This is a genomic window from Candidatus Eremiobacterota bacterium (assembly GCA_031082125.1).
In the GTDB taxonomy this organism is placed as follows: Bacteria; Vulcanimicrobiota; CADAWZ01; order CADAWZ01; family Ess09-12; genus Ess09-12.
On the sequence record JAVHLM010000017.1, the window covers coordinates 57,672 to 115,342 of the forward strand.

Annotated in this window: 46 protein-coding genes and 1 pseudogene (2 of these 47 cut by a window edge); 17 read left to right on the forward strand and 30 right to left on the reverse strand. The window is 56.1% G+C overall.

Going from position 1 to position 57,671, the window contains the following annotated elements; genetic code table 11:
- Positions 1–820 carry the 5' portion of a S41 family peptidase gene (locus RDV48_18285; protein MDQ7824753.1) on the reverse strand. The gene continues 659 nt to the left of window position 1, outside the view, so the window shows 820 of its 1,479 coding nt (coding positions 1–820); it begins with the start codon at positions 818–820; its stop codon lies off the left edge, out of view.
- Positions 821–1,009: 189 nt separating this feature from the next.
- Between RDV48_18285 and RDV48_18290 the strand changes: the two genes are divergently transcribed.
- The gene (locus RDV48_18290; protein ID MDQ7824754.1) at positions 1,010–2,500 is read left to right on the forward strand and encodes a family 10 glycosylhydrolase; all 1,491 of its coding nucleotides are present in this window, start codon (positions 1,010–1,012) and stop codon (positions 2,498–2,500) included.
- Between the two features lie 4 nt (positions 2,501–2,504).
- Here RDV48_18290 and RDV48_18295 read toward each other — a convergent pair whose 3' ends face one another.
- Both RDV48_18295 and RDV48_18300 read right to left on the reverse strand, forming a co-directional pair.
- Positions 2,505–3,356, reverse strand: a complete 852-nt coding sequence (locus RDV48_18295) for a tetratricopeptide repeat protein (GenBank protein ID MDQ7824755.1) — start codon at positions 3,354–3,356, stop codon at positions 2,505–2,507.
- Positions 3,357–3,497: 141 nt separating this feature from the next.
- A complete protein-coding gene (locus RDV48_18300) occupies positions 3,498–5,888 on the reverse strand; it encodes a vitamin B12-dependent ribonucleotide reductase (GenBank protein MDQ7824756.1) in 2,391 nt (796 codons plus the stop codon).
- 455 nt (positions 5,889–6,343) lie between these two features.
- Between RDV48_18300 and RDV48_18305 the strand changes: the two genes are divergently transcribed.
- The 4 genes from RDV48_18305 to RDV48_18320 all read left to right on the forward strand — a co-directional run bounded on the left by RDV48_18305 (position 6,344) and on the right by RDV48_18320 (position 11,339).
- On the forward strand, positions 6,344–7,006 hold the full coding sequence (locus tag RDV48_18305) for an FHA domain-containing protein (protein ID MDQ7824757.1): 663 nt from the start codon (positions 6,344–6,346) through the stop codon (positions 7,004–7,006).
- 80 nt (positions 7,007–7,086) lie between these two features.
- Entirely contained in the window at positions 7,087–8,523 is a 1,437-nt protein-coding gene (locus tag RDV48_18310) for a diguanylate cyclase (protein MDQ7824758.1), read from the forward strand.
- 101 nt (positions 8,524–8,624) lie between these two features.
- Complete coding sequence (locus tag RDV48_18315) at positions 8,625–10,316, forward strand: HEAT repeat domain-containing protein (GenBank protein ID MDQ7824759.1); 1,692 nt, start codon at positions 8,625–8,627, stop codon at positions 10,314–10,316.
- A 66-nt stretch (positions 10,317–10,382) separates the two neighbouring features.
- Complete coding sequence (locus RDV48_18320) at positions 10,383–11,339, forward strand: GNAT family N-acetyltransferase (protein ID MDQ7824760.1); 957 nt, start codon at positions 10,383–10,385, stop codon at positions 11,337–11,339.
- Between the two features lie 24 nt (positions 11,340–11,363).
- Here the strand turns inward: RDV48_18320 and argS are convergent, their stop codons facing one another.
- Positions 11,364–13,127, reverse strand: coding sequence for an arginine--tRNA ligase (gene argS, locus RDV48_18325; protein MDQ7824761.1), 1,764 nt, complete (start codon positions 13,125–13,127; stop codon positions 11,364–11,366).
- A 150-nt stretch (positions 13,128–13,277) separates the two neighbouring features.
- Between argS and RDV48_18330 the strand changes: the two genes are divergently transcribed.
- From RDV48_18330 to groL, 4 genes are all read left to right on the forward strand, one after another.
- Positions 13,278–13,826 (forward strand): hypothetical protein, encoded by a 549-nt coding sequence (locus RDV48_18330; GenBank protein ID MDQ7824762.1) that lies wholly within the window; start codon positions 13,278–13,280, stop codon positions 13,824–13,826.
- A gap of 136 nt (positions 13,827–13,962) precedes the next feature.
- On the forward strand, positions 13,963–14,334 hold the full coding sequence (locus RDV48_18335) for a zinc ribbon domain-containing protein (GenBank protein MDQ7824763.1): 372 nt from the start codon (positions 13,963–13,965) through the stop codon (positions 14,332–14,334).
- 269 nt (positions 14,335–14,603) lie between these two features.
- A complete protein-coding gene (groES, locus tag RDV48_18340; GenBank protein MDQ7824764.1) occupies positions 14,604–14,891 on the forward strand; it encodes a co-chaperone GroES in 288 nt (95 codons plus the stop codon).
- A 42-nt stretch (positions 14,892–14,933) separates the two neighbouring features.
- Positions 14,934–16,568: a chaperonin GroEL gene (groL, locus tag RDV48_18345; GenBank protein ID MDQ7824765.1), complete on the forward strand. Its 1,635-nt coding sequence runs from the start codon at positions 14,934–14,936 to the stop codon at positions 16,566–16,568.
- Between the two features lie 65 nt (positions 16,569–16,633).
- Here groL and RDV48_18350 read toward each other — a convergent pair.
- From RDV48_18350 to RDV48_18370, 5 genes and pseudogenes are all read right to left on the reverse strand, one after another.
- Positions 16,634–17,035 (reverse strand): annotated as a pseudogene (locus tag RDV48_18350) (HD-GYP domain-containing protein).
- Between the two features lie 2,730 nt (positions 17,036–19,765).
- A complete protein-coding gene (locus RDV48_18355; GenBank protein ID MDQ7824766.1) occupies positions 19,766–21,064 on the reverse strand; it encodes a zinc ribbon domain-containing protein in 1,299 nt (432 codons plus the stop codon).
- A gap of 189 nt (positions 21,065–21,253) precedes the next feature.
- Entirely contained in the window at positions 21,254–21,700 is a 447-nt protein-coding gene (locus RDV48_18360) for a hypothetical protein (GenBank protein ID MDQ7824767.1), read from the reverse strand.
- A 108-nt stretch (positions 21,701–21,808) separates the two neighbouring features.
- Entirely contained in the window at positions 21,809–23,641 is a 1,833-nt protein-coding gene (gene guaA, locus RDV48_18365) for a glutamine-hydrolyzing GMP synthase (protein ID MDQ7824768.1), read from the reverse strand.
- A 12-nt stretch (positions 23,642–23,653) separates the two neighbouring features.
- Positions 23,654–25,141, reverse strand: coding sequence for an IMP dehydrogenase (locus tag RDV48_18370; GenBank protein ID MDQ7824769.1), 1,488 nt, complete (start codon positions 25,139–25,141; stop codon positions 23,654–23,656).
- A 190-nt stretch (positions 25,142–25,331) separates the two neighbouring features.
- Between RDV48_18370 and RDV48_18375 the strand changes: the two genes are divergently transcribed.
- Positions 25,332–26,678, forward strand: a complete 1,347-nt coding sequence (locus tag RDV48_18375; protein ID MDQ7824770.1) for a S41 family peptidase — start codon at positions 25,332–25,334, stop codon at positions 26,676–26,678.
- A 3-nt stretch (positions 26,679–26,681) separates the two neighbouring features.
- On the opposite strand, the gene RDV48_18380 is transcribed toward RDV48_18375, so the two are convergent.
- From RDV48_18380 to RDV48_18390, 3 genes are all read right to left on the reverse strand, one after another.
- Entirely contained in the window at positions 26,682–27,281 is a 600-nt protein-coding gene (locus tag RDV48_18380) for a M1 family aminopeptidase (GenBank protein MDQ7824771.1), read from the reverse strand.
- An 11-nt stretch (positions 27,282–27,292) separates the two neighbouring features.
- Positions 27,293–29,098 (reverse strand): radical SAM protein, encoded by a 1,806-nt coding sequence (locus RDV48_18385; GenBank protein ID MDQ7824772.1) that lies wholly within the window; start codon positions 29,096–29,098, stop codon positions 27,293–27,295.
- A gap of 84 nt (positions 29,099–29,182) precedes the next feature.
- Positions 29,183–29,749, reverse strand: coding sequence for a C40 family peptidase (locus RDV48_18390; protein MDQ7824773.1), 567 nt, complete (start codon positions 29,747–29,749; stop codon positions 29,183–29,185).
- Positions 29,750–29,894: 145 nt separating this feature from the next.
- Between RDV48_18390 and RDV48_18395 the strand changes: the two genes are divergently transcribed.
- Genes RDV48_18395 through RDV48_18405 form a run of 3 tightly spaced genes read left to right on the forward strand, consistent with a single transcriptional unit; the run spans position 29,895 to position 32,276 of the window.
- Positions 29,895–30,422 carry a hypothetical protein gene (locus RDV48_18395; GenBank protein MDQ7824774.1) on the forward strand — a complete coding sequence of 176 codons (528 nt, stop codon included), beginning with the start codon at positions 29,895–29,897 and terminating at the stop codon, positions 30,420–30,422.
- Positions 30,423–30,435: 13 nt separating this feature from the next.
- Positions 30,436–31,521 carry a diguanylate cyclase gene (locus RDV48_18400; GenBank protein MDQ7824775.1) on the forward strand — a complete coding sequence of 362 codons (1,086 nt, stop codon included), beginning with the start codon at positions 30,436–30,438 and terminating at the stop codon, positions 31,519–31,521.
- Between the two features lie 59 nt (positions 31,522–31,580).
- The gene (locus RDV48_18405) at positions 31,581–32,276 is read left to right on the forward strand and encodes an ATP-binding protein (protein MDQ7824776.1); all 696 of its coding nucleotides are present in this window, start codon (positions 31,581–31,583) and stop codon (positions 32,274–32,276) included.
- Between the two features lie 15 nt (positions 32,277–32,291).
- Here RDV48_18405 and RDV48_18410 read toward each other — a convergent pair whose 3' ends face one another.
- On the reverse strand, positions 32,292–34,514 hold the full coding sequence (locus RDV48_18410) for a hypothetical protein (GenBank protein ID MDQ7824777.1): 2,223 nt from the start codon (positions 34,512–34,514) through the stop codon (positions 32,292–32,294).
- A 240-nt stretch (positions 34,515–34,754) separates the two neighbouring features.
- Between RDV48_18410 and RDV48_18415 the strand changes: the two genes are divergently transcribed.
- The 4 genes from RDV48_18415 (at position 34,755) to RDV48_18430 (ending at position 39,105) form a co-directional block, all read left to right on the forward strand.
- Positions 34,755–35,831: a DUF362 domain-containing protein gene (locus RDV48_18415; protein ID MDQ7824778.1), complete on the forward strand. Its 1,077-nt coding sequence runs from the start codon at positions 34,755–34,757 to the stop codon at positions 35,829–35,831.
- Positions 35,797–36,957 (forward strand): AmmeMemoRadiSam system radical SAM enzyme, encoded by a 1,161-nt coding sequence (gene amrS, locus RDV48_18420; protein MDQ7824779.1) that lies wholly within the window; start codon positions 35,797–35,799, stop codon positions 36,955–36,957. Before RDV48_18415 ends, amrS begins: the two co-directional genes overlap by 35 nt.
- A gap of 5 nt (positions 36,958–36,962) precedes the next feature.
- Positions 36,963–38,516, forward strand: a complete 1,554-nt coding sequence (gene amrB, locus RDV48_18425; protein ID MDQ7824780.1) for an AmmeMemoRadiSam system protein B — start codon at positions 36,963–36,965, stop codon at positions 38,514–38,516.
- Positions 38,517–38,607: 91 nt separating this feature from the next.
- The gene (locus RDV48_18430) at positions 38,608–39,105 is read left to right on the forward strand and encodes a zinc ribbon domain-containing protein (GenBank protein MDQ7824781.1); all 498 of its coding nucleotides are present in this window, start codon (positions 38,608–38,610) and stop codon (positions 39,103–39,105) included.
- Positions 39,106–39,171: 66 nt separating this feature from the next.
- Here the strand turns inward: RDV48_18430 and RDV48_18435 are convergent, their stop codons facing one another.
- The 17 genes from RDV48_18435 to RDV48_18515 all read right to left on the reverse strand — a co-directional run.
- On the reverse strand, positions 39,172–39,882 hold the full coding sequence (locus RDV48_18435) for a hypothetical protein (GenBank protein MDQ7824782.1): 711 nt from the start codon (positions 39,880–39,882) through the stop codon (positions 39,172–39,174).
- 83 nt (positions 39,883–39,965) lie between these two features.
- The gene (locus tag RDV48_18440; protein ID MDQ7824783.1) at positions 39,966–41,162 is read right to left on the reverse strand and encodes a lipid-A-disaccharide synthase-related protein; all 1,197 of its coding nucleotides are present in this window, start codon (positions 41,160–41,162) and stop codon (positions 39,966–39,968) included.
- Between the two features lie 14 nt (positions 41,163–41,176).
- The gene (locus RDV48_18445) at positions 41,177–41,926 is read right to left on the reverse strand and encodes a metallophosphatase (GenBank protein MDQ7824784.1); all 750 of its coding nucleotides are present in this window, start codon (positions 41,924–41,926) and stop codon (positions 41,177–41,179) included.
- A 26-nt stretch (positions 41,927–41,952) separates the two neighbouring features.
- On the reverse strand, positions 41,953–42,294 hold the full coding sequence (locus tag RDV48_18450) for a hypothetical protein (protein ID MDQ7824785.1): 342 nt from the start codon (positions 42,292–42,294) through the stop codon (positions 41,953–41,955).
- 16 nt (positions 42,295–42,310) lie between these two features.
- A complete protein-coding gene (lpxB, locus tag RDV48_18455; GenBank protein ID MDQ7824786.1) occupies positions 42,311–43,453 on the reverse strand; it encodes a lipid-A-disaccharide synthase in 1,143 nt (380 codons plus the stop codon).
- A gap of 50 nt (positions 43,454–43,503) precedes the next feature.
- Positions 43,504–44,331 (reverse strand): acyl-ACP--UDP-N-acetylglucosamine O-acyltransferase, encoded by an 828-nt coding sequence (lpxA, locus tag RDV48_18460; protein MDQ7824787.1) that lies wholly within the window; start codon positions 44,329–44,331, stop codon positions 43,504–43,506.
- A 13-nt stretch (positions 44,332–44,344) separates the two neighbouring features.
- Positions 44,345–45,370 carry a Gfo/Idh/MocA family oxidoreductase gene (locus tag RDV48_18465; GenBank protein ID MDQ7824788.1) on the reverse strand — a complete coding sequence of 342 codons (1,026 nt, stop codon included), beginning with the start codon at positions 45,368–45,370 and terminating at the stop codon, positions 44,345–44,347.
- A 20-nt stretch (positions 45,371–45,390) separates the two neighbouring features.
- Positions 45,391–46,506 carry a DegT/DnrJ/EryC1/StrS family aminotransferase gene (locus tag RDV48_18470; GenBank protein MDQ7824789.1) on the reverse strand — a complete coding sequence of 372 codons (1,116 nt, stop codon included), beginning with the start codon at positions 46,504–46,506 and terminating at the stop codon, positions 45,391–45,393.
- Between the two features lie 4 nt (positions 46,507–46,510).
- Positions 46,511–46,939, reverse strand: coding sequence for a 3-hydroxyacyl-ACP dehydratase FabZ (gene fabZ, locus RDV48_18475; GenBank protein ID MDQ7824790.1), 429 nt, complete (start codon positions 46,937–46,939; stop codon positions 46,511–46,513).
- Positions 46,863–47,768, reverse strand: a complete 906-nt coding sequence (gene lpxC, locus RDV48_18480) for a UDP-3-O-acyl-N-acetylglucosamine deacetylase (protein ID MDQ7824791.1) — start codon at positions 47,766–47,768, stop codon at positions 46,863–46,865. Before lpxC ends, fabZ begins: the two co-directional genes overlap by 77 nt.
- Positions 47,769–47,770: 2 nt before the next feature.
- Positions 47,771–49,543, reverse strand: coding sequence for a hypothetical protein (locus RDV48_18485; GenBank protein MDQ7824792.1), 1,773 nt, complete (start codon positions 49,541–49,543; stop codon positions 47,771–47,773).
- A gap of 40 nt (positions 49,544–49,583) precedes the next feature.
- Entirely contained in the window at positions 49,584–50,600 is a 1,017-nt protein-coding gene (gene lpxD / locus RDV48_18490; GenBank protein ID MDQ7824793.1) for a UDP-3-O-(3-hydroxymyristoyl)glucosamine N-acyltransferase, read from the reverse strand.
- A gap of 44 nt (positions 50,601–50,644) precedes the next feature.
- Positions 50,645–51,070, reverse strand: coding sequence for a hypothetical protein (locus tag RDV48_18495; protein MDQ7824794.1), 426 nt, complete (start codon positions 51,068–51,070; stop codon positions 50,645–50,647).
- 24 nt (positions 51,071–51,094) lie between these two features.
- A complete protein-coding gene (locus tag RDV48_18500) occupies positions 51,095–52,474 on the reverse strand; it encodes a hypothetical protein (GenBank protein MDQ7824795.1) in 1,380 nt (459 codons plus the stop codon).
- A gap of 27 nt (positions 52,475–52,501) precedes the next feature.
- Positions 52,502–53,317, reverse strand: coding sequence for an OmpH family outer membrane protein (locus RDV48_18505; GenBank protein ID MDQ7824796.1), 816 nt, complete (start codon positions 53,315–53,317; stop codon positions 52,502–52,504).
- Positions 53,318–53,403: 86 nt separating this feature from the next.
- Entirely contained in the window at positions 53,404–55,704 is a 2,301-nt protein-coding gene (locus RDV48_18510; protein MDQ7824797.1) for a POTRA domain-containing protein, read from the reverse strand.
- Between the two features lie 128 nt (positions 55,705–55,832).
- Positions 55,833–57,671, reverse strand: the 3' portion of a protein-coding gene (locus RDV48_18515) for a translocation/assembly module TamB domain-containing protein (GenBank protein ID MDQ7824798.1). It continues 3,441 nt past the right edge of the window; the window shows 1,839 of its 5,280 coding nt (coding positions 3,442–5,280); its start codon lies beyond the right edge, outside the window — the gene reads right to left on this strand; the stop codon is at positions 55,833–55,835.

Below are 57,671 nucleotides of genomic sequence, written 5' to 3' on the forward strand. Positions count from 1 at the left end.
CGCCTTTTCTCCTCACCGAGAGCTTTACCGTGGTCCCCCTGGGTCCTCTGAGCTTCGCGACAGCCACGTAAATGGAGATGTCCTTGGTAGATTCGCCGTTTATCTCTTCAATGACATCGCCCGGCATGAGGCCTGCCTTATGGGCCGGCGTGCCCTCAATGGGTTCAAGCACCGTGAGTGAGTCGTGGTTTTCAGAATCAAGCTCTATATAAATCCCCACACCTCCAAAGCTTTTTTCCTGCAGGCGCTCCATGAGAGTCGAGTAGTCCTTGGGTACCAGGAGGTTGGAATAAGGATCGCCAAGGCCCCTGAGGATCCCCCTGATAGAGGCAAAGATAAGGATGTTCCCGTCCACCTGTGAGCCGTACTGCTTTACCACCTTGTCAATGAATTCCTTATCAAGGGAGTATCCCGCAAGAGATGGCTTCTCCTTGATGCCTGCCTCTTTGAAAAGCTTGGAGAGCTCCTTTTCACAGCCTTCCAGCAGTTCTTTTTCGCTGATCTCTTTCACATAACTGTCCTTCACATGAGAGAGGATGGTGTTGAAGTATGAGGCGTCAAGGGTGAGGCCTACGCTCTTCTTGTCATCGAGAAAAGGCTTGTAGAGGGGGAAGGCATCAAAGCTCTCGCCCAGCGATTTATATACCAGGGGTGAATCCCTGAGGGTGTCCCACTCGAGGGGATCCCAGGGGAAAACGACCTCACGGGCGCTCACCGATGCCATGACGCCATGCCGGTGCTTCAGCATGGAGAAAAGCACTGTGGTAAAAGCCATGCAGGCACAGAGAAATAATAAGAGCCCTATTGCTATTCTTCTCATAAGGAGCACGGTTCTTTTCAGTCTCAGGAATCGCGGGTGATGCCTGTTTAAGGTATATAGTTCGCCATAGAAAGAGAAACCCCTGTCATTTCGAATTAGTCCCGGCCCCCCGGCATTGAAAATATCTTTTCTGTCTATCCCTTCAGCAGAAGGGTAAGGAAAATCCTGTATTGAATCATATGGAATACCATGAGGCACCTTGACCTGATTTCATTGAACGCAAAGAGGCTCTTCATCATAGCCGCGGCACTCATAGCAGTGATGGCCCTGTCTCCCCCTTCACTGGCCTACTGGGAAGATGGCCCTGTCTACGGCGCCTGGATTTCACCCGACTGGTTTTTCCCGGGAACCCACCGCTACCACGAGTATGAAATCAGGGCCATCGTCAAGGAGCAGCTTGGTGCCATTGCACGGCAGGGAATCAACACCATCTTCGTTGAAACCTTTCTCCGCGGCTATTCTATTGCCGCCATCCCCGACAGCACCTCAGGGACGTTGAATGCGCCCTCCCTGGGGCCTCTGCCGCCCGGCCAGGTCCCCCTTTACAGCCACCTGAACTGGCCTTTCCGCATAGAAAACGGCACACCCATCGACACCCTGCAGATTTTCATTGACGAGGCTGCACCGCTGGGGATCAAGGTCCATGCCTGGGTCCACAATTTCTACTGGAAAATGGACAACAGCGACATCGTGCTCCCCTGGCACACGGGGATGACTGCCTGGAACGGCCTCCTGGTGGAGTACCTGAAGTCGCAGAAAAAGCTGCTGGAGTCAAAGCCCTCCACGCCGAGGGCCACAGTGGCCCTTCTGGGAGAGTGCTGCGAGCTTTTCAGCAAGACCTACGATGACTTCCTTTTCATCGAGTTGTTGAAAAAATACCATGTGACCGACGGAGGGAAACCCCTCGGGAGCCTTATCAGGCACATTATCTCCCTGGGAGGGGCCACGCCGGACTTTCTGCTGCTGGGCACGCCTGACGATCCCTTCCCGTCGCCGAAAAACAGGCAGCTCTCGGCCATCTATCTGAATCCCGAGCATCCCAGAGTGCAGGAAATCATTATCTCGACGGTGGAAAAGATTGCCAAATCGCACCGGAACCTTGCGGGGATTCATCTTGACCATATCAGGTACGCCGTGGACTACCAGGGCTTCCCCGTGGAACTCCAGAAGAGGGAATGGGACACCATTTATTTCAACCAGTATAATGACGACTCGATGAAGCTCTGCGATCAATATGAGGCAATAGTTGACAAAAGGAGGAACGTCCTCACCGCTTTTGTGAACAGGATCGCCGACAAGCTCTCGAGCGACATCGCCGTGTCGGCAGCCGTGCTACCGGCGAACCCTCCCACACCCGGGGAAAAGGTCTATTTCTTCACCAAGAACGACTTTGCCGGCCAGGACTGGTACCGGTGGAAAGCCGATTTCGTGGTCCCCATGATGTACGGCTATATTCCGTGGAGGATCAGGTCAATGGTGGGGAAGTGGTACAATGACCTCACGGCCATATACGGCACCAAAGTGCCGGTGAGAATCTTTCCCGGCGTGAGCCACCTTCAGAAGGCAAAACTCGGTCTCCTCGATCTCGATACATGGGTCTTTTTTGACCTCACTCTCGCGAGGGACATCCGTTTTGAGCGCAAGGTCTCGGAAGACTTCACCATTCCAAAAGAAAACTAGGGCTTCATCCTTCCATCTGCCTCAGGGCTTTTCTCACTGTCGGCACCCGCCGGTCATCAGGGGCCGCTTCCAGGAACTTTTTAAGGTACGGCGCCGCCTCTTTCCCTCTTTTCAGCTTGATGAGGCCGGCCCCCATAAGATAAAGGCCCTCGGGATCGGCAGGCTCCAGGGCAAGATACCTCGCAAGGGCTTCCACCATCGCCTGGTAGTCGCCTGTCTTGCTGAAAACCAGGGAGAGGTTGAAAAGGGCTCCTTTGTCACGGGAATCGAGCTTCACGGCCTTGGCAAGGAGGCTGGCTGCCGCGCTATAGTCTCCCTTGCGGTAGGAAAGCCTGCCCAGCAGGAAGAAGGACTTTCCCTCGGAAGGGGCAAGCGCCATGGCCTTCCTGTAAAGGTTTTCCGCCTCAGCGATACCTCCCTTCTTCTCGGTAATCTCGCCGAGAAGGTCATAGGCGCTCGCATCGGCCTTATTAAGCTTCAAAGCCTTGCGGCACAGGTTCTCTGCCTCTTCCTCGTCGCCCTTCTCAAAGCTATAGAAGGCCAGGTTCAGGTAGGGCTGGTAAAGGGAGGCATCGCGGGAGATCGCCTCCCTGTAACAGGTGGCGGCCTTCTCCTTGTCGCCCTTTTTTTCAAGGATCATGCCGATGTTATTATAAGGGTTCGCATAGGTGGGATCGGCTTCTATGGCCTTCCGGTAGTACCTGAGGGCTTCTTCGGGGTTCCCTGCCTGAAGGGCGGCATTTCCCTTGTTCTTCAGGGCCACTGCCTTTTCGCGGGCAGTTTCCGCGAAGGCGGTGCCCGCACCAAGGGCCACCATGAGGAAAACAATGATAATTCTCACCGAGAGGGACTTCATGGCTATCTCCTTTCTCTTCTGCCACGGTGCGGCACCCCCTTGCAGGAAATCCGGCCCCGCGGAGAGGCCTGCCCGTAAATGCACAAGGCCCCGGTGAAAGTTTTCCAGGGCCTCGTGGAAATTCCTCTCTCGTCTTTCCTGTTAGCCGCACTTGGAATAGCCGCAGGAACGGCAGCTGTAGCACCGTCCCACGAATTCTATAGGGCTTGAGCACTCGGGGCAGCACGTGGCAAACTGCGGGAGAGACGAGTCGTCATCAGGAGGGATCTCATCAATCAGCAATGAGCGGGGAGGGATGGCGCTCCCCTGGCCATGGTCCTTCACCGGTTCCTTGGGGCTTTCCTTGGCCCCCTTTTTAGCGCTTCCCTGCTGCAGCTGCATCACTTTCTCCATGACACGCGATATGGCATCGGGACAGGAGAGGACCTTGACGTTGCCCCTCCTTGTGCATGACACGCAGCGGATCCCCTTGAGCTGGTTGACGATGGAGGCCGGGTCTATATCGGAGCGCAGGGCAACGGAGACGAGCCTTCCCACGGCCTCTGACTGCGAGGGGCACCCTCCCCCCTTGCCGGTCTGCGTGAAGACCTCGCAGATGCTCAAGTCGTCCAGATTGACGGTGACATAGAGGTTGCCGCACCCTATGGCTATCTTCTCCGTCGTGCCCGTCGTAATGGAAGGACGGGGCCTCGGCAGGATCTTCCTGTCCTCGGTAAGCATCGAGGCAATCTTCTTGACCGGCACCTGCTTTTTTGCATCGTCCTGGATGTTGAGGACCTGGCTCTCCCTGCTTCCATAGCGGTACACCGTGATGCCCTTGCATCCCTCCCGGTACGCCCTGATAAAGACCTCCTTGATCTGCTCCCGTGTCGCCTCTATGGGAAAATTCACTGTTTTCGAGACGGCGTTGTCGGTGTACTTCTGGAAAGCCGCCTGCATTCTCACGTGCCACTCGGGCGAGATGTCATGGGAGGTGACAAAAAGCTCGCGGACCTCCTTGGGAATTACCTCCATGTCCTTGATGGAGCCCTTTTTCGCAATGGCCGTCATGAGCTCCGGCGAATAGAATCCCTCGCCCTTGGCCCTTTCCTCGAAATGGGGGTGCACCTCGATGAGCTTTTCCCCGTCCAGGATTTCCCGCACGTATGAGAGGGCAAAGACGGGCTCAATGCCGCTTGAGCAGTTGGAAATTATGCTGATGCTCCCCGTGGGTGCTATGGTGGTGAGGGTGGCATTGCGGATCCTGCGCCCTCCCGCGGCATCAAAGAAACTCCCCTCCCAGTTGGCGAAGACGCCGCGCTCCCCGGCAAGCTTTTCTGATGCCTCCACTGCCTTGTCCTTGATGAACTTCATCACATTGTCTGCCATAGCGAGCGCCTCTTCGGAATTGTAGGATATCCCGAGGTGGATCAGAAGGTCGGCAAACCCCATGACTCCCAGGCCAATCTTCCTGTTGCCCCTGGTAAGCTCGGCTATTTTCTTTATGGGATAGCAGTTCGCATCAATGACATTGTCCAGGAACCTCACGGCATTGGTCACTGTCTCGCTGAGCTTCTCATAGTCTATTTCAGGCCTGCCTTTGCCCTCGCGCACCATCTTTACAAGGTTGATACTCCCGAGGTTGCATGACTCATAGGGAAGCAGGGGCTGCTCGCCGCAAGGATTGGTGCTCTCAATCCTCCCGATATGGGGCGTCGGGTTATCCCTGTTCATCCTGTCGATGAAGATGACGCCGGGCTCTCCGCTTCTCCAGGCCATCTCCACGATCAGGTCAAAGACATCCTTTGCCTTCAGCTTCCTCACCGTTTTCCCCGAGCGGGGGTTCACCAGAGGGTAGCTCTTGCCTTCTTCCACGGCCGTCATGAACTCCTCGGTGAGCGCCACAGAGAGGTTGAAGTTGGTAAGGGCACCGCGCTCGTCCTTTGCGGTGATAAACTCGAGAATATCAGGATGATCGATGTTCAGGATACCCATGTTAGCGCCCCTGCGAGTGCCTCCCTGCTTGACCACGTCGGTGGTGGCATTGAAAACCTTCATGAAGGAGATAGGGCCGCTGGCCACGCCGCCCGTTGAGGCGACAGGGTCGCTGGCAGGGCGCAGCGCCGTGAAGGAGAAGCCTGTGCCGCCGCCGCTCTTGTGAATAAGGGCCGTCTGTTTTATGGCCTCAAAAATCGATTCCATGGAATCTTCTATGGGGAGCACAAAACAGGCTGAAAGCTGCTGGAGATCCCGCCCGGCATTCATCAGCGTCGGCGAGTTGGGGAGAAACTCGAAACGTACCATCATCCTGTAGAATTTTCCCGTGATATCATCAACTTCCTCATTGCTCTTCCCATAGTTCCTCTCAATGGAGGCAATGTTCTCGGCCACACGCCAGAACATGTCCTCGGGGGTCTCAACGACGAGACCTTTTTCATTTTTCTTGAGATACCTTTTTTCCAGCACTACACGGGCGCTGTGCGAGAGCTCGGCGGAAGCCTGCTCCTTTCCTACCGAAATGTTCCCGAAGGCTCCATCTTGCAGTTCCAACATCTTGTCCTCCTGGTGGTGAAGTAAAAAAGTCCCTTCGTGTTCCTTGTGATGGCATAGAAAGACTCCATTAAATGAGAAAAATCCTCTTGATGGAAGGACTCTGTAGTTACTGAATCTCCGGGCGCGAGGCTTTGGGGGGCACTCTTAAACCCGGGCAGAAATTTTCATTTTATTACTATATATCGGCACCATCTGCCGTACACCTACAATATATTGAACAGTCCCCGGAAAATTCCTCCAGACTTTTCAAATTTTCTCCCCACCCACCGATGCAAGAATTATGGGGCACAAGGAAGGATTCTTCAGGGGAAGACTCAAATTTTATACTAAAGCATAAAATAATCCGCGTCACCTGTGCCCATGGAATGGGAATCCCGGAAAGATGCGGAGCACCTGAGGGGCCCATGGCGGGCAGCAGCCCTTCGGTGATATTATACTAAGGGGGAAAACACTCCATGCAATGTCCCAAATGCGGCCTTGAAAATATCCATGGCGCCCAGTTCTGCGAAGACTGCGGCACTCTTCTCAGAACCAGGGAGGTGTCGCCTGTTTCGGCACCGCCGCCCCCGCCTTCTCACTACCAGCAACCTCCCCAGCAGTATGCACCGCCGCCGCCACCACCGCCGCACTATGACAGTCCGCCCCAGGCGGGGAGATTCGCGCCGCCCACGGTGCTTGTCACGCCGCCTGCCTTCAAATGCCCCAAATGTGGAAGGGAAAATGTCGTCACGGCAGTTTACTGCGGAGGATGCAGCATTTCCCTCACAGGAAGAGGCGGGATTCCCGATTCGCCCAAATGCTTCGGGAAGCTCACCCCCCTTGGCGGGGGAGCGGAGTTCTACCTTGACAGGGACAAGATCCTCATCGGAAGAAAAAGCGAGGGAGACGGCATCTTCCCCGAAATTGACATGGGGCTTATAGACACCAACGCGGGTGTCTCAAGGCGCCATGGGCAGATCATCAAGGACGATGAGCATTGCTATGTGGAAGACCTGGGAAGCTCAAACGGGACCTTTATCAACGACATCCGTGTCCCTGAGGGCGTCCAGAATCCTATAAAGGACGGCGATACCCTGAGATTCGGAGGGTACAGCTTCATCTTCAGAAAGACACGATAAGGCACCGCCTCTTCTAAAAGAGGATTCATGGCGCCTCATGCAAAAGTTAAACGTGAAAATTATGGAGCGAGGTGGAGGTTATGGAAGAGCGAGTCGTGATATGTGCGGAAAAATCGCAGGCACTGAGCAAAAAAGTCACTTCACTTCTGAAAAAGCATGGGTTCCATGTGGAAACGGCGCAGGATGGACCTGAAGTGCTTCATAAGGCACTGTCCCTCGCTCCCGACCTCGTGGTGGTGGGAGAATCACTTCCCCAGATGAATGGATATGATCTCTGCACTTTTCTGGGCCATGACCCTGCCACCCGCGATCTGCCGGTAGTGCTCCTCTCCTCGCGGGAAGCCCCCCCCTCGCCGGTGGCTGGCGGCTCCTTACAGGTGATCTCAAGCTCCCGCATGGATGAGCTGGGCAAGCTGCTGAAGAGCCTCGCAAGAAGGAAGAAGAAAAAAACCGAAATGGCGCTGTCGGACACTACTCCCCACCTGTTGAAACATTCTCTTTCCCTCGTCTCGAGCCTTTCCCAGCAGCAGAGAACCTTTTCCCGGCTGAGGGACATCGCGCTGACCTCACCGGCGCTGGATCAGGCTCTTGTGAAAGGATTCCAGGTAGTCTCCGAGGCTCTTGATATTGATGCGGGCCTCTTGATATTCCCTTACAACGGGAAGAACATCATGCTGCTGCGATTTCCCAAGCCCGCCAGCGAAGACTATGTGAACCGTCTGAAGATGACCATCTTTGACAGCCTGGCCAAGAGAAATTTCAGCCGCGAGAGCGCCGATTTCACTGAAAAAACGATTATCACTGAAGGGGAGCACCAGCTCACCGGCAAGGATATCCACACCTTCTGGAACGAACCGGTGACTATCGAGGGGAAGCAGAAGGGTTTCGTGGGCCTCGCGGTCCATGGGACGAAAGCAAAGACAGCGCTCGATGAGAGGAGCGGCTTCGCGAAAGCCCTCATGGAGGAGCTCTATTATCTCATTGAGAACGCCTACGTGAGGGAGGAATGCGCCAAGCTCACCACTACCGATGCGCTCACCGGTGTGTTAAACCGTCACAGGATTATCGAAGTGCTCAAGAAGGAGCACGTGAGGGCAAAGCGCTATTTCCTCGATCTTTCCCTCATTCTCGTTGACATCGACAATTTCAAGACAGTGAATGACTTTTACGGATATCAGGTAGGCGATGTAATCCTCAAAGACCTCTCAAAGGCTTTTATTGAAACCATGCGGAGCATCGATGAAGTGGGGCGCTATGGAGGCGAGGAGTTCCTTATCATTCTCCCCGAGACAAATCTCAAGGAGGGCGGCATAGCCGCCAACAGGATAAAGAACAGGGTCACGGACCATGTGTTCCCGGGAATTGCGAAGGACATCAAGGTATCTCTCAGCATGGGCATCACCACCTACCTGAGAGACATTGACATCAGTGTTGATGACATCCTGAGAAGGGCTGATCAATCGCTCGGTGAAGCAAAAAAACGAGGAAAGAACTGCCTCTACGTAATGAGCAAATAGGCCCCCGCAGAAGGGGAGGAATATGGCTCATGCGTGGTGAATTTGTGGATCGCTCATAAGAACAAGGGTAACTTTGACTGATTCGCGAGGAGGTAAAGGATATGGGTCGAATATGGACGTGCACACTTGCGGGGCTCCTTGTGCTCGCAGTGCTCCTGGCAGGTGGGATTCCGCTCTATGCCCAGAGCCAGACTGACAGGGATGCGGTAAAACAGAACATCGAGGCTCTGAGAAGCACGAGTAACGTGACAAGGCAGACCGCGGCTCTCAATCTTGGAAGAGTCGGGCAGGGAGATGTCACTGCCGTTTCCGCGCTCATCAATGCAGCAAGCGACACTGACTGGGATGTGAGAATAAACGTGGCATGGTCCCTTGGGCAGCTTAAGGATTTTCATGCGAGAGGAACCCTCCTCTCCCTTCTGAGAGACAAGGTGCCTGAAGTCCGGATGAACGCCGCAACAGCACTGGGCAGCCTTGGCGACGTGACGGCAGGCAACGACCTTATTGCCGCCCTCAATGACCAGTATGCCATCGTGAGAAAGGCTGCTGCTGCTGCCCTCGGTCAGCTCAAGTACAGCGCCGCAGGACCTGCGCTTGCAGCGGCCCTCAAGGATCAGGATGCCGACGTGAGAAACAACGCTGCCATTGCCATCAGGGACATGGGCTTTTCCACTCCTTCAGGAACCTACACGGAGGGACTCAAGGACAGCGACAGCAGGGTGCGCTCCAATGTAGCCGAGGGAATGGGCACCTCTGGAAACAAGACAGACACGCCATTCCTCATTGCCTCCCTCAACGATCCCAGCCCCTCGGTGAGAAAAAGCGTGGCCCTCTCACTGGGAACCCTCGGCGACCCGGCAGCCATAAAACCCCTCGTGGGGCGCCTCGGTGACGACAACGAGATGGTGCGCCAGGCAGCAGCTGAGGCACTTGGGAAAATCGGTCCGGCGGCAATCCCCTCCCTTGCAGCGGTGATAAAGACAGGAAACCAGGTTGTGCGGGACGGTGCCATAACAGCCCTGGCAAAGATCGGCAAGCCTGCAGTGCCTACTCTGCTCGAGCTTCTCGCTGCGGAAAAAGCTGTCAAGATAAAGGCCGTCTGGGCCCTTGGCGAGATAAAGGATACCACAGTCATCCCTAACCTCATCGCGCTCTTCAAGGATGCTGACCAGGAGGTGCAGGACAGCGCCGTTACCGCCGTCGGCAAGATGGGTGCCGCAGCGGTCAAGGCGCTCCAGGAAGCACTCACTGACGCCGATTCGCCCGTGAAAATCAATGTGGCAAAGGCCCTGGGCCTCATTGCCGATCCTGAAACAATCACCACCCTTTTGGATCTCCTCAAGGATCCTGATGAAAAAGTAGTGCAGGCCGTTTCCGAGTCCCTGGGCAAAATGGGCGAAAAGGCCATGAAGCCCCTCATGGAATGCCTCGCATCAGGCGATGAGCTCCAGCGCGTGGGGGCCATCAACGCCCTCGCAAAGATGGGCAAGCCGGCGGCCGACGTCCTCATCAAGTCCCTCTCCGATCCCAACCCCCAGGTGCGCTCAAGCGCAGCCCTCGGGCTGGGCCAGATGGCAGAGAAATCTTCTGTGACGCCCCTTATGAATGCCCTTGAAAACGACAAGGAGCCGAGCGTCAAGGTTTCGTGCGCCTGGGCCCTTGGCCAGGTAGGCGATGGCTCCCTCGTGGGCTCCATGACCACCATAAAGATAAGGGCCGCCGCCAAAGGGGAAAAGGAGCTCGTCACGGCGGTGGAAAAGGCCATTGCCAAGCTGGGAGGGCCTTTAAAATAGCAATGATATGACGAAATCTGAAAAACCGGTCACCGATGGCCGGTTTTTTTTTCTCCGGAGCTTTCTATGGAAAATACCATAATGATTGCCACGGCAGGTGAAGGCGCAGCCCTTCCCGACGGCCTCGTTGAAAAGTACTTCCAGGGACGGGCAACCCTCTCCTCAGATATCCTCGACGGGACCGCCATGGAGAGGGATTTCCAGGAGGGGTACTCCCGGGGAGCCTTTTCGGTCCTCGTGGCCCTCGAAAAGAGCGCTCCCCTGGGATTCTGCGCAGTAAGGGAAGAAAGGGGTGTAAGGCAGGTCGCCCATGTATACCTCGACGAGGCGGCAAGAGAAGGAGATGCAGGGAGGGATCTCCTCCTGAAAGTGAAGGATGATTTCCTTGGGGCAGGGGACCTCATGTGCCTTACCGGCATCATTATCCCCTATCTGTGCGGCATTGACGGCCATGACCTCATCTCGTGGGGCTACCAGGCCTACGAGCGCTGCACCATGGAGAGGGACCTCATGGAAGTGCCCGAAGAGCGGGACCTGCCTTCAGGGATGGAAATCGTGCCCCTCAAGGAGGGCTACTTCTGGCGGTGCGCCGAGGCCCTCTACCGCGCGGGGAAAGACAGCATCGACAACGTGATCCGCCCCGGTGTCTTTGCCACGCCGTGGGCCTGCTTCTCCTTCCTGAACCATATAAAAAGAAACATGTTCGGAGCTTTTGACTGCGCCATGAGCTTCGTGGCAAGGGAAAAGGAGAAAGTGGCGGGGGCCATCTTCGGCACCCTCCGCCCCCACGGCGACGGCTTCATGCCGGCCCTCTTCGTGGACCCCCGGTACCAGGGAAAGGGAGTGGGCTCGGCCCTCACGGTGGCGCTCCTCAGGAAGTTCAAGGAAATGGGCCTCCCAAGGATCTCCCTCTGCGTCACGGCCTCAAACATGAACGCCATAGGGCTTTACCGGAGGCTGGGCTTCGAGGTGACGGCAAGGTTTTTCGAGATCCAGCTCATGAAGGCCCGGGAGCCCCAATAAACCCTTCCCTGATGCAAAGGCGGGCTACATCTCTTCCAGGACCTCGATCCCAAGAAGCCCCAGACCTGCCTTCATCACCTGGGAGTAAAAGTCCACCAGCATGAGCCTGTTCTCCCTCAATGGCTCACTGGATGCCGTGAGGACCGCCACATTGTTGTAGAAGGCAGAGAAAAGCTGTGCCAGCTCAAAGAGGTACGTGGCCACCAAGTGGGGGAAGCACTGTGCCGCGGCGTCGCTTACCGCCTCGGGGAAGCGGGCAAGCTTGTGGATCAGGTCCCGCTCCTCGGGAGTGACCGCCTCGCCTTCATGAAAGCGCGACGGGTGAGATGATGCCTTTCTCAGGATGCTCCTCGCGCGGGCATAGCTGTACTGGAGGTAAGGGCTGCTGTTCCCGTCGAGGGAGAGCATCTTGTCCCAGTCAAAGGTGACGTTCTTCTTCCTGTTCTGCGAGAGATCGTGATATTTGACGGCGCCCACTCCCACGGCCTTTACGATGGCCTCCTTTTTTTCAGGGGCCATAGGGCGGTCCTCTATGACTTCCGCGGCCCGGCGGCAGGCCTCCTCCAGCACCTCCTCAAGGAAGACCACGTTGCCTTTCCGTGTCGAGATCTTTTCGCTCCCTGGAAGCACGACGAGACCGAAGTACACATGCTCGCAGGGCGTCGTGAAGCCCAGCAGCTCAATCACTTTGAAGACCTGCCTGAAATAGAGCTGCTGCTCCTCGCCGACCACGTAGAGGATTTTCTCGGGATTCCACCGCCTGATCCGGTAGATGGCGCAGGCAAGGTCCCTTGTGGCGTAGAGGCTCGTGCCGTCTTTCTTCTGAATAAGGAGAGGTGTTGAAATGCCGTAGCTATCGAGCCTCACCAGAAGGGTGCCGGCAGCATCCTCCTCCAGGATCCCCTTCTGCCTTGCGAGCTCCTTTACTTCCCCCATCTTGTCATTGTAAAAGCTCTCGCCAAGCACCTCGTCAAAGGTGATGCCCAGCATTCCGTATACCTTCTGAAAATCCGAGAGGCTCACCTCCCGGATCCATTCCCAGAGCATGGTGATCTCGCGATCGCCCTCTTCGAGCTTCTTGAAAAGGGCCCGCGCCTCGTCTTCAAGAAGATTCGGCTTCCCACTCTCTCCTCCCGGCTCCCCCTGGGGGTGTTCGTCATCGAGAATACCCGCCTCCTCGTGAAAGCGAACATAGAGCGAGAGAAGCTCCCTTATGGGATTCTTTTCGATTGCCTCCCTGTCGCCCCACTTGTGGTAAGCATAAATGAGCTTCCCGAACTGGGTGCCCCAGTCTCCGATATGGTTGTCGCCGATAGTCTCATACCCCATCGCCTTCATGATCCTCACGAGAGCATCTCCTATGTTGGTAGTGCGCAGGTGCCCCACGGAAAAAGGCTTGGCAATGTTGGGCGAGGAAAAGTCGATAATCACTTTCCGGCCCTTTCCCCTGTCATGGGTACCGTACGCAGGGCCCATATCCTGAAAATCTCCAATCACGGCTCCAATGAATGCCTTCCCGTCGAGGAAAAAATTGAGGTAACCGCCATGGGCCTCGGCCTTGGCGATGAGGCCTCCGGGCTTCAGAAAAAGCGCTGCCATTAAATCGGAGGCAATAAGGGCGGGATTCTTCTTAAGGGTTTTTGCAAGGGCAAAACAGGGAAAGGCAAGGTCGCCGGGAACCTCGGGGGGGGCATAACGAATCTCCCCGGGGGCCACCTGAGTCTTCAGGGCCTCCGTGAGGGCCTGCGAGGCCTCGAGTTTTGCTCTGTCAACAGCGTAGATGGTCATTGGGCTCTTCCTTTCATCACACAATATCCCCCTCTCAATAGTTCCCCATTGAAGGCCCCTCTTCCCCCCGGAGCGGGATGGCCATGAGCGAGAGGATTTGGGAGGCCGCCAAAGAAATCCTCAGGACAAGGAGACTTCACAAGGAGCATTATGAACGGCAGGCGTTTCCTCTTTATCCTCCTGTGCTTCCTCGCCTTCCCGGTGCCATGCCGGGCAGATGATAATGAGGAAGTGCTCCTGATCTTTTCATCAGGCGGGAAAGGCTACAAGAGCGGCGATACCGTGGCGGTCAAGGCAGGCTCTGATCTGAAAATCCTGGCAAAGGTCTTCGTGAAGCAGTTTGCCGTCAAAGGAGGCCACTGGAAAAAGAACCCGCAGGGAGAGTGGCGTTATTTCAAAAAGATCAGGGGCTACTCTGTAGGGGTAGGGGTGGGCAAAATGAGCCTCAATGTGCTGAAGCAAGAGTACCGCTGGGTGCTGGAAGGAGAGCCGCCACAGTCTCAGAAGGAGTTTACCTGGCACGTTCCTCCCGACGCCTGCGGAGACTCTACCATCAAGATAACCACCGTGACCCAGGGCCAGATAAAAACGGAAGGCACGGCATCACTCCATGGACTCCACCTTGATTACAACCTCCCGGGGGCGGGAAAAAGAGAATTCAAGGGCGAGGCCCTCCTTCACCTCCATATCTCTCTATAGGGCTTGACTTTTTTCCCGTTTTCGCTATACTCAAGAGCATACCAGAGGTGATGCGCTCCGGGGCCCTCCTGAACCCGGCGGCTCCCCCGGTGAATCTATAGAGCCATGAAAGACTTCTTTTACGGAGGGATTGGGAATGCCCATATACTGCTATAAATGCGAATCCTGCGGGACCTGCGTCGAGGAGATCCACCGCGCCGACGAGCATATCGAGAAGGAATGCTCCGACTGCGGCGGGAAAATGGAGAAGATCATAAGCCCCGTGGCGGTGATTTTCAAAGGAAGCGGCTTCCATGTAAACGATTACAAGAGGGAGCATATCACCAAGGAAAAGCCTGCACCCAAGGAAGGCGAAGGAAAAGCTGAAACAGGATCGGCTGATTCACCGGCTCAGGAGCCCTCCTCAAAGGAGAAACCTTCAGAAACACCTTCAGAAAAGCCTTCCCCCAAAGAAAAAGCGCCACCGGCAGAGAAAAACAAAGGCGCTTCCGAAAAGAAGAGAGAATAGCTCAGTCTTAAAGCCCCCCCCGTGGGGGCTTTTTTATGTACGCCCGCCGGTAAAGCATTTTACAGGCTCTGCAAATTTTAGCAATTAAAATTATATATTGCTAAAATAAAAAATATCGAGAGAATAAAAGAGAATAAGTTAAATTTTGCCAGAATTTATCATTAATTGACACTTGCCTTTTTTCCCCTTTTTAGGTAAAGTGGTCATTAGCAATCTGACCTTTCAATTGCTAAATTTTTGGAGGAGGTAGTGCTATGGCCACAAAAACAATGAATGTCAGGCCTCTTGGCGACAGAGTAATCATCAAACCCACGCCGCAGGACGAGATGACAAAGGGAGGCATCATACTCCCTGACACCGCAAAGGAAAAACCGCAGCAGGGCGAGGTAGTCGCCGCAGGCTCAGGGAAAATCCTTGAGAACGGCACCAAGGTGCCCATGGAAGTGAAAGCCGGTGACAAGGTGCTCTACGGAAAGTATTCCGGCACGGAGATCAAGATCGAAGGCGAAGAGTACCTCATAGTGAAAGAGAGCGAGATCCTGGGAATCATTTCCTAGGAGCATTAAGGAAATCAATATTAATCTTAAGGAGGAATAACTATGGCTGCTAAGATGCTCTTATATGACGAGGAAGCCAGAAAAGCCCTGGAACTGGGTGCAAACCAGCTTGCAAACGCGGTGAAGGTGACCCTTGGCCCCCGCGGGCGCAATGTGGTCCTTGACAAGAAATTCGGCTCACCGACCATTACCAATGACGGCGTCACCATCGCCAAGGAGATAGAGGTTGAGGATCCCTTCCAGAACATGGGAGCCCAGCTCCTCAGGGAAGTGGCCTCAAAGACCAACGACATCGCCGGCGACGGCACCACGACAGCAACTGTGCTTGCCCAGGCAATGATCAAGGAGGGCATGAAAAACGTCACAGGCGGCGCCAATCCTCTCTTCATCAAGAAGGGCATAGAGAAGGCCGTTGAAAAGGCCGTGGCGGAAATCAAGAAGCTCGCGAAGCAGGTGGAAAAGAAATCAGTCATCGCTGAAGTGGCCGCCATCGCTGCCAACAACGATTCCGAGATCGGCGACATCATCGCCGATGCCATGGAAAAGGTAGGCAAAGACGGCGTCATCACCGTCGAGGAGTCCAAGACCATCACCACCACCCTTGAGCACGTGGAAGGCATGCAGTTCGACAAGGGCTACATCTCGCCCTATTTTGTCACTGACTCTGAGAAAATGACATGCGAGCTGAAGGATCCCTACCTTCTCATCAGCGAGAAGAAGATATCGGCTATTGCCGACCTCCTTCCCATCCTGGAGAAAGTAGTGCAGGTACAGAAGCCCCTCGTAATCATCTCCGAGGATGTAGAGGGAGAAGCCCTCGCGACCCTCGTGGTGAACAGGCTCCGCGGCACCTTCCAGACCGTGGCGGTGAAAGCCCCCGGATTCGGCGACAGGAGAAAGGAGATGCTCAAGGACATCGCCATTCTCACGGGCGGCCAGGTCATCTCCGAAGAGCTGGGCATCAAGCTTGACAAGATAACGATGGATATGCTCGGCCGCGCCAACGTGGTGAAGGTCACCAAAGATGAGACCACCATCATTGAGGGCAAGGGGAGCGACAAGGACATCAAGGGGCGCATTGAGCAGATCAGGCGCCAGATAGAAGAGACCGACTCAGACTACGACAGGGAGAAGCTCCAGGAGCGCCTCGCCAAGCTCGTGGGCGGCGTTGCCGTCATCAAGGTGGGAGCTGCCACCGAGACAGAGCTCAAGGAGAAAAAGCACCGCATGGAGGATGCCCTCTCAGCCACAAGGGCTGCCGTTGAGGAAGGAATCGTGGCAGGCGGCGGCGTCACCTTCATCAATATTCTTCCACACCTTGACAATGTAAAGGCCCATGGCGACGAGCTCATCGGCGTCAACATCGTGAAGAAAGCCCTCGAGGAGCCTCTCAAGCAGATTGCCAACAACGCAGGCAAGGAAGGCTCCGTCATCGTGGAGAAAGTGAAGACCCTTGAGAAGAACCACGGCTACGATGCTCTCAAGGATGAGTACACCGATATGTTCAAGGCCGGAGTCGTCGATCCCGTGAAGGTCACGCGCTCGGCCCTCCAGAATGCTGCCAGTATCGCCGCAATGATTCTTACCACCGAAACTCTCGTGGCCGAGAAGCCCGAAAAGAAGGAAGGACGCGGCGGCCCGCCCATGCCTCCCGGCGGCGGCATGGACATGTATTAATCCAGATAAAAAAAAGGGGAGGAAACTCCCCTTTTTTTTATTTTCTCCGGGGGCGCCCATGCAGATTAACTGTACTGGCGCTCCACTACCTTGACAAAGGCCTTGGCAAGCTCGGGATCAAACTGCGTACCGCTTCCCTTCTTTATCTCATCAATGGCTTTCTCTATGGGCAAGCCCTTGCGGTAAGGCCTGTCGGACACCATGGCGTCAAAGCTGTCAGAGATGGCTACGATGCGTGCTGCCATGGGGATACTGCTGCCGCTTATCCCGTCAGGGTAACCTTTGCCGTCCCAGCGCTCATGATGGTGGCGCACGACAGGCAGCACGTGGTTGAGGGAGGGTATGGGCTTCAGAATCGCCTCGCCTATGACGGGATGCTGCTTGATGATATCGAACTCCTCGTCGGTGAGGCGCGTGGGCTTGTAGAGGATGCTGTCGGGTATCTTTACCTTCCCGATGTCATGGAGAAAACTGCAGTTCTTGAGATCGGCGGCGCCGATATATTTCCCGAGGCGTGCCTGCACCTGGGGAGATGAATCTCTCAGGTTGAGCTCCACCTCGCCGATGTCATGGAAGAGGGCGCCTTCCTCGATGGTCTTCAGCTCCTGTTCATCAGTCACCCCCATCTCTCTTGCAAGCGCCACGGAGAGATCGATGACCCTTGACGAGTGCTCATAGGTATAGTTGCTCGCCGATTTCATGAGGAGCGCAATGAGCTTGGCGGCCATCTCGTCGCCTGTCCAGGTCTCCTGCTGGGACTTCTTGAGGATGGACTCAATGCAGGTATTGGCATGCTGCGCTGCCGCCTGGGTCTGCTTCACCGGTTCCTGCTTGTTGGTGGCACTGAAGCGGAGGGTGTCTTCAAAAATCCTCCTTGAGACCTCCTGCTTGATGAGGTCGGTCCGCTGCTGCTGAGGAAGCTGAGCCTCGGCAGAGGGCGAAGGGGTCTGGGAGGTGAGCATCCTGGGGCGCAAGCTCCCCCCCTGGGATCTTCCCCCTTTCTGATCCTGAAAATCGCCGCCCTCACCGCCGCCTGATTGATCGCCGAAGTCGCGCTGGTGGCGCTGCACCTCGTCAATGACCCTCTGGCCTCCCAGGGAATCGGCCTTTTTCCCGTCAAATTTTCCTGCACCGGTGGAGTGGACATGGTGCCCTGCTTCCTGCATGGTGAAAAGAGGCGCTGGTGTGGTCCCCGTAAGAGCTCCTGGGTGCTCGCCTGTTTCTCTGTGGGCCTGTATGGCTCCCTCCTGGCGCTTCCGCACACCCGCCGGCTCACCGGTTTCACCGCCCATTGCTTTCCTTGCATCGGGACGGGGTGCCTGGGGAAAGCCCTCAGAGGCCTGGGTGCCCTTTCCTTCAAGGGGAACCTCCTCAAGATGCGAAGGCTTTGATCCCGGCGAGCCATCCTCCTTTTTTCTGATCGAAGCCTGTGAAAGGGCGGCATCAGTCTTCGCGGCGAAGTCACCGAGGGTTTTCTGTGTTCCCGGCTCCTGGAAAGGGAGATCAAGCTTCTGCCTGATCTCCTCGCGGAGCTTTGCCAGGGGATTTTCCTTCTTAAAGCCTTCCCCGTGGGGAGGTCCGGGTGGAGGCTGCTCCCTCTCCCTGGGAGCCTCCTGGAGGGGCTTTTGCGGCCCCTGCATCTGGGATTTCAGGGGCTCCTGGCGCAGGGACTCCTGAGACCCCGAAGCCATGGGGGCCTGCTTTTCTGCGTCGGGCGAAGGAGTCTTCCGCATCTGCCTGAGCGCTGATTCCCACGGCCTGTAAAGCTCCTCCTTGCCCTTCAGAGGAGTCTGGGCTTTCTGTTCCTGGAGATCGTCCTTTCCTGGAAGCTCCTGGGGAAGGGGCGGCTTTTCCTTCAGGGCCTGCTGCGGAAATTCAGGTAACGGCCTGGATGCCTGCGGCATCGGGGCCTGGGGCTGCGGTTGAGGGGTCTGAGCCTGAGGCATGGGGATTTGAGCCTGAGGCATGGGGGTCTGAGCCTGAGGCATGGGGATTTGAGCCTGAGGAGTCTGGTGATGCGGTTGAGGGACCTGGGCCTGAGGCATCGGGGACTGCCTGGAAAAAGACGTCCCCTTGTCCCATGGGAAAGCCTGTGATGCACCTTCCCCGGGGCTTCCACTGCCCCTGGATGGTTCCCGTGTTTGGGGGGGGAGCGGGGCTCCCCTCTGCACTGAAGGCATATTCTGTGAGGGAACCGCTTCCTGGCGGGAAGAGGTGAACTTCTCAGGGAGGCTCATTTTAAGGAGCCCGCCACCGGAAAATTCCTGTTTCTTCGCGGGAAGCTCCATCCTGAGAGCGCTGCCGCTTTCCCTGCCGCGCTCCATGGTGCTTTCCTGTGAGAGGCCCGGCATGGAGCGTGTATCGCGGGCCTGGGGTGGGAGCGCCTGCTCACGCATGGCCTGGGGAAAGGGTGTCTCCTTTTTCGGGGCAGGCTGGAATCTTTCCTGGACTTCCTGGGGTAGCCGCGATCGGTAAGACTCGCGGGACGAGGCAAAAGCAGACTGGTAATGAGCCATAAGGGCATTTTCTGCCGTTTCGCTGGAAAACTGCGGAGCCCTCGAGGGGGGTGGAGAAGTCTTTGTCTCCCTGAACTCGTTCATGACCTGCTGGGAAAAGCCGCGCAGTGTCTGGGTATAGACGCCGCCCTGTCCCTGGCGCGGAAGCGGTGGTTCCTTCGGCGCCTCACTGCCCCTCGCGGTGCTTCTTCCGAACTGGGGCTGGAGATACTGGGGCGTCGAGGCAAGGAAATCATTCTGAAGCCTTCCCTGGGCCGGTGGCGCGCTCCCCGAAGGCGTTCCCCCCGGGAGCCCCTTGAAAAGCTGCTGCGGCTTCGCATTGAAAGCGGGGAGCTCCGCTGACTCTCCGCCGAGGTATGACCGGAAGCCCTGGTCCATCATATTGCGGATGGCAACCATGTAAATATTCTGGCGGGGAGCCTGGAGCGAGGGGGGGGAAAAGCCCTGATGCACCGGTGTGGGCATCTTGGAAGTCTGGGGCTTGCCAAAGGCTACGGCCTCTCCTCTGGCGCCGGAAGATGCGATGGATGCGGGAAAGCCTTCTCCTGCCATATACCACTCCCCCTTGGTCCAAATCTCTCTCTTATCACTTTATCACGACATTTTAACAAATTGTAAATATTGTTAACAAAAATCGCTTTTTATTGATAAAAAATCAATAAATCTCTGGAAAAACGTCTCTCACTGCTGAGGAGGATATTGAGTCCTTTCCTGAACCACGATGAGCTTCTGGCTCGCCTCAATGGCCATTTCAAGACCTCCCTGGAGATGCTGCTCATCGCCGTCATGGAAAAAAGCCTTCATCTCTGCAAGGGCGGCGTCCAGTTCCACGGTGCCCTCCTCAAAGAGAGTCTGGACTTCCTGATAGGCCCCGCGCTCTTCGTCGCTCCCGAACTGCTCAGGGTGAGTCACTGCCTGCATCGCCGAGAGTGCTTCCCGCACCTTTTCCTCCATCCACTCGATGACTTCAAGAAGGTCCTCCTTGGAGGATCGCCCGCCAGTGTAATCGCTGACGGCATCCATAAGCCTCACCAGGTTGGAGGTGTAAACGCGCTCGCCGCCGGCACCTGAAGGCCCTCCGAAACCGGCACCCGCCGATGAGTCGCCCTCAGGGCTTGAGGCCTCGGGGAGTATTGCCGAGCAGGACTTGCAAAACTTGGCGGCAACCTCGTTTTCAGCGCCGCATTTGACGCAGAACTTCAAGGAAGAGCCTTTCAGCTCGTTCTGGATAAACTCATGGCAGGAAATGAGGGTATCGCTTCCTTCCCTGACAAGCGCCATGCCCTTTTCAAGCCGGGATTGATCATCATCGTCAAGGAACTGCTCCATGAGATGAAGACCCTCACGGTATTTTCCAAGGGCGCCCTCTATCTCGGGGATCCTTCCCTTGATGGCATCAGTCTCACACCGCGCATTCCGGTAGATTCTGAAATCCTTCTCTATGCCCTCGCAGTAGCCAATCATCCATTGAAGCTTCTCCTTGAGCGCTTCCTTCGGGAACCCCTTGTCAATTACTCCCCTGGCCACGCGGATGAGCTCATGTACATAAGGGGATTTTGAATATTTCTCGAGCTTCTCCTCTTCCTCCTTGATGCGGTCAACGGCACTGAAGACGGCTTCATAGGAATTCTTCACCATGACGAGACCCTCGAGGATCTTTTCCTTTTCCCGGTAATCCAGGTATTCTTCCAGCATTCTGAAGCCGTCAGTGATGCGGGAGAACTGCTCCTCAATAAGTGTTGACTGCTCCTTGATGGCAGGCACGTCATCTTCGGTCTTTCTCAGGGTATAGAAGAACTCCTTGAGCTTTTCGGTGAGCTCCTTGAGCCTGTCCAGCTTCTCCCGGTATTCATCAATATAGAAATCAGGGTCGAAATCATCTTCATAGATGTTTTTCGCCTCGGTGATAAACTCGTTGAGGTAGGCAGAGCGGGTAAAGGTGAACACGCTCTCTGGACTGATGTTCTCAAGCTGGCTCATGGCGGCTCCTCCCGGCACTGGAATAAGAACTTACTCCCTTGTTACGACAGGGACACCCTTTTTCCCTCTCCGGGAGAGAGCCACCGGAACACCCCTCTCCCAAAGTCCCCACAGGAAGGGGTACAATAAAAACAAGGCACCACTGAGGCAGTGCCTTGTTGAGACCATAATCAGGGTGATCCGCAGAGCTTACATGTTTCTCCCCGCGGTATAGCCGAGGCCTGCACCGGCGAGGGTGCCCAGGAGCCCCCAGCCCGGATCGCCGTGGGAAAGCCCCAGCCCGAGCATCCCGCCGAAACCGGCGCCAAGCATGCCGCCCATGAGGCCCCCTGCATTGTTGTTGTAACCGTAATTGCCATAACAGCCGTAATTGCCATAGCCGCCGTAATTGCCATAGCCGCCATACATGCCACCGTTGTTATAGCCGGGGTAGCCTATCATGCTCGTGGCATAGCCGCCGTACATGCCGTAATTGCCAAAGCCGCCGCCGTAATTGCCGGGATAGCCCATCATGCTCGTGGGATACCCCCAGCCGCCCCCATGGCGAATACCGTGATGGCCGTGGTGGCCGTGGTGGCCATGGTGCATCGGGAAGCCACCGCCTATCCCAAAGTTAAAGCTCACATGTGCGCTCATTTCATTTCCCCCTTGCTTCTTGTGATTGGGTGGAGAAAATTGCTCTCACTTTTTTATTGTAGCACTTTTTACTGCAAAAAACAAGAGCCTCGGAAAAATTTAACAATCTCATTCCCATTCGATGGTGCCCGGCGGCTTGGTCGTCACGTCATAAAGGAGGGCGCCGAAGCCCTCAATGGCCTCCAGGTCATCGACAAGTGAAAGAAGCCCCAGGGGATTCATTCTGAAGACATCGCATGTCATGGCATCCTGGGAGCACACGGGCCGCATGACAAAGACCTGGCGCCCCATCTCATCATAAAGAGGGAGGCCCACCACAGGCATCTGCCACAACTCCCCTTCGCCCCGCAGGGCGTCATTGCAGCGTGCATCAACGGCCCTGAGCCTTTCGAGATGCTCTTCGTCAATAGTGGTGGGGCTGAGGCAAAATGCTGCGTGCCGGTAGGGGAGAGGAGCAAAAACGACGCGGCTTATGCTTTTCATGGAGTTCACCATGCGGGCGGCGCATGAAAGCAGGGCTTCCCATGGGGGCACCGACCCGTCAGCACTCCAGATGACGGCAGGGTGACGGTAGGTGCGCTCATCTCCCTGGACGCCCACGGAATAAAGGGGAAGCACCGTGCCGTCACATCCGATGGAAGCGGCCATTGCTTTCACCTGGCCTTCTTCATCAAGATAGCGGGGGGGCTCTCGCCCGTCAGAGCAGAGAAGCCTCACGGCGAGCCCCGGCCCAGGGAAGGGGTGGCGCAAGATGAGGGCTTCAGGGAGGCCCAGGGCTCTTCCCACGTCTCTTATCTCATCCTTGTAGAGGTCCCGCAGCGGCTCCACCACTCTCCCCGAGGCGATAAGAGCCTCTATCTCGGGGACACGGTTGTGGTGGGTCTTTATTTTTGCCGCATGGGCCGTGCCGCCGCTCTCAATGGTATCAGGGTAAATGGTGCCCTGCACAAGCACCCTGTCCTGACCCTGCCCCGCAAGAATGTCACTGATCTCTTCCACGAAGAGCCTGCCTATCACTGCCCGCTTCCTCTCCGGGTCAATGATGCCTGCGAGGGCTTTCAGGAAACGCTCACGGGCATTGATGCGCCGTACACCGGGAAGACCCTCTGCCTCAAGACAGGTAATCACCTCATCTGATTCACCGGCGCGCATGAGACCCGTATCGACATGAATACACTGTATCTGCTTTCCAGGAAGGGCACGGATACAGAGCGCTGACGCCACCAGCGAGTCCACACCGCCTGAGACCAGTATGACGGCCGTTCTTCCGCCTGTTTCCTCTTTGATCCTGGCTTCCAGGGCTGCCACCCGGTCGCCGGGGTGCCATGACCGCGGCGCCTTCGCGGACTTGAAAAAATTGTCAAGCATGGCACGACCATGGGCGGTGTGGGAAACCTCGGGATGAAACTGCAGGCCGAACCACTTTCCCTCAGGGGATTCAAAGGCTGCCACGGGAACCTCTTCGGTGCTTGCAGTCACCCTGTAACCCTCGGGCATGGAGACCACGGTGTCACCATGGCTTACCCACACACGCTGCCGCGCCGGGAGACCGGCAAACAGAGAGGAGGTGCCGAGGCATTCAATCATTGCCAGGCCGTACTCGCGGGCATGGCCGCCTGACAGGGTGCCTCCCAGGGCATGGGCAAGATATTGATGGCCATAGCAGATGCCGAGGACGGGGACTGGCGATTCCCTCACGTCGCCTTCAAGCCGGGGAGCACCGGGCTCAAGAACCGACCGGGGCCCCCCCGAGAGGATTAAGGCCACAAGTTCCTCGCCCCTCCCTGTTGACCGGGCACGGACAAGGTCACTCCACTGGGAGGGCTGCACAATCCGGGAGAAAAGGCCAAGCCCCCTTACCCTCCTTGCGATGAGATGGGCATACTGGCCGCCAAAATCGACAATGGCAACACAAGGTGTCGATAAGCCTTCCATTGGCATGGTACCTCTCCCTCATGTGGTGGCCGTAAAGGTGTTTTCCGCCGACAGCATGGTGATATTATGGACATTTCCCTCGCGCATGGCCATTGCCGATACAGGTTCCACCAGGGCCTCGCGGTGAAGCTCGGCAAGCGTGGAGACGCCGCAGGTGGCCATGGCGGCCTTCACCTTGCTCATGGTCTCCCCAAGGGTATCCCTGAGCCGCCCGGCATATTCCACAAAGCCTTCAACCCCTTCGGGGAAGGCAAACTGGTGGTAGCGCACCTCTTTCCACTGGCGGGCCCTCGCCGAGCCCTCTCCCCAGTAGGGCTTCATGACCCGGTTATTCACCGTCACCTTTTCGCTGGGCGCTTCATCCATGCGGGCAAAATACCGCCCCATCATGACGCTGTCGGCGCCGAGGGCGAGGGCCATCACGATATCACGGGCGTTGATGATGCCCCCGTCGGCAATGACAGGTATGTAAATCCCCGTGACTTCGTGATAGCGGTCACGGGCTTTCACCACGTCTATCAGTGCCGAGGCAAGCCCGCGGCCGGTGCCCTTCTGCTCCTGGGTGATGCAGATTGTGCCGCTTCCCATCCCTACCTTCACGGCACTCGCTCCGGCGTGGACCAGGAATTCAAACCCGTCGCCCGTCACCACATTTCCCCCCATGACCGGTAACTGGGGATAGCTGCCATGTATCCAGCGCAGGGCCCGTTCCTGAAAGCATGAGTGCCCGTCGGAGGAATCGATGAGGAGCACGTCGACACCGGCCTCCACGAGTGCCGGCACCCTTTTCTCGTAATCATGAGTATTCACGGCGGCACCGGCAAGAAGGCGCTTGTCGCCATCGACGACCTGGAGGGGATTATCGAGATGATCCTGGATGTCCTTCCTGAAGACCAGGTACCGGAGGGTCATGTCACTGTCCACTATGGGGAGGGCTCCCTGATGGCTCTCCACCAGGAGATTGTTGGCCTTGTGGAGATCGCTGATGCCCACTCCATATTCCAGCCTCTCCAGAGGTATCATTCTCTCCCTCACCGAGAGTGACGCCTGGCGCTTTGCATCATAATCATTGGTGCCGATCATGCCCGCGAGGCGGTGCTTCTCATCAACGACGGGAAAGGTGGAAAAACCTGTTTCCTTCCTCATGCCATGGAGCTCCGCGATGGTCATCTGGGGGTGCACCGTCCTGGGAACGACAAAGCCCGCTTTGTGCCTTTTGACCTGCGCCACCATATCGGCCTGGCCCTCAAGATGCTGGGAGCAGCACAGAAATGCAACAGCACCGCACTTTGCTGCTTCTATGCCCATCCGGGGGCTTGAGACTGCCTGCATGGCCGCCACTGTCACGGGAACATTGAGGAAAAGAAAGGTGTCGCTGTCGGGAATTCGCACAAGGGGCGTGCGAAGCGACACTTTCTCCATCACTGAGTCAGGCGAGGTGTAGCGCGGAAGCAGGCGGTATTCCATGAGAGTCCGTGAAGGTTCAGAGAGAATCTGTCGTGCCATGGGCACCCCTTTTCCGCATCACTGCTTGAATCTGGCGAACCTCTCAGCGATGCCGCGATTTTGCGTATGATACCACAGGCATCCTGAAAAGTCAAGAAAGGAAGGGAATATTTTTCGCTTCTCCCGGTAAGAGAAGAAGGAAGAAGGCCTCTCGGGGGAAAAATCATCTTTCTATAAAGGGGGGTTTCTGATGAAAACTTGTATCTCCTGTCTTTCTGTCGCTATGCTTGTGCTGGCAGTCGTTTTACTGTGGACGGCCCCCTGCGGTGCAGAAGAAACAACCTTTTCCGACCTTGAAAAGGAAATAGAGGTGCTCTCAACGCGGTATATCGATCCGGTGAGCGCCACTGCCCTTCTCAAGTCCTTTATCGAAGGCGCCTGCGCCGAGCTTACGGCCCACAAGCTTCCCACCAAGGATCTCAGTTATTTCCCCCTCACCTCCACTCTCAAGGAGGACCTCAAGGGAATTGAAAAAATAATTGACGAGACCCTCCCTCCAGGGGGATCCCTCCCCAAGGCGAAGCTCATAGAAAAAGGCATGGAGGCGGTGGCCTCCTCACTGAAAGATGAGAACACGCGCTTCTACCTTCCCGGCTCGTACCATGTAAAAGAGCTTCCCCCCGCACGAAGAGGGGGAATCGGTCTCTTAATCGATGAGAGCAAGGATCGCGAGGGGGCTTTCGTCATTACCGAAACTTATACGGGGCTTCCCGCAGAAAAGGCCGGCCTCAGAACCGGTGACAGAATAGTTGAAGTGGACGCCAGAGACGTGAAACCGCTGGAGCGGCATCAGCTCGGCGAGCTGGTGAGCGGCGAGGTGGGAACGCCTCTGATCCTCACGGTAAAACAGGGTGCCGAGCTCAGGAAGGTGACCCTTGAGCGCGTCGCCATGGGCACCACTGACTCCGTTATCTATAAGCCCCTTGCCGAAAAAATCGGCTATCTGAAGTTCAAGCTCTTCAATGAGGGCCTGGAGCAGGCAACGCTTGACATAGTAAACACTCTGAGGGATACGAAAATGGAGGGCCTCATCGTCGATCTCCGCAACAACGGGGGTATCCCCGATGCCGCCATATCTCTTACGGGGCTCTTCATCCCCAAGGAAGACACCATTGCCACGCAGGTCTTCAGGAACTCCAAAAAAATATACGTGCCGAAAATCGCCACCTCTTACAGCCTTCCCACGGTAGTTCTGGTCAACGAGTACAGCGCGAGCGCCTCAACACTCATGGCAGAGGCATTCCGCTCTTCCCTCAAGGCCAGGATCGTGGGTATGCCCACCGAGTGGCGCTATAGCGCCACGAGCAGGCTTGAGCTCAAGAGCGGGGCCACATTGGTCTTTACGACATCATACTATATTCTCTCAAACGGGAAGGCGGTAAGAGGAAAAGGGGAAGGCGTCAAGCCCGGCATCCTTGTGCCCCAGGAGCCCCGTGATACATCGGCCCTCGACCAGGAAAAGGATGAACAGCTTAAAAGAGCGGTGGAGCTTCTCCAGGAAGCACTGAAAAGCAAAACCCCAATGCCGCCCCAGTAGTGATCACTGCCCGCTCAGGCTCTTCATTGTCTGCACTTTCCTGGGCAGCTCCCGCTCGCCCCAGGCATCTTCCCACTCCAGCATCTTCTTGAACCCCACGCCATAGACAGGGTCTGCATGCTCGGCAAGGCTGCGGGCCTCGGCATATGCGCCGGTTTTTTCCAGAATCTTGTACTCGACCCAGCGGGCAAAGCCCTCTCTCACCACCAGGTCCTGATCGGAGGGGCACGCTTCAACCTGCCAGGCATGGGTAAGTTCATGGGCTGCCGTGGCGATAGTCTTGTCCCGATCCATTTCCTTCATCACATAAATCTCATGGCCTGACCCCTTGTAGCGGTAAAGGCCCACCTGGGCACCGCGATACGCGCCGGCATAAAGCTCGTCAAGCTTTGTTCCCGTCACAAGGAACCCCTGGACGGGAAGCTTGTAGGATATGCCGAAGTACGCGGCGAGGAGCCTCCGGGTTTCAGCCATCACCGCATCAAAGTCAGACTGCGTGGAGATGACCCTGGGACTTTCCGCGGCATGGAGGGCCCGCGGCAAAAACCACAGTGCACTGAACAGGGCAAGAAAGACCAGGGCTCCTGCAAGGCGTACTTTCATCACACCCTCCTCTATCGGTAAAAGATAATATGGTAGGTTTTCTCAAGCTTCTTGAAAAGGGGTATCATGAAGCGCCGGAGGACCTCGTCGGAGGTGCCGCCAAACTCCCCGCTGATACGGGCCGCGATCTCGCCGAGCGGCATCTTCCCCCCTGAGTATTCATAAATGGCGATATCAACAGGTTTTGTGAGGCTCACCTTCCTGAAATAGCCGGGAAGCACCATCATGCCCCCTTCACTGGAATAGAGGCGGCGCTCCAGGATGCGGAACGGAAACCACTCGAGGAGCTGATCCTTGGGGATATCGGCAAACCGCCTGAACCGCGTGCTTTTTTTCACGGTGAAGTAACTCTCCAGTATCGGCGCTGCCGAGAAGACATCAAGGTAATAAAGGGTGTGCATCTTGTAGCGGAGCGCCCACATGAAATGATGCTCCATCATGGCCGGGTCGAGGTTCATGGCTATTTTCCTCATCTCCTTTGCAAGCTCCGAGGAGAAGACTGCCTGGAGCTCCCTGAGCCTGTCCTTCCCCAGGTGGACCGTCGTGCAGCTCACGTCTGACATGGTGAGGCCCCTGCGCCATTCCCTGTCAATGATGGTGAGGCCGAAGCTCGACGGATCCTCTCCGATCTCCGTGCCGGGGAAAGGGCACAGATAGGAGCTTGAGCACTCGAACTGGCCCGGAGCCATGGTGAGAAGCTTTTTTGCGAAAGCAAGGGTTTTCTCAAAGGTCTTCTCGGACTCAAAGGGTCCGCCGATGATAAAGTTGCCATAGACACTCACGCCTCCCACCCGGGCAACTCTCTCGATGACGCGCTCGACCTGCTCAAGCCTGATGTGCTTGTGATAGCGATCCAGCATCTCCTGGTCTCCCGATTCCACCCCGATCTGGAGCCTTGCCATCCCTGCCTCCTTGAGCCTCTCAATGAGGTCGGGATGGCGGTCAAAGATGTCCACGCGCCCTTCGCAGAAGAAGACAAAGTCGAGCTTCCTCTCCTTGCGCTCCTTCACGAGGCCTGCGCATATCTCATCGACGCGCTTCGGCTCGGCGACAAAGGTGTCGTCCACGATATTCACGGTCAAGGCCTTGTATTTCTCCACGTTGGCTACTATGTCCCTCACCACTCTCGGGGCGCTGAAAAAACGGTATCCCTTGCCATGGACCTCCTGGAAGCAGAAGGCGCACTTGTGGGGGCAGCCCCGCCCCGTGGAATAAAAAAAGCCGTAGCTCACATCTATGAGGCTGTAATCCGCGGGAGGGAGCTCGTCCATGTTCCTGAGCGGAGCGGCACGCCTGTTCACCAGGACTTCACCACCCTGGCGGTAGATGAGCCCCGCAATGTCCTTGAGAGTTCCCTTCCCCCTGAGGTAATATTCGGCAAGCCCGAGCATGGCGTATTCCCCTTCGCCCGACACGGCAAAATCGAAGGGCGTGTCCTCGAGTATCTTTTCACCGAGGACCGTGGCAAGGGGGCCGCCCACGACGATCCTGACACCGGGAACCCAGGACTTGATATCCCTGGAAAAGTGAGTCACATTGTGAATGTTGTCGGAATTGACATAAAATCCCACAAGGCGGGGGGAGAACTTCTGGATCATGGCCCTCAGCTTGTAAGAGCTGATGAAAAAGAGGTTTCCCGAGGTGATGCAGCGCACCGAGAAGCCCTTGGCCTTGAGGAGAGTCCCGATGGAGAGGAGTCCCAGGTTGTAGAAGGAATAGAGGAGGTTATAGAAGCTGTCCACATGGATAAGGAGTATTTCCTCTGCCTCTTCCTTCTTCTTTTCGATGAGCTCATGCAAAAATTCTTTGATCTTCATTGGGAACCCCCGCTTTCAAAGTATGGCCTGGGAGAGAAAATAAAAAGGATCCCTTGTGGGCAAGGAATCCTTTGAGTTCCTTTGTTAATACCGGCATCCCCCGATAAACCTCGCCTTGTAATAGGCATCGTCAAGACTCGAGAAGGTGACGCCCCGCCGGCTCGACGAATGGATGAACTTGTCTTCACCTACATAAATCCCCACGTGGGTTACGCCCGGTCCATAGGTGCTGAAGAAAACCAGGTCGCCTACACAGAGATCCTTCCGCGCTATCCTGTTTCCGCCGTAATACTGCTCATCGGCCATTCTCCTGATGGAGACGCCGTTCATGCCAAAAACGGTCATGACAAACCCCGAACAATCAAATCCTGAAGGGGTCGTACCCGCCCAGCGGTAGGGCGTACCCAGATAACGCTGCGCCGTGGCCACGATTCTCCCGCCGCGCGAAGAAAGGGTTCTTCTTCTTGCGGCATTCTGACAGGTCCCCTTGGGACTCTCAGAAACTGCTCCCTGGACGGTAATCACTTCATCACTGTCTATTACATAGCTTTGCGTTTCCATGGATTGCTCCGGGCTCTGCGCCCAGAGTGGCATTGAAACCGCTGCGACTAATGCGAGTGCTACCAGGAGCACGTTCTGGATATGCTTCATGAGTACCCTCCTTATGGCATTAATAAACCTGATCTAGATTCTCCCCCTTTCCCCAAAATCCTCCTTTCCATGAAAATTTGCCTCCCGGGGGCGCTGCTGACAGGAAAGAAAAGAAGGATAAGAAAAAAGCAGATTGAACTTATCCATGAACACGAATCGTGAGGTCTTGCCCCTTATGCTCTGTCCCGGCTGCGGTCACCTTAACGACGAGAGCGGAACTACCTGCGCAAAGTGCCTTCGGCGGCTTCCCGATTTCAAGAACCCGCCAAGGATCTCGTCCCGCCTCCTCCAGATCCAGGAAAAAATCATGGAATTCTCGCGGGGCCAGCTCACCCAGACAGAGATGGAAAGCTTCCTTGCCTCGATGGAAGAGCATTTCTTTCAGAAACTCGAGGACGTTGAAGCGATACCCATCCCCCCGGAGATGAAAGATGAGCTAGAGACCGAGATGAACACGGGGATCCTGGGGATAGAGACTTTCATCAAGGCAGTGAACATTCTGAGACACTTTGCAAGGAGCCGTGAAATGGGTCTCATGGAGGAAGGGATGGCCATGGCCAGGAAAGCCAACGACATGGTGAACAGCGCCCTCGCCCTTAACTGGAAAAGCTATGACTCATTCCGCGATTCGATGGAAGAATACCTGCGAACATCGGGACTGACCTTCCCGTAAGAAAGGAGCCCCCATGGAAACACAGACCCGCCCCGAAGAGGCTTTCGGCAAGCGCTTCGCCTTCCTGGGCCATCAGAATATCCAGGTACAGGTCGGCTCTTATGTGCTCTATATCGCAAAAAACAAGAACTCAAGAGCCGATAAACTGTACAGGATAATCTCCCAGGGGATCTCAGAGAACGAGAAATGCATTTTTGCAGGAAGCGACAGCACAAAAAAAGAGATAACCTCCCTCATGAAAAAGCATGGGAGACCCGTGGAGCAGCTCACCAGGCACAGCCAGCTCCTCATTGTCGATGCACCCTCATCCCTGCGGGGAAAAAGCCGTGGGGACCTCGAAGGCTTCTTCGAAAAGCTCCAGGGCTTTATCGACGACACGTGCCTCCAGGGCTGGTCGTCACTGCGCGTCATCGTCGATATCCCGTGGCTTTTTGAGAGCGACGGCAGGAACCGGGACTTCGTGGAGCACGAGATGGCACTCTTCGAGGAATTCATGGAAAAGCGCTCGTCCCTCCTTTTCATAGGCTTCCTGTCAAGCACGCAGATCACGCAGAAGGGGCTCCTTGAGCTGCTGGGCAGCCACCCCCTTCTCCTCATCGACGAGAACTACATGAGCAGCATCTCGGAAGAAGCCTCGTCCATTGACAACCTCACGGGCCTTTTTAACGCAGGCCATATCAAAGAGCTGATAAAAAAGGAGATTGTGCGCGCCGAGCGCTACAAGAGGGTATGCTCCCTGCTGATTGTTGACATAGATGACTTCAGGCACTTCAACAGGGAAATGGGTTATGCGAAAGGCGATGAGCTCCTCATCGAGCTCTCGGCATTCCTCACCAAGAACGTGCGAAGCATCGACATTACAGGGCGCCTGGGAGGCGAGGAGTTCTGCATCCTGCTCCCTGAAACGGATAAGGCCGGTGCAGCAACGCTCTCCCAGAGAATCACCAGGCTCACCTCCGAGAAATTCGCAGGGGGAGCCTTCCCCGTATCGCTCACGGCAGGGATGGCAAGCTATCCCCAGGATTCCGACAGCGCGGCGGATCTCATTGAAAAGGCGAGGACTGGTCTTAAGATGGCAAAGCAGCGCAGAAAATCTTGAGGAAAAGGAGTGCCGGCAGCAGGCACAGAAGTATTGTGCACTGACAGAGGTGAAGATCCGTGGTACACGCAGCAGAAAATCACAACACAAACCCGTTATCAATCCAGAACGATCAATCGGCAGTCCCTCTCACTGATCGTCGCGATTATTTCAGCCTCGTCGAGATTACGGTGAAAAGCGAGCCGAAGAACATCCATGAGCTCATCACCAGGATGCGGGCGCTGTTCCTGGAGTTCAAGCTGGACCGTGAAACCGTCGAAGATCTCGTGCTCCTCATCGATGAGGCCGTCACCAACACGGCTGAGCATGCCCACAAGTTCGACAGCACCAAGAATGTCATCGTGAGGCTCACCATCAAGCCGAGAAAAATCCAGATACTTGTCAAGGGCATCCTGAAAAAGGACCTGGTGACCCACCACCGGTTCATCGAATTCCTGAAAAGGCTCCTGAGGGAGGAGATTATCAGCATCAGGAAAGCCAATGAGTTCCTCAGGGAGCTCGTGGCCAACGAGCTCCTCGAGCCAGAAAAAGCATCGTCGCTGAAAGAGGAATTCGCCGGCTTGACCGAGCTCCCCGAGGTCTCGGTTGAAAACGGCCTGTGCGATATCGATGCACTGCTTGAAACCTATCTCGATGAGCGCGGAAGGGGCATCATTCTCATCAAGGAGCTTACCGAAGGGAAGGTGAAGGTGGATATCATCGGGAAAACCCTCACCTTTGCCATGACCAAGAACCTCAGGCCCCACGCCGCATAGGAAGCGCCCCGCCGCTCACCGCTTTCTTCCGAGAAGAGGAAGCCACAGGAACATCCCCAGGAACGCCATGAGAGCCATCAACCTGCAGGTCTCCTCCACTCCCATGAGAGGAATGAAGAGGGTGCCGCACAAAAACGCTCCACAGGCCGCCCCCAGGTTGTCAATGGTGTTCACAAGCCCGGCGGCCTGGGGGACAGAAGCCCCTCCCCTCAGCGTCATGAAGCCCACAAGAGGGAAGGCCATACCGTTTAACACTCCCATGGAAACAACGAGGCAGAAAAAGAGCGCCTGGGAGGAGAGAAGAGTCCCTGCATGAAGGAAAAGCGGCCCAAGCCCCCTCAGGATCGAGGGAAGGGCCGCGGCGAAAAGGATGAGCGCCGACTGAAGCACCCAGAAAAAGAGGGGGGCCCTGTCTTTCAAGGCGACCCTGGAAAAAGCCGCCCCCAGGGCCATGCCCCCCATGAAGGCTGCCACCACAAGGCCCACCATCTGGTAAAGATATCCATAGAGGTTCTGGTAGGAGAAGAGCAGTACAATCTCCATGCCCATGGCCGAGAAGCCGAAGACCGCCAGGGAGGCAAGGTAATTGAAGCGCTGCTGGGAGGAAGCGTCAACTTTTCTTTTCACCACGAAGAGGATCCTGGCAAGGATGAGGAGGGCAAGCACAAGGGCAAAGGTGGAGAGGGAGAAGCGGGAGCATAGCGCCAGAAACCCCGCCATACGTGACCCTGATATTCTGTCCCATATGACAAGGCTGTAAAAATAGGTGACGGGCCTGAAGTCGGTATTGCAGAGCGATGGCGCCTCCTCCAGCATGGCTCTTGCCTCCCTCACCCTCAGGGGAGGAAAAAAATCATCAAACATGAGGGGCGAGAACCGCTCCTCGGGAACATGACGGCCTGCGAAGCGTTTTTTGAGCACGGCGGGATCAGATGTCACCACCCCGGGGGCGTCACTTGCAAAGAAATACATCGTATCCTGGGGACTTACCTCGACTGAGGGGAACACTTCCCTGAGGGTGCGGTACACTGAGGCATTGTAAAGGCTGTAGAGAGAGTCCCTGTACTGAGGCGACGAAGAAAGTGAGAGGGCTAAAACCCCTCTCTTGTCCATTATTCTATTGAGGGAAAGGAAAAACTCTCTTGTGTAGAACCTGTTGAGCATGGCGCTCGAAGGATCGGGGAGCATTAGAATGACCACATCATAGAGGTTCTTCGCCCTGTTCACGTAATATCTCCCATCGCCGCTTATGACGGTCACTTTCCTGTCCTCAAAACCCGAGCGCTCGTAAGGGTCCAGATAAGGCCCCACCATGGCGGAAAGGGCGGAATCGAGAGGCACGTAGTGGAGGGACTTTACTCCATGAGCCAGGCATTCGGCAAGAAAGCCTCCCGATGTCTCGCCAATAACGAGGAGCGAAGAAGGCTTCTCGTGCTCGGCAAGGATCATGTGAGCGGTAAGCCTCACCCCGTAGGGATCAGGAAAAGAAAAGCAATACTGGCCGTTCCCATAGACGCTGTATTGGTCTTCCTGCACGGTAAGGGCCAGGTTCTGGTATCTCGAATCAATCGAGCTGACCAGGGGCAGGCCTGAGATGAGGGACTCCCAGCGGAGCTTTATGAGGCTCATGTTGAGGGCTTCCACGCGGGGAAAAAAGAGAAAGACACCGGCCAGCACGGCCCCCATGAGGCCGAGGGAAAGAGGGCCCCTCTTCACCGACGCGGCAAGAAGAAGGAGCATCGCGATACAAAGAAGGGCCCAGAGAATATGGAGTGATGAGTAACGCTCCACAAGGGCGAAGCTGAAAAGGACCCCCCCCAGAAGGCTTCCAAGAGATTCAAGCGTATACAGGGAGGCTATGGCTGAGCCATCCTTCCTGTGGCGCGCCATCAGATGGCAGCCCAGGGGGAAAGAAAAGCCTACCACGATGCCATAAGGGGCAATCACAAGGAAAGCAAGCAGGCACATGGCACCAAAGCTGATATAGAGTCCCTGCGGCACGTGGAGAAGCAGGCGGGCGCTCCTTATAAGGGGCACCTCTCCAAGGGGAATAAGGGCAAAAAGAAGAAGGCAGAGGGGGAAAAAGCCCTCAAGGTTCCTTTTCCGGGACATGGCCGTGAAAATGAGAGCCCCGAGGGCTATGGAGAAGAGCCAGACTCCCATTATCATGCCCATGCAGAGCTCGTTCCCGTAAAACACCACAAGGAACTCCCGCACCATCACGGCCTGGATTATCATCGAGGCGCATCCCATGAAAAAGAAGGAAAGGTACAGCAGGATTCTCGGCTTGATGGCAGCCCTCCAAGAGTATTTCCGAAGGATTCGCCATCTAAGGGACAGACTCTTTTTTTCAGTGCAAGGCTGCTATAACCAGATACACCTCTCAATAATTTCGGAACCCGGGGAAAAACGGTGTTCGTTGACAGCACCCCGGTTCACCCCTATAATAAGAGGGAATAGACTCCCCGGGAGGCACCGATGGATGACACGCCGAGCCGCCGGATGTTCCTGGGACAGCTTACAGGGCTTGTCCTCGGCTTCCCGCTTATGGCATCGCTTACCTGCAGCCACAAGGTGGCAGGAACAGGAAGTGCTGGACCCGCAGGGGAGCACCCGTCGCCCGTACCGGCCGAGATAAGGAAGAGGCTTGTCGAGGTCCGCTCCGGCAAGGTCCTCTCCGCGGAGAATACTGTCAACAGCAAAGTGCTCGAACAGATGCTCACCTGCGCCATGGAACGCCTCACCGCCTGCCATGGTGACGCCGCGTGGCAGAAGCTTTTCTCACCTTCCGACATGGTGGCCCTCAAGGTGAACTGCCTGGCGGGGAAACGCCTCTCCACCCACCGGGAGCTTGTGAATGCCATCGTTTCCGGCCTCACGAGAGCGGGCGTTCAGAGCTCGAGGATTATCATTTATGACCGCACCTCAGAGGAACTCAGGCAGGCAGGCTTTTCCCTCAGCAGGTCAGGCGGCGCGGCCCGCTGCTTTGGCACTGATGAGCCGGGAGTCGGCTACGATGAGGAGCCTACCATCTCAGGCGAGGTGGCAAGCCGCTTCTCCACCATCATCAGCAGGGAATGCACCGCCCTCATCAATGTGCCGGTCCTGAAGGACCATGACCTCTGCGGCCTCTCGGCGGCCCTCAAGAACCATCTGGGTTCCATAGACAATCCCAACAAGTACCACCCCAACGGCGGGGACCCTTACATAGCCGATATCAATGCCTCGCCGCTCCTCCTCAGCAAGAGCAGGCTCATCATCTGCGATGCCCTTGAAGCCCTTTATGACGGCGGTCCCGCTTACAATCCCGCTGGAACCTGGTCCTACGGCGGCATCCTTGCAGGCTGTGATCCCGTGGCCCTCGACACGAGAGCCCTCTCCATCATAGAGGCAAAGCGCAGGGAGATGAAACTGCCGACACTCTCCGATGAAAAGCGCTTCCCTCACTATATCGCCCGGGCCGCTGACAGCGACCACCGCGTGGGTGAGGGGGACTTTTCAAAGGTGGAGCACATGCTCATTGACCCTCTCGAGTGTGAAGGAAAGGGGGACTGAAACGGCCATGGTGAGCCGACGGCAGTTCCTGAAATCCCTGTGTCTTTTCTCCTGCACCGCTCCTTTTGTTTCGGGGCTTCTGGGCAGCACCGGGAGTGATCCCCTCGCCCCCTTCACAAGAAAAGCCCGCTATTATGAAAAACTGCCGGGAAGGAGGGTCCGGTGCACCCTCTGCCCGAGGGAATGCCGGGTGGGAAACAGGGAGCGCGGTTACTGCGGGGTAAGGGAAAACCGGGACGGCGAATATTATACCCTTGTCTATGGGAATCCCTGCTCCCTCGGTATCGATCCCATTGAAAAAAAGCCTTTCTTCCACTTCCTGCCCGGCACGGGAGCCTTCTCCCTCTCGACGGCAGGGTGCAATATGAACTGCCGCTACTGCCAGAACTGGGAGATTTCCCAGTCACGGCCTGAAAACGTGCGCTGGCAGTCTCTCTTCCCGAAAGATGCCGTAAAAGAAGCGCAAAGACGCCAGTGCCGCTCGATCTTGGGGACCTACGCAGAGCCCACGGTATTCTTTGAATATATGCTTGCCATTGCCCGCGAAGCCCGGCAGCAGGGCCTCAAATCAGCAATAGTCTCGGCGGGCTTCACCAGGAAAGAACCCATGGAGGAGTTCCTGAAAGCACTCGATGCCGTCAAGATAGATCTGAAATCCTTCGATGACGAGTTCTACCGGAAAATCTGCGTGGGGGAGAGGGCGCCGGTCCTCGAGACCCTTAAAACCATAAGAAAGTCAGAAGTGTGGCTCGAGATAGTCTATCTTGTGGTGCCTACCCTCAACGACTCGATGGACAAAATAAAGGAAATGTGCCAGTGGATAAAGAAAGAACTGGGAAGCGACGTGCCCCTTCATTTTACGAGGTTTCACCCGATATACAAGCTCAAGAATCTGCCGTCAACTCCCGTAGCGACACTTCAGAAGGCCCGTAACGCGGCCATGGCGGAGGGCCTGCACTATGTCTATACGGGGAATGTTCCCGGCGATCCAGGCGAAAACACATACTGCCACCATTGCAGAAAGCCTGTAATAGAGCGTGCCGGCTTCATGATAAAGAAAATACACCTTATCAAGGGAAAATGCCCTTATTGTAAAGAGCGGATTCCCGGTGTATGGGAGGGATGAGATCAATGCGCCTTAGTGCCTGGAGTGCCTTTCTTGTCATCATGATAAGCCTGTGCTTTCTCTCCCCCCACCAGGGATGCGCTTCCCAGAAAGCTGCGGAGAAGAGAGAAGAAGCGGCGTCCTCGCCAAGGGAAGAGGAGCCTCTCAAGAAGCCCAATGTGGCAGGGCAGTTTTACCGCGACGACAGGGAAGCGCTCACGAAGGAACTGAAGGGGTATCTGGAAAAGGCCGGGGCAGCCCCTCCTGGCACCGAAGAGGTCTGCGGTATCGTCTCACCCCATGCCGGCACCATCTACTCGGGACCTGTGGCAGCTTATGGATACCGCCTTGTCAAGGGGCTTCCCTCCAGGACCGTTATCATTATCGCGCCAACTCACCATTTCGACTTCGAAGGCTTTGCCGTCTATGACCGCGGTGCCTTCAGGACCCCCCTGGGTGACGTGCCTGTTGACAGGGCCATGGCACAGAGGCTCATGGAAAAGTGTTCCCTGGTCAAGAAGCAGTATGAGCCTTTTGAAAGGGAGCACAGCCTCGAGCTCCAGATCCCTTTCCTGCAGGTGGCCCTTGAGGATTTCAAGATCGTGCCCCTCATCGCCGGCAGGAACGACCTTGAAGGGTGCAGAAAGCTTGCCCAGGCAATGGCCTCACTCTTCGGGCCCTCAGAAACGCGGCCGGTGCTGCTTGTGGCAAGCTCTGATCTCTCCCACTACCACCCTTACAAGGAGGCGCAGTCCATAGACGGGAAAACCATCAAAGCCATAGAGAAAATGGATGCTCCGGCACTCCTCGGGGAAGGCGCCGGGAACTGCGAACTCTGCGGCGCGGTCCCCGTGGCCACCGTGATTCTTGCCATGAAAGAGCTCGGGTGCAGGCCCGTCCTTCTCAAATATGCCAATTCGGGTGACACTGCAGGCGATAAAAGCCGCGTCGTAGGCTATGCTTCCGTGGCTTTCTCAAGAAAACCAGAGACAGGGAAGGTGAAAGGTATGAAAGATGAATTCCTCACCGGGGAAGACAAGAAAGAGCTCCTTGTGATGGCAAGGAAGACCCTTGAAGAGTATCTCAAGACAGGCAAAAAGCCTGAGTTCTTCAAGGACAGCCCCATCCCCGAAAACCTCAAGATGGAAACAGGCATGTTTGTGACCCTTCACAAGCATGGCGCCCTCAGGGGATGCATCGGGCACCTTACAGGAGGCGACGCACTCTATAAGTCCGTGGTGGAACTCGCAATCTCATCGGCGACGAGAGACACGCGCTTTCCCCAGGTGAAATATGACGAGCTCAAGGATATCCACATAGAAATCTCGGTAATGTCGCCCCTCAGGCGTGCCGAGAGCGCCGACGAGATCGTGATGGGGAAGCATGGCGTCATTGTGAGAAAAGGCTTCCACAGCGGGGTCTTTCTTCCCCAGGTGGCTACCGAGACCGGGTGGACCAAGGAGGAGTTCATGAGCCAGCTCTGCTGGCAGAAAGCGGGACTTTCTCCCGATGCCTGGAAGGAAAAGGATACGGAACTCCTCATTTTCACCGCTGACGTGTTCGGAGAACCGGAAAAGTGACCATCGCCGGGGCCCTGCGGTGCAAAGAAGGAATATAGGGCAGCATACCGAATGAATAGGACAGGTTGAGTTGACGAAAGGAGGGCTCCTATTGCTCTGCCTGAAATGCGGACACAACAACGCCCAGGGAGCTAATTACTGCACCCGCTGCAACGCGGCGCTCCCCAAGATGACCCAGACTGACACGGCGCCGCCCACCAAGGTGAACGAGCGTTACATGCAGCTCAAGGAAGCCGGCGAGAAAGCCAAGAGCGGCGAGTGGACAATTGAGCAGTACGGGAAGTTTCTCCAGGATATCCAGGCCATCCTTGCTCAGAAGGAGCAGGAAATCCGAGAGATAGAGATCCCCGAGGAAGCAATCGAGGAATTCGCCGAGGAGCTGGAAGTGGGCTTTAACGGGATTGAGCTTTACAACCAGGGCATCGCCAACATGCTCCTTTTCCTTGAGGACAAGAACGCCGACCACATTGACTACGGCCTTGAGCTCGTCCATGAAGGAAACGAGAAGATAAACGAGGCAATGCGCATCAACAGGGAAAACAGGCGGAAGCTCGAGGAGATGTATATCGACAACTCGACTCTCATGTAAGGTTTAAAGACAGGAAAAAAAAAGAGGCTTTGCAAAGCCTCTTTTTTTTTCCCTGTTTTCCCTCCGTCAGCCCGCGAGAACCTGGGCCCACTTCGCCGATATGGCATCTCTCACCTTGGCGCGGTTCGCCGCCGCCTCCGAGATTATCTTCATGATGTCGGTCTGGAGGTCCTGGAGCATCTGGAAGATCTTCCACATGTGCTTCTGGCGCTCCACGGCCATCTGCCAGTAAGCCTCGTTGGACTGGAGCTGGTCAGTCTGGGCCATCTGGGCCATCTGGGACTGCGAAGAGGACGACGACTGATCACCAGGGCCTCCCGGAGGCGCCACGGGGCCCGGAGGCTGTGAAGGATCCGGCGAGGGGCCCGGCGGATTCGGTGGTGAGCCGGGGGGGCATGATCCGCCGCATTTTCCCGGTCCCGGCGGAAGTCCCCCGCCAGGCATTCCATCCATAAATGAGGGAAGCTCCATCCCCTGCGAAGCCGGCTGCTGGGTGCCTCCGCCTGAAAGCCCCGCCATCGTATCGGTTGCAGACCTCACCTCTTCTCTTTTCTCATCAGTGCCGAGGTTCTGAGCCTGCCCTGTCTGGGCACCGGCTCTCGGCCCCTCCTGCTTTGAAAGCTCTGCATGGTCCACTGTATCGGCAGGCACAAGGGCGGTGGTCTCTCCCTCGGTCTCTCTCTTCTTTGCTCCCTCGCGCTGTGCGCCAACCTGCTGGGCGTTCTTTATATAGTCAGATGTCTTCGGCCCCACCGGGCCTGCTCCCTGAATCGCCATCGCAGCCTCCTCCTTGTAGAAATCCTTAATTTCATTATATCAGGGGGGATTTTAAAAGTAAACATCCGCACGTTAACAAAATGTTAACTTCCCGGGGCCCTGGCCTGCGCGGCTCCGGCATGCTCAAGCAGCGATAAGGCCATGGCCCGGGCGCCTCCAGGAGGGCCCATCCTCTCGTACCCGATGGCAGCCATGCTCCTGTAACGCTCGGGGATACTGAGGATGGCAGACACTTCCGCCGCGATAGCGCCCTTCTCCTTTGCCACGACAGCTATGGAATCACCAAGCAGGCCTTTCTGGCGCTTCCTGTACCACCCGAGCTCCTGCCTTCCCTGGCTGTCAAAAGTGACGACAGGCTTCCCGAGCCCCACGGCCTGTTCATTTCCCGTGCCGGCCTGGCCGATAAGGACGGTGGAACACTTGAGCACATCGCCGAACATGCCTCTCACCACGGCAATGGAGACAGGCTCCTTGTCAAAATAGTCCATTGAGCCCGAGGGAAAGCTCTGGCCTTCCCTGAAGCGCCATCCCATCGGCGCGATCTTCCGGGAGAACTCCTCAAGCGGTGTCGAGAGGGCGGCACCCATGAGAAATGCCACCTTGCCCTCACAGATGGTATAAAGCTCCTCCACCGCTTCCAGTATTACTGCGATGTCGCCATAGGCCTCGGCACGGCTCCCGGGAAGGATGCCCACGCAGGGGAGGCCCTCCCTGAGGCCAAAGGTCTGGCCTTCATAGTCAAGGCTGTCCATCATGGCATTCCCGACCCACCGGGCATCTATGCGGGACGCTCTCAGGGAAGCGGCCGTCGGCTCGTCGCGCACGAAGGCCACCTCGCAGGAGCGCCTTATGACTGCTCTCTCGAACCCGTTGTAAGGCACAAAATAATTTGACTTTGCCGTGCCAATCATGACCCGGGGTGGCGCGGCGAAAAGCATGGCCATCAGCACGGGGTAGATATCACCGACGGCCGCCGTGACATCCACATGGCCCTTCATATGTTTAATGGCGAGGGCCTGAGCAGCCGTGAGGCTTCCAAGGCCGCAGGCAATATCCTTGAGAAGGTTTCCCGGATTCCCCGGGATCATGCCGCCGCTGGGCATGAGCTGCCGGGGTCCGATGACCTCGACGCCGCATGCTTCGTAGGCCTTGCCTTCCCCCACGAGGGGCAGGGCGGTAATGATCGATGACACGTCAATGGCGAGGAGGGCCTTCACCACGCTTGTGGCAATAGTATCTTCTCCGTAGCCATTGCTGATAAAGAGGATCCTGGGCGCCATCACACAATTTCCTTTCATGATGCCATCGTGGAGGTGCTCCCTCCGGGGATAAGCCCGTACGAGGCAAGCCTTAACGGCCTCTCTCCCGCTTCTATCACGCACTTTCCCATATACCTGCCATGGCTTCCTGCCTGCATTATCAGGGTTTTCCCCACCCTGAGGGGCTCATGGAGCACCCGATGGCTGTGCCCTCCCAGAATAAGATCCACTCCCCTGGTCTTTTCCGCAAGCTCCCTGTCATCGCGAAGGCCAAGATGGGAGAGCACAATGACGCAGTGCACTCCCAGGGCTTCGAACTCCCCAAGGATCTCCCTGAGGGCCACAAGAGGCGGGATGAAGAGAAAGCCCGTGCACCTTGTGAGAAAGGAATGCTCGGGGAACTGCACCGGCGTGAGGCCCATCACGCCCACCCTGAGGGTGCCCGCTTCCACGATGAGATGGTCCTTCCAGCAGTGAGAGGACTTCCCCGTAAGATCCTTGACATTTGCCGAGAGAATGGGAAAACGGGCGCTTTTTGCCCTCAGGGCGAGCACAGGGCGCAGGTAATGAAATTCCCTGTTGCCCATGGCCATTGCGGTGTACCCGGCATCATTCATCGCCGAGAGCACTGGCTCCCTGGGGTAAAAAAGCGTGCTCGACCCCCCCAGGGCATCGCCGCTGTCAAAAAGAAAGGTCCTCTCGTCGCGGGGCACCTGTTTGAGCAGCGAGAAGAGCTGATAACGGTTGTGAAGATCATTGGTATGATAGATGGTAATCTGCTCCATGAGAACTCCCTTTCAGAGAAGGGTTATCATGGCTTGGGAAGCGGCATGTAGGGGAGCCACCCGCAGAAGGCTCCGGCCACAAGGCCTGCCATGCCTCCCATAAGGCCCATGGCCATGTCCAGATTGCCATATCCCGCGAGAAAGCCCACTACCACCCCGAGAATGCCAAAACCCATCACCATCTCCTTCTTCCCCGAAAGGGCGGGAGTGCCGGGGGAGGAAGGAGGCGCCGGAGGCGCCTTTTCAGGGTTCTCGCCCGGGACGCTTTCCTTGGGTTCCGAGAAGGCACGAAGCGATGACAGGGGGGCCTCCCCTGTTTTTTCCGGTGATGAAGGTGACTTCTTGTAAGCCCTTACTTTCTTTTTCATAGTACTCCTTTCGTGCTCAGCTGCCGTTTTCACAGATATCCACCACGAACTGCGCAATATTTTTTGTAACCCCGGGGCTTCCCAGGTCGAGCCTTACTTCCAGAAGGGCCTCGAGCATCATGCGGCGACCCGGGGTCTCATCAATGAGGGGAAGGCACTCGGCGGCTATTCTCCGGGGATTCACCTCAAGCTGCACAAGCTCCGGTACCACCCTTTTCTGAAGGATCAGGTTGGGAAGGGAGATATGGGGAACCTTGATCAGGAGCTTCCCGATGCACCAGTCAGGCCAGGCCAGCTTGTAAAGGACCACCATGGGAACCCCCAGGATGGCCGCCTCAAGACTTGCGCTCCCCGACGCCATCAGTATGCACCTGGAAAGCTTCATCACTTCGTGGGCATTGCCCTCAGCAAGGGTGAGGCCTTCCATGTGAGGTGCCGTGAGGCCCTCTATCAGCGGGCGGTAAAGCGGAAGGGCCATGGGAAGAATAAAATGGAGATTCTTCCTTTCCTTCATGAGCAGCTCCTTGGTCTTCACCAGCACAGGCAGCAGCGAGACTATCTCCTGGTGCCTGCTACCCGGCATGAGGGCCACATAGTCTTTCCCGGGGGGAAGGCCAAGCCTCGCGACCAGCTCGTCACGCTCCCCCTTCACCTCGAGCATGTCCACGAGAGGGTGGCCGAAGTAATTTACAGGAATGCCTGCCCGGCGGTAGGTCTTCACTGTATAGGTAAAGGCGGGAACAAGGTAATCAGAGACCCTGGCAATCTTCTTTACCCTTTCCACGCTGGGAAACCATGCCGAAGGGGGGAAAAAATAAAGGGTTTTCACTCCATGGTCATGAGCGAACCGGGCAATCCTCATGTTGATGCTGGGTGTATCAATCAATATGAGAAGGTCGGGCCTCTCCTTGAGGATAATCGCCTTGACTCTCTTCACCAGGCCGAGAAGGAAAGGAATCTTCCCCAGGGCGTGCCAGGGACCGATGATGCCCCAAGACGTGCTCTCCTCAAAAATCATGACGCCCTTACTTTTCATCCTGGCGCCGCCGATACCGAAAAACTTATACGATGGCTTCAAGTGCCTGATGGTTGCCGCGAGATGAGCACCCTGCAGATCGCCTGAAGCTTCTCCTGCGAGAACCATTATCTTTTTCGACATTCCGGTGAGCTCCGACAAAGTGGTGGAAAGCCTTGATAGATTGGGCTTTTCTAAGGAGCAGTGAGATTCATGCTGGAGGAAGCCTCACTATCATTCACCCGTCGAAGAATGATTCCCATTTTCGAGGGAGACTCTAAGAACTTGATAAGGTGCGCAATCTCAGGCCCCGGGGCAATCTGGGTTTTTATCTCCTCCAGAGCCAGGAGGCGGCTCTTCTGGGCGATGATGCGGTAGGCGCGCTTCAGATTACCCCTCACCTCCTGCGAGATTTTCTGCCTCTTAAGGCCCACTATATTGAGGCCGAAAAGCCGGGCGGGCTGCCCCCATACCATGCTGTAAGGAGGCACGTCCTTTACGACACGGGCATATCCTCCCACCATTGCAAGGCTTCCTACCCTCACAAACTGGTGAACACCCGACATGCCTCCTATGACTGCCCTGTCCTCCACATCAACGTGGCCCGCGAGGCTTGTGGCATTGGCGATGAGCGTATTGGATCCGATGATGCAGTTATGACCTATATGCACGTAAGCCATCAGGAAGTTGTTATCGCCGATTTGAGTGACACCCTCATCGGAGGTGGCCCGGTGCACCGTGACAAACTCTCTTATGAGGTTATTGTCCCCGATCTTCACGTAGCTCTTTTCTCCCTTGTACTTGAGATCCTGGGGCTCTGTGCCCAGGACGGCGCCGTGAAATATTCTGCAGTTGCACCCGATAGTGGTCCATCCATCAATTATCACGTTGGAGCCTATGGTGGTACCGGCTCCAACCCGCACGTGCTCACCTATGATGGAAAAAGGCCCTACTTCCACGCTCTCGTCCAGCTGCGCGCCTTGATGCACTACCGCAAGTGGGTGAATCTTGGAAATTGTGATCTCCCCCTTTAAGCTATCCTGCCTTTGCCATCTCCATTAGCTTCTTTGCGATGACACTGTTTCTCTTTTTCACGATTTTCATATTGTTTACCACGTTAATCGCGAGCTCAAGCGCCTTTTTGCCATCATCACCCGTCACCATGGGAGTCTTGTGGCGTATCACACAGTCCATGAAGTGCTCCAGCTCCGACCTGAGAGGTTCGCACCTCTTTATCGGGATGAACTCGGGCGGGTTGGTATGGTTCTCTTTCGGGAGCCTCAACACGGAGAGGGACTGGTTCATGAAGTCCAGTAAAAAAGTCCTTTCCTGCTCAATGATCTTGAGATGCCTGATCTTCTCGCCGCTTATGCGGCTTGCAAAAAGACTCGCAATGGAGCCGTTCTTGAAAAGCAGCTGCACAAGCGCCATATCCTCCTGGGAGGAATAGAGCGAAAGGCCGAAGGCATTGATATGAATCACCGATGAATGGACAAAATTTATCAATATGTCCAGATCGTGAATCATAAGGTCCCATACCACTCCTACATCAAGGTTTCTCCCCGAGGGGTACCCCATGCGGTGCGCTTCAAGATAGAGAGGCTTCTTCACCAGTTCCTTGAGATGGCCCACCGCGGGATTGAAGCGCTCAAGATGCCCTACCTGGAGCACCATATCGTGCGACTTTGCCGCCTCCACAATCTCTTTTGCTTCCTGGAGGTCGTGGGTGATGGGCTTTTCCACCAGCACGTGCACTTCCTTTTCGAGGAACTCCAGGGCCATCCTGTGATGAAGGCTCGTGGGAACGGCGATGTTTACCGCCTTCACCTTCCCGAAAAGCTCGTGGTAATCCTCGAAATAGGCGGTGCCGAGCTTCCTTGCATACTGCTCACCGCGCTCCCTGTCAATATCCACCACGCCGACCAGGTTGACATGAGGCATCTCCGAATATATCCTTGCATGGTTCTTGCCCATGCTGCCTATGCCGATAACCCCTACGGGGACAGGGATCTTTTCCAGGGTGCTCACTTTCTTGTCTTTCAATGTAGCAGCTCCGCTCATCGATATTCCCCATAAGCACCTTATACAGGTGTCATGTCGTTCTTTTTACAATATTCTCCAACAGTGCTGACAATCCTCTCTAAATCATCTCCACTTAAGGCGGGATGGACAGGGAGGGACAGCACCTGCGACGCGCAGGCCCTCGAAACGGGGAGAGAATCACCATGAAATCCCATCTCCCTGTAAAGAGGCTGATCCGGAATAATGGTGGGATAGAAAATCTTATGGCCGATGCCCTTCTCCTTCAGGTGCTGGATCAGCCCGGCGCGGCCGTGAGGGACTTTCACGGTGTACTGGTTGTAGACATGAAAGTACTCTTCATGCGGTACCGAGGGAGTTTCAATGCCCGGGATGCCCTTAAGATGCCCGTCAAGGAAACGGGCATTGGAGCGGCGCTTCTCGATAAGCTCGCCGATGCGCTCAAGCTGGCCTATCCCTATTGCCGCGGCAATGTTGGTCATCCTGTAATTGTAGCCGATAATGGAATGCTCATATTCTCTGGGCATCCCGTGGTTTCTCAGGAGCTCGGCCGCCCTGGCCACTTCCTCCCGGGAAGTGAGAACCATCCCTCCTTCTCCCGAGGTGATATTCTTGGTGGGATAGAAGCTGAAAATACTCGCATGGCCGAAGCTGCCGGCCTTCTTTCCCCTGAAGGCGGCCCCATGAGCCTGGGCGCAGTCCTCTATGAGAATCAGGTTATGCTCGCGCACGAGCTCCATCAGAGCGTCCATATCGCAGGAAAGGCCGAAAAGGTGCACGATGAGCAGGGCCTTGATGTCCCGCTCCTTCTTGAGAAGCTCGCGAAGGGCCGGCACCGATATGTTGTAAGTATTCCTGTCTATATCGCAGAAGACCGGCTTTGCCCCGCAGTAGAGCACGGAATTCGCCGTGGCAATAAATGAAAAGGGCGTCGTCACCACCTTGTCTCCTGCCTTAATGCCGCAGGCAAGCAGGGCCATATGGAGCGCCGTGGTGCCAGAAGAAGCGGCGATACCGAAGGGAGAGCCGATATACTGCGAGAACTGTGCCTCAAACTCGCGCACTTTTTCACCAGCGGCGAGCACACCGGAATCGAGAACCTCCATGACAAGCTGTTTTTCACGTTCCGAGATAATTGGTTTTGCGATGGGAATCATTTTGCTACTCCTTTTCCTTCACTAATGAGCACATCATTTCGCCTTCCGCCACCAGCACATCGCCTACATAAGCCTTGGCCACCATTCTCCCTATCCGCCTTTTTACTCCCCGCAGCTCGACTTCGAGCCTGAGCTGATCGCCGGGGTACACAGGCTTCTTGAATCTCATGTGGTCAATGCTTGCAAGATAGGGCACGACCCCCCCCGTCTTGTCGGCGCATATGATGAGAATGGCGCCTACCTGGGCCAATGCCTCGGTGATAAGCACCCCCGGCAGGATTGGATGGTCAGGGTAGTGGCCCTGGAAAAAGGGCTCGTTGATTGACACATTTTTGAGACCGACAGCCTTTTTCTCGTCAAGAGCGACAATCCTGTCCACCATGAGAAACGGGTACCGGTGAGGCAGTATCTTTCTTATCTCCTTTACCTCCATTTTCAATCACCTCCAGTGACTCAAGGTATTTTACAAGCTCTGCATTGAGGGCGTGACCTGCCCTGATGGAGACAATATGGAGCGGGATCGCGGCGCCTGCCAGAAAATAGTCTCCTATGAGGTCGAGACATTTATGGCGCACCGGTTCCAGAGGAAGGCGCAGGGGCGAGGAATAGCCCTCGGGCATGATGACAAGGGCATTTTCAAGGTCGCCTCCCCGGGCAAGGTTCTTCTCGAGGAGTATCTTTACTTCCTCCCATAACCCGAAGGTACGGGCCGGCGCCACTTCGGAGAGAAAGGTCTCCTGCGCCAGCGTATATTCAAAAACCTGCACCCCCACAAGAGGATGTTCATAATCAATGAGCACGGTGAACCGCAGGGTGTCAGAGGGCAGGGCTGCAATGAGCGATTCTCCCCTTGCTATCCAGAAGGGCTTTCTTAAGCGTGCGCTCCTGCGGTCCTTCTTCTGCGTGCATCTTCCCGCCTTCAAAAGGACATTGCAGAAAGGAAGGGCGCTCCCGTCCAGGACAGGCACTTCACCGGCATCGATATGGATCGCGAGGTTGTCAATGCCGCTGCCGCAGCATGCCGCCAGCAGGTGCTCCACGGTGCTCACGGTGAAGTGGCTGTTCCCGAGAATGGTGCAGCGCTCCGTATTCACCACCGAGGAGGCCCGGGCTTTCAATGGAGGAAATTCGGGATGGTCACGGCGGTAAAAGACTACGCCTGTATCTTCCGGCGCAGGAGAGAGCTCCATCACGACGGGGCACCCCGAATGAAGGCCCTTCCCTTCAATGCGGACTGCTGATGCGATGGTATGCTGTCCCATGATCATCTGCCTTTGCTCACCTGTATCGAGATTGGATAACAGGAGCTTGCCTCAGGGAGCGTGACAAGCTCAAGGGTACGCTTTTCTCCCGGATCGAGGGGGATCTCGGCAAGCGGTGAGAGCTCCTGCTGCCGCGTGACAGGGATTTCCAGCAGCTTTCCATCAAGAAGCACCGTCCCCATAGACACGCCGTTCAAGGCGATAAAGGAAAGGAGGGCGCTCTGGCGCTCCCCTCCCGTATTTGAGAGGGTAAGCCTGATCCGGTAGAGAGCGCCGTAATTCCCCGTGTTGGGTTCGCCGGTGGTGGCGTCGATAAGCCAGGGCCACTTTCCCACCTCGATGGCAAGAGGCCCCCCGTCGCCTGAGAAGGAGAAGCTCTTCTCGATGGTAAGATTCGGTGAGGGGAACATGCCATGAGGATGGATCTTGAAGGGGTCGAAGGGCTCCTGGATATCCTTCAGCGAGGTCATGGATTTCCCCTGCTCACAGTTCCTTATGGTAATCTCGGCCTCTTCCCCATCGACAATCTGGAAATCACATATTCCCGAGACGGTAAACTGCGGTGAGATCACAAAATCCTCTACCACAAAGGTTCCCGACCCTGTCATGGCAACAAAGTACCCTGACCTGGTCCCGTAAGACTCAAGATAGCGCATGGCAGCCTTGTGTCCCGCCTGCATCTCATACTTGTCCGGCCCGGCAGAGGCGCGCCTCACAAAGAGCTTGAGTGGCTTGCGGCGAAGATTCTTTATGGTCACCCAGAGCTGCCTCTTCACCGGCGAGACATTTTTGTGGGAATAGAGAAGCCTTACCGGCGTCGAGACACCAAATTTTCCCTGGAAAAGCACTCCGTCCTCCTTGAGTTCCTCGGGCCTGTTGCAGATCATGAGGAGGGCTGCGTCACTGACGGGCGCATTGATATTCCTGAGCTTTACCTTCACGGTGCCGTCAAGGGGGAAATAGCCCTTCCCTTCAACGGCCACGGGAACTGAGACCGTCTGCTCATAACCCGGCTGAAGGGAATTGAGGACGAGGGGGCTTTCCTTGACGGTGATCTGGGCGCCTGGCTGGAGGGTGACGGCATCATTGACGGCGCTCAGCGCGGCGGCGACCTGAACATCGACGGAAGCAGGGCTTCCGGTGACAGTCCTTTCAACAGAAGGCACAATCCTGCCGGCCCATTCCTTCACGAAAACTCTCACGGCGGTCTTCAAAGCCCCTCTCTGAATCACAAGCCGGTAGGTTCCCGCCATCTTTCCCACGACCGCAATCTCGTTGTCCCCGCTGTCGGTGCTCACCTCAAGCCCCCAGGTTTCATAGGAGACCTTGAGGTCCCCTCTCCCGCCTGTCACGGTGAGGGTCTGCTCTCCACCTACGGGGACAGAGAGCACGTCCTTTGAGACACGAAGGGGTGTGCCCCCAAGGGCCGTTTTGATGGCGGCCACCCATTTTCTCGCAAGGGCCAGGGGCGTGGTGGAATTCTTCCCCGCCTGGTAGGGATCGACGACGACGACGAGGGTTTTTCCCCAGTAGATGGCCGCCCCCCCCGGCTGGAGCACAATCCTGAGCTCCCTGGGGGAAGCCCCGGCATCGGCCTTTTCTTCAAGGATTCTGGTGATGGCCTCGCACTTGCTCCCCACATCAAGCCCCTTTTTCTCATGGAGCCGCAGGAGCACCGTGCCGTTGACGACCACTTCCCCCGCTTCCTGGCAGAATGCCTCGGCAGTGAGGCAGAAAAATAAAAAATAGAGTACAAGCCTCTTTATTCTCTTCACTTTCAAGACCTTCCCCGGTGATTCCACCGGCACTTTCAGCCTAGAGGCCCTTCTCCAGAAGAGCATGCTCCAGTTTTTTCACCTTCTTCACCAGCTCCGGCAGCTGGGCAATGGCCGCTTCTATCTTGAGCTCCTCCTTGTGATCCCTCGCAGGGAACCCCGATACCAGCGAGCCTGAGGAGACATTTTTTGTCACACCGGCTCTTCCCGCCACGATGCTGTCAGACTCAATCTGGACATGATCACGGACCCCGGCCTGGGCGGCAATAGTCACCCTGTCTCCCACGGTGACGCTTCCGGCGATGCCGGCCTGGGAGACAATGATGCAGTCCTCGCCCACCTGGGTGTTATGGCCGATCTGGATGAGATTGTCTATCTTGGTGCCCCGCCCGATCCTGGTGGCATCGGTGGTGGCGCGGTCAATAGTGGCATTGGCGCCGATTTCCACGTCGTCGCCCACGATGACAATGCCTACCTGGGGAATCTTTATCTGGGAGGTGCCGTCGCGGACAAAGCCGAACCCGTCGGCACCGATAACGGCGCCGCTGTGGATGGTGACACGCTTCCCTATCACGATGCCCTTCATAAGACTCACCCGGGGATACAGAATGGTATCGTCACCGATTGTCACGTCATCTTCCACGTACACGAAGGGAAAAAGCTGTACGTTGGCGCCTACTTTCACGTTATCACCGATATATACGAAGGGCCCTATGTAGACACCGCTTCCGAGTTCCACGTTCCTGCCGAGGATTGCCGTATCATCAATGCCCTCCCTCTTCTTCCCCTTCCCGTGGAAGAGCGAGAGAAGCTGGGCAAAGGCAAGGCGGGGGTTTTTCACTTTAATGAAGGGCCTCGCGCATTCCTTTACCCTGGGAGGGATGATGATGGCCGAGGCAGGCGTTTGAAGGGCTGTCTCAAGATACTTCTCATGGTCGATAAAGGTGATGTCGCCCTCGCGGGCATAGGAAAGTCCGGCAACGCCGTGAATGGTCACATTGTCACCTGCCGGCTCTCCCTTAAGATAGTGTGCTAGTTCCTCCAGAGTCTTTACCATATATTGTCCTGCTTGTCTTGTAAGGAAAGGCGCCCGCCCGGTTGTCACTTCCCCTTCAGGATCGAGAGTACCTCATTGGTGATATCCGTGCCGCCATATTCGATGGTAGGGTTGGATTCAGAGTTTTCAAGCACGAGATCGAACTTCTGTTCCTTCGCCACTTTTTGCGAGGCGACTTTCAATTCGTCGCGGATCTCCTTCTTGACCTGTTCCCACTTGGTGTCCATCGATACTATCTTGTTCTGGATCTCAATCGATATATTCTTCGGATCCTTTGCCACCTTATCGATGAGGATCGAGCGCTCCTTGAGGTAGGAATCGCCGAATTCACGGTATTTTTCCCACTTCACGAGGAGCTTGTCGGAGTCTATATAGCCTACACGGAGCTCTTTCTTTTTTGCCGTGCAACCCGCCCCGGTAAGTATGGCAAGCGAAAGCACTATACACAGTATTTTCAATATTCTCTTCAACAACGGTCCCCTTCCTTCCCTGGTCTATTTGCCCGATGTCGCCTGGGCCTTTTTCATCATCTCAAGAGCTTTGTCGGTGAGATCGGTTCCCTCAACATTGACGATATACATTCCCACGACGAAAGGAACCCTCTCCTTCCTCGCAAGCAGAGCCACCTCATCCTTAATATCGCTCTCCATGGCGCTGTAGAGCTTTCCCCTCTCACGCTGAAGCTTTTCAATCTGAAGCCTTGAGCGCTCCATCCTCTCCATCTCGGTCTTTGCAAGCTTGTCCCTGTTCTGGAGCACCTCTTTCATGACGCTCTTTTCCAGAGTCTTGAGCTGACTCTCCAGGGTACGCTTCTTTTCTTCCAGCTTGCGCCGCGAATCCTCATTGGCGCTCAGCAGCTTCGCCTCCATCTCTTTCTGCTTGGCCTGAAAGGCCTTGGTGAGCTCCATTCCCTTCCTCTGGTATTCCGAGAGGGCGGGATTGGATGCCACAATGGGTTCCTTCCCTCCGCCGAGCTGGACCTGTTTCCTGGAGAGCTGGGCACTGATGTCCTGATCTATTTTAGCCTTGTAGGCCAGCACTTCCTTGTCTATCTTGTCCATCTCTACATTGCCAAGCTTGTCCATCTCGGCGGCAATCTCGTTTTTCTTTTTCTCCTTGAGCCTTGATTCCTCGTCGGAAATCTTGGCGAGCTCCTCCTTGAGGTGCTGATGCTCCTCGTCATTCTGATTTACCTGGAGCTTGAGCTGGATGTTGAGCTTTTCCTGCTGGTTCTCCCTTGCAAGCTGCTGCTCATAGGAAGAAAGCTCGCTCTCAAGGCGCCCTTTGTCGGCGTCAATCTTTTCCTTCGCCTTTTTTTGCAGCTCAAGCCGCTTGGCAGCTACCTGCCGATCCCTCAGGATGATGAGATCGCGGGAAAAATCCTTCATCTGCTCGCTGTAAGGCTTTATCTGCTCCGGGGGGGTCTGGCCCTGGGCGTTCTTTGCCTGCGCCTTGAGCTTGCTCATCTCCTCCTGTATCTTCTTGACCTCTCCGGCCATCTGCGCCTCAAAGGCCGCCTTCTGCTTCTCCAGTGAGGAAGTGATGCCTGATATCTCCTGTTTCAGTTCAGCCTCGGCCTGGATCTGGGCCTTTTTCAGGCGCTCCGCCTGCTCGAGGCCGAGCTTCTGCATCCCCGAAGGGGCATTGTTCATCTTCTGCTCGATATCGGCGATCTGCTTGTCGATGCCGTCAAGCTTCTTCCAATCCTGGTGGGCCTTGAGGAGCTTCCCGAAATCAACAACCCCTACCTTCTGGGAATCCTTGCCCTCCGTGCCGGTAAGAAGGCCCGGCAGCTTCGTGACAGCCAGAAAGATGGACCCTCCCATGATCAGGGTCACGAGAAGAACGACCACTGCTTTTGCCGCCACCTTCATGGCATACCTCCCCCGGCCCAGGGTATCCTATTTCCCCTTGAGGGCCTCGACGACCTCATCGGTGACATTTTTGCCGCCGAACATGACAAACTGCTTGTCAAGGACAAGGACGAGGCCCTTGTTCTTGGCTACCGTTTCTACCGTGCCAGTGACTTTCTTGAGAAGAGGCGAGTAAAGCTCGTTCTTCTTGCTTTCAAGCTGCGAGTCATACTGGCTGAAGACCTTCTGCTTCTCCTCGTCAGACATGGTCTTCATCTTGGTCTCGAGTTCCTTTTTCATCGTCGAGAACATCGAGTAAACCTGCTGATCGGCATCCCTGAACATCTTGAGAGACCGGACCACTTCCTGGTCAAAATAGCCTATCTTGCTGTCGCTGCCCACGGCTTCCTCGGGGGCGGTAAGCTTTTCAGAGGACTTGAATTTCTCTTTCACGTCCTCGGTGATATCATCGGCTCCGGCAATGACTATCTTGCTGTCAAGCACGACCTTCATCTTTTTCTCTTTCGCCACAAGGGCAACAGCGGCCTGCGCCTTATCCATGAGAGGCTTCATCTCCTGGGCCTTCAGCGTCTCCACATCCTGCCGGTAGCGCAGATAAAGCTCCTCCTGCTGGTCCGGCCTGAGGCCTTTTGCCATCCCGGCATATTTCTTGTCGAGCTCCATCACCTTCTGGGTAAGGGAATCATTGGCCCTCTGGAAGGCTGAGAGCTTCATGATGACATCACGGTCAATGAGGCCTGTCTCGCTTGGCTTCTTCTTGCTTTCAAGGGGCTCGCACCCTGCCACCGCGCAGAGGGCCAGCACCACAAGCAGAGTGCTTATCTTTATCAATGATTTACCCATGGTATCTCCTCCTCATTCTCTCCCGGAGCATGGCAGCTTCCCAGGGGGAAGCACCGATGAAGCCCGGGTTCACATACTCTCTGTCGCTAAAAAGTCTGCCCTATTCCAATCGTTGAACGGGAACCTTCCTGGCCGAAGGCGTAATCGATTCTTATGACACCGAGGCCCAGTGTGGGGAATACGAGCCTTATTCCCACTCCCGCATCGGTCCACAGCTTCGAGGGCTGCCCGGGGAACCACGCGTTGCCGGCATCGGCGAAAATGGCGCCGTTCAGGATCTTTATCTTGGCGATAGGGAACCTGAACTCTGCATTCATGACCACCATCCGCGTGCCATAGAAGTTGTTCTCCTGGTAGCCCCTGATGGTGTCAGCGCCGCCCACATAGAAGAAATCGGTAGTCGGCGCGTTTCCGTCAAGGATCCCTCCCCATGCACGGAGCGCAACGCATTTGTTCTTGCCTACGGGGAAATACTGGCGCATTTCGAGCTGCGCCTTGTTGAACTGGTTGTCGCCGCCCAGAAGCCCGCCGGCCACCTGGTAAGAGACATTCCCGTACGAGCCCGAGAGGGGGTTGAACATGTCGTCACGGGTGTCATAGAGGCCTGATAAAATCGTGCTGTTCGAGGTGCCGACGAAGAGCCCCACGGGAATAAAGGAGGAATTGGTGCTCTGCGTGAGCTCGATGCGCTCTGTCTTCAGCGTGAGAAAGAGGGAGAGGTCATCGGAGAGCGGGTGGCCGTAGGTAAGGTTGCCGCCGGCGCGCTTGTCATCATAAAGGGCGTACTGCACAGGGTTCGAGCCCTGGACGGGCTGCTGGATCTCGGTGATGTTGTGGCGGTATATCGAGAGCCCGATTGAGTCCCTGTGGGAGTTGATGGCCGGGTCAAATACCGACGCGCTGATAGAGTCAATGTTCACGCCGCGCTGCCACTGGATGGCGCCGCCATAGCCTCTCCCCCCGAAATTCTTCTCCGAGAGCGAAAGGGCTCCTGTGACGCCACTTCGGATGGCTCCTGAGCCTCCGCCCGTGTAGCCAAGGCCTATGGTTGCGAGCCCCGTCTTCTGTTCCTTCACTTTGAGGACCAGCACTACCTTGCCGAGCTCCGACCCCGCTTCAGGGTCAATGTTGACGCTCGAGAAATACCCGATATTGTTGAGGCGCTCGATGTCGCGCTGGATTCTCTTCTTCCGGAGCACCTGCCCCACCTTGGTGTTCATATTCCGGAGCACCACATAATCCTTGGTCCTCTTGTTTCCTTCGATCTTGATCTCCTCCACGGTGGCCTCTACCACTCTTACCGCGACCAGCCCCTTGGCGGGATCAATGTTGGGTCTTATGGTGTCAAGGATATAGTCCTTCTTCTCATAAAGCTTGGCAATCTTGTCGGTGTCCTTTTTAAGGGTCTTCTGGTTGAAGAGATCGCCGGGCTTCAGCGAGATAAACTTGACAAGCTGATCGCCGGGAAAGACCGTGTTGCCCGAGAGGTCGATCTCCTTGATGATCATACCTTCCGCGAGCGTGATGACAAGCTTTCCCTCCTCGGTCCACTGGAGATCCTTTATGTGAGTGGGCTTCAGAAGATATCCAAGCTCCTCGTCATAATACTGGTTAATGGTGCCCATGTCACCGTAAAGCTCCTTGGTGTTGAGCACCTTCCCCACCTTGGTCTCCATCATGCCCGTGAGCTTGCTCGTGGGGGCAATCTTGTTGCCTGCAAAGACAACCTCCTTGACCACAGGATTCTCGAGAAGGTTGAAAATGAGCTTCACGCCGCCTACGAAAAACCTCGTGTCAACGCGCACGTCGGTAAAATATCCCATGTCAAAGATTGCCTGGATGTCGCGCTGGATCTTTGACTCCACGACAGGATCGCCTATCTTCGTCGAGATGACTCTCATTATCTCATCAGTGGGGACTGCGCTGTTTCCCTCTATGACCACGGCGGTGATGCGGGGCGTCACCTCCTCACTGCCGGGTTTCTTTCCCCCCTCGTCTCCCGGCTGGGGAGCGGCATTGGTATCAGCAGGCTGAGGAGCCGGACCTCCGGGCAGCTGGGGGGAGCCTGCGTCAGGAGCCCCTGTTCCAGGAGGCTGGGGAGCCGAACCGCCAGGAGACGTCGGGGCAGGCGTTTCATCCTGCACAGTCCCCTTGAGCTCCTCCTCGCTGGTGTCCGACGGTGCCGGGGCCGCGGTCCCGCCGGGAGTGCTCTCGCCTGTCACTTCGCCGGAGACGACCTCATATTCATCCAGGGCAACGAGAGAAGAATGCCTTGAAGAGGTCTTATCGTGCTTTCCGCGGGAGCATGCCATATCCATGGAGCAAAGAGTCATGAACGCTGCGCACAGCAGAATCATCACAATCCTGATGCTCTCTCTCGTCTTCATACAATCCTCCTCATCCGGCCGATCTTTCTGTGTTTCTTTTTCTCACTCTGGCACTTGCCCTGGTATGTACGCAAAATAATCTGGATAAGATTCGACGGGAAAAAGAATACTCCTTTTTTCTCCTGCCCTCAAGGTGAACCGAAAGGGTGGCGGAGCTGGACCCAGATATAGGACTGGCCGAGCTGATCCTGTGAGACACGCAACAGCATACCCCTCCTGAAGCGGTATTCCAGCCCAAACAGGGTATAGAGCCATCCTGTGGAGCCCTCAATTCTTTCATAGGTGGCAAGAAGCCTCTCGCGGGAATCGAGGGCCTTGGCAAGCCGCATGGCCCACCGGCCGTTATAGTTATACTCAAGGCTTACATCGCTGAGGGCGAAGGTGCGCCCGATTGCATGAAAAAAGGGCTGCACCAGGTTGAGATCGAGGATCCTCTCGGCAAGCCTTGTGGCCATGGCATTGGCTTGGAGGGCTCCCCCCGTGAGATAATTCGACTGGAGCTCCGTGGCGATCATCCGCTCGATACCCTCCTGCACCATGGGAGGCTCCGAGGTGAGCTCCACGCGGGGCTTGTCTATTTTTCCCGTGAGGTCCATATAAATCCGGTAATTTCCTATATCGGCCTCTGCCTCAACGGCCAGTTCCGGCGAGAGGCTCTTCCCGTCAAAGACGGCTTTGCCCTGATAGACCTTGAAGGGCGTCTCAAGAAGAGGAAGATTGAGGGTCCCGCGGTAAAGGTCAACCTCTCCCGAGACTCCTATGTCGGGGATAGTGCCGCGAAGCGCCAGGGTTCCCTGGCAGAGAAAGCTCGACGTCATGAAGGTCAACCAGTTGTCACGGGCAAGCTCTATATCCACATTCACCCCGATTGAGCGGATAGCCCGGGGGATCATGGCCTTCATGCGCGCCATATCCCTCTCCATATCCTCAGGCTCTTTCATAAGGACTTCCGTGGGAATGTGGAGCGTGGAATTCCTCGCCGTCACCTTCGCTGAGAGGGTCTTCCCGTGGGCGTCGCCCTCAAGACTCCCCTCGATATCGGCGATGCCGGAGAAATACTCCTTGGCGAGGATCTGGAGATCCTTGCCGGCGAATTTGAGGCCCACGCGGGAAAGAGAGCCCTGGGAGCCCTCAATCTCGCCGGCTATGGTAAAGGTTCCCTGGCCCATCTTTCCTTCAAGGTTCTTGACCACGAGTTTCTGGTTGGCAAACTGGATGATGGCTTTCACGGCCGTCACGGGCTTTTTCAGGGCCCGGGGCTGAAACTCGCCGTCCTTGATGACAAGGGAGCCATCTACGGTGATGTCCGGCAGCATTCCCTTAACCTCAAGGCTGCCGAAAAGAGAGCCCGAGGTCTTGCCTTCCAGGGGCATGAAGAGGGAGATGAAGTCCAGGTCGTTCTCGTTGATGTCGGCCTTGAGCTCCATGGGCGCCGTGCTTTCAATCCTGCGGTCCTTCAGCATGAGGGGCATGGTGCCGGTGAGGCTCACCTTGCGCCCCCCCTCGACAATGGAGAAATCCTTGAAGGAGAACACTCCCCGGCGGGCTTCAATACGACCTTTCATGGTGTCAAAATCAAATCCACCCACGCTTCCGTCGGTGAGCTTTATCTCCGACGCCACATCGGGGAGCAGGAGGTCCCCCGAGACGCTCCCCGTCATGTCCAATAATCCGCTCATGCGAAACTTTTCAGGAAGAGGAAGAAACCCCGAGAGAAAGGCCAGGTCAAGGTTTTTTGCATTCACGCGGATATCAGTGCCCTGTTCCGCGCCGGCATCGCGATGGAAGGACACCTCGCTGTGGGGCGTCTTCAGCTCGAGATCGAGGCCGGTGAAGTGGCGGGCCTCGTACCCGGCCTTCGCCGTGAACTTCTCTATGGGCACCCCCTTGAAAATTCCCTCGCGGAGGGCCACATCAAAGGAGAAGGAGGGATCGGCAAGAGTGCCCCTGAAAGCGCAGGAACCATC

What these genes read in the sequence shown, in the direction of transcription:
- RDV48_18445 (MDQ7824784.1), bottom strand. Translation starts at nt 41,926, where the DNA reads ATGGAGCAGATTACCATCTATCATACCAATGATCTTCACAACCGTTAT.
- RDV48_18375 (MDQ7824770.1), top strand. Translation starts at nt 25,332, where the DNA reads ATGAAAACTTGTATCTCCTGTCTTTCTGTCGCTATGCTTGTGCTGGCA.
- RDV48_18385 (MDQ7824772.1), bottom strand. Translation starts at nt 29,098, where the DNA reads ATGAAGATCAAAGAATTTTTGCATGAGCTCATCGAAAAGAAGAAGGAA.
- RDV48_18400 (MDQ7824775.1), top strand. Translation starts at nt 30,436, where the DNA reads ATGGAAACACAGACCCGCCCCGAAGAGGCTTTCGGCAAGCGCTTCGCC.
- RDV48_18370 (MDQ7824769.1), bottom strand. Translation starts at nt 25,141, where the DNA reads ATGGCACGACAGATTCTCTCTGAACCTTCACGGACTCTCATGGAATAC.
- lpxB (MDQ7824786.1), bottom strand. Translation starts at nt 43,453, where the DNA reads ATGTCGAAAAAGATAATGGTTCTCGCAGGAGAAGCTTCAGGCGATCTG.
- RDV48_18510 (MDQ7824797.1), bottom strand. Translation starts at nt 55,704, where the DNA reads ATGAAGACGAGAGAGAGCATCAGGATTGTGATGATTCTGCTGTGCGCA.
- RDV48_18310 (MDQ7824758.1), top strand. Translation starts at nt 7,087, where the DNA reads ATGGAAGAGCGAGTCGTGATATGTGCGGAAAAATCGCAGGCACTGAGC.
- RDV48_18330 (MDQ7824762.1), top strand. Translation starts at nt 13,278, where the DNA reads ATGAACGGCAGGCGTTTCCTCTTTATCCTCCTGTGCTTCCTCGCCTTC.
- amrB (MDQ7824780.1), top strand. Translation starts at nt 36,963, where the DNA reads ATGCGCCTTAGTGCCTGGAGTGCCTTTCTTGTCATCATGATAAGCCTG.
- argS (MDQ7824761.1), bottom strand. Translation starts at nt 13,127, where the DNA reads ATGACCATCTACGCTGTTGACAGAGCAAAACTCGAGGCCTCGCAGGCC.
- RDV48_18465 (MDQ7824788.1), bottom strand. Translation starts at nt 45,370, where the DNA reads ATGAGCGGAGCTGCTACATTGAAAGACAAGAAAGTGAGCACCCTGGAA.
- RDV48_18295 (MDQ7824755.1), bottom strand. Translation starts at nt 3,356, where the DNA reads ATGAAGTCCCTCTCGGTGAGAATTATCATTGTTTTCCTCATGGTGGCC.
- RDV48_18450 (MDQ7824785.1), bottom strand. Translation starts at nt 42,294, where the DNA reads ATGAAAAAGAAAGTAAGGGCTTACAAGAAGTCACCTTCATCACCGGAA.
- RDV48_18440 (MDQ7824783.1), bottom strand. Translation starts at nt 41,162, where the DNA reads ATGGCGCCCAGGATCCTCTTTATCAGCAATGGCTACGGAGAAGATACT.
- RDV48_18415 (MDQ7824778.1), top strand. Translation starts at nt 34,755, where the DNA reads ATGGATGACACGCCGAGCCGCCGGATGTTCCTGGGACAGCTTACAGGG.
- RDV48_18300 (MDQ7824756.1), bottom strand. Translation starts at nt 5,888, where the DNA reads ATGTTGGAACTGCAAGATGGAGCCTTCGGGAACATTTCGGTAGGAAAG.
- guaA (MDQ7824768.1), bottom strand. Translation starts at nt 23,641, where the DNA reads ATGCCAATGGAAGGCTTATCGACACCTTGTGTTGCCATTGTCGATTTT.
- RDV48_18290 (MDQ7824754.1), top strand. Translation starts at nt 1,010, where the DNA reads ATGAGGCACCTTGACCTGATTTCATTGAACGCAAAGAGGCTCTTCATC.
- RDV48_18355 (MDQ7824766.1), bottom strand. Translation starts at nt 21,064, where the DNA reads ATGAGCCAGCTTGAGAACATCAGTCCAGAGAGCGTGTTCACCTTTACC.
- RDV48_18305 (MDQ7824757.1), top strand. Translation starts at nt 6,344, where the DNA reads ATGCAATGTCCCAAATGCGGCCTTGAAAATATCCATGGCGCCCAGTTC.
- RDV48_18470 (MDQ7824789.1), bottom strand. Translation starts at nt 46,506, where the DNA reads ATGATTCCCATCGCAAAACCAATTATCTCGGAACGTGAAAAACAGCTT.
- RDV48_18500 (MDQ7824795.1), bottom strand. Translation starts at nt 52,474, where the DNA reads ATGAAGGTGGCGGCAAAAGCAGTGGTCGTTCTTCTCGTGACCCTGATC.
- fabZ (MDQ7824790.1), bottom strand. Translation starts at nt 46,939, where the DNA reads ATGGAGGTAAAGGAGATAAGAAAGATACTGCCTCACCGGTACCCGTTT.
- RDV48_18380 (MDQ7824771.1), bottom strand. Translation starts at nt 27,281, where the DNA reads ATGAAAGTACGCCTTGCAGGAGCCCTGGTCTTTCTTGCCCTGTTCAGT.
- RDV48_18390 (MDQ7824773.1), bottom strand. Translation starts at nt 29,749, where the DNA reads ATGAAGCATATCCAGAACGTGCTCCTGGTAGCACTCGCATTAGTCGCA.
- RDV48_18360 (MDQ7824767.1), bottom strand. Translation starts at nt 21,700, where the DNA reads ATGAGCGCACATGTGAGCTTTAACTTTGGGATAGGCGGTGGCTTCCCG.
- groES (MDQ7824764.1), top strand. Translation starts at nt 14,604, where the DNA reads ATGAATGTCAGGCCTCTTGGCGACAGAGTAATCATCAAACCCACGCCG.
- lpxC (MDQ7824791.1), bottom strand. Translation starts at nt 47,768, where the DNA reads ATGGGACAGCATACCATCGCATCAGCAGTCCGCATTGAAGGGAAGGGC.
- RDV48_18505 (MDQ7824796.1), bottom strand. Translation starts at nt 53,317, where the DNA reads ATGGGTAAATCATTGATAAAGATAAGCACTCTGCTTGTGGTGCTGGCC.
- lpxD (MDQ7824793.1), bottom strand. Translation starts at nt 50,600, where the DNA reads ATGGTAAAGACTCTGGAGGAACTAGCACACTATCTTAAGGGAGAGCCG.
- groL (MDQ7824765.1), top strand. Translation starts at nt 14,934, where the DNA reads ATGGCTGCTAAGATGCTCTTATATGACGAGGAAGCCAGAAAAGCCCTG.
- RDV48_18320 (MDQ7824760.1), top strand. Translation starts at nt 10,383, where the DNA reads ATGGAAAATACCATAATGATTGCCACGGCAGGTGAAGGCGCAGCCCTT.
- RDV48_18435 (MDQ7824782.1), bottom strand. Translation starts at nt 39,882, where the DNA reads ATGGCGATTCAGGGAGCAGGCCCGGTGGGGCCGAAGACATCTGACTAT.
- RDV48_18335 (MDQ7824763.1), top strand. Translation starts at nt 13,963, where the DNA reads ATGCCCATATACTGCTATAAATGCGAATCCTGCGGGACCTGCGTCGAG.
- RDV48_18315 (MDQ7824759.1), top strand. Translation starts at nt 8,625, where the DNA reads ATGGGTCGAATATGGACGTGCACACTTGCGGGGCTCCTTGTGCTCGCA.
- RDV48_18410 (MDQ7824777.1), bottom strand. Translation starts at nt 34,514, where the DNA reads ATGATAATCCAGGCCGTGATGGTGCGGGAGTTCCTTGTGGTGTTTTAC.
- RDV48_18395 (MDQ7824774.1), top strand. Translation starts at nt 29,895, where the DNA reads ATGAACACGAATCGTGAGGTCTTGCCCCTTATGCTCTGTCCCGGCTGC.